The organism is Streptomyces sp. PTY087I2 (assembly GCF_001687325.1).
GTDB lineage: Bacteria > Actinomycetota > Actinomycetes > Streptomycetales > Streptomycetaceae > Streptomyces.
Map to the genome: position 1 here is coordinate 1 of NZ_LZRD01000035.1, position 57,671 is coordinate 57,671.

At 72.2% G+C, this 57,671-nt stretch carries 39 protein-coding genes (1 of these 39 running past the window's edge); 22 read left to right on the plus strand and 17 right to left on the minus strand.

The genetic code is table 11. From position 1 onward, the window contains the following. Nucleotides 1-303 precede the first annotated feature (303 nt). Nucleotides 304-2,988 carry a glycosyl hydrolase family 65 protein gene (locus A3Q37_RS30345; RefSeq protein ID WP_065489458.1) on the plus strand — a complete coding sequence of 895 codons (2,685 nt, stop codon included), beginning with the start codon at nt 304-306 and terminating at the stop codon, nt 2,986-2,988. A 39-nt stretch (nt 2,989-3,027) separates the two neighbouring features. On the opposite strand, the gene A3Q37_RS30350 is transcribed toward A3Q37_RS30345, so the two are convergent. The 4 genes from A3Q37_RS30350 to A3Q37_RS30365 all read right to left on the minus strand — a co-directional run bounded on the left by A3Q37_RS30350 (nt 3,028) and on the right by A3Q37_RS30365 (nt 7,049). After that, entirely contained in the window at nt 3,028-4,020 is a 993-nt protein-coding gene (locus A3Q37_RS30350; protein ID WP_065489460.1) for a hypothetical protein, read from the minus strand. Next, nucleotides 4,010-5,296: a hypothetical protein gene (locus tag A3Q37_RS38260; protein WP_065489463.1), complete on the minus strand. Its 1,287-nt coding sequence runs from the start codon at nt 5,294-5,296 to the stop codon at nt 4,010-4,012. Before A3Q37_RS38260 ends, A3Q37_RS30350 begins: the two co-directional genes overlap by 11 nt. A gap of 146 nt (nt 5,297-5,442) precedes the next feature. Continuing rightward, complete coding sequence (locus tag A3Q37_RS30360) at nt 5,443-6,558, minus strand: SPFH domain-containing protein (RefSeq protein ID WP_065489465.1); 1,116 nt, start codon at nt 6,556-6,558, stop codon at nt 5,443-5,445. Nucleotides 6,559-6,611: 53 nt separating this feature from the next. Then, nucleotides 6,612-7,049 (minus strand): NfeD family protein, encoded by a 438-nt coding sequence (locus A3Q37_RS30365; RefSeq protein WP_065489467.1) that lies wholly within the window; start codon nt 7,047-7,049, stop codon nt 6,612-6,614. 153 nt (nt 7,050-7,202) lie between these two features. Here A3Q37_RS30365 and A3Q37_RS30370 point away from each other — a divergent pair, with 153 nt between their 5' ends. Together A3Q37_RS30370 and A3Q37_RS30375 are read left to right on the plus strand one after the other, a co-directional pair. Next, nucleotides 7,203-8,489 carry a hypothetical protein gene (locus A3Q37_RS30370; RefSeq protein WP_065489469.1) on the plus strand — a complete coding sequence of 429 codons (1,287 nt, stop codon included), beginning with the start codon at nt 7,203-7,205 and terminating at the stop codon, nt 8,487-8,489. Beyond that, complete coding sequence (locus A3Q37_RS30375; RefSeq protein ID WP_065489470.1) at nt 8,477-9,664, plus strand: hypothetical protein; 1,188 nt, start codon at nt 8,477-8,479, stop codon at nt 9,662-9,664. Before A3Q37_RS30370 ends, A3Q37_RS30375 begins: the two co-directional genes overlap by 13 nt. A 195-nt stretch (nt 9,665-9,859) precedes the next feature. On the opposite strand, the gene A3Q37_RS30380 is transcribed toward A3Q37_RS30375, so the two are convergent. The 5 genes from A3Q37_RS30380 to A3Q37_RS30400 form a co-directional block, all read right to left on the minus strand. Beyond that, nucleotides 9,860-12,964, minus strand: coding sequence for a glycoside hydrolase family 38 C-terminal domain-containing protein (locus tag A3Q37_RS30380; protein WP_065489471.1), 3,105 nt, complete (start codon nt 12,962-12,964; stop codon nt 9,860-9,862). Between the two features lie 61 nt (nt 12,965-13,025). Next, a complete protein-coding gene (locus tag A3Q37_RS30385) occupies nt 13,026-14,204 on the minus strand; it encodes a glycoside hydrolase family 76 protein (RefSeq protein WP_255311990.1) in 1,179 nt (392 codons plus the stop codon). Nucleotides 14,205-14,256: 52 nt separating this feature from the next. Continuing rightward, the gene (locus A3Q37_RS30390) at nt 14,257-15,117 is read right to left on the minus strand and encodes a carbohydrate ABC transporter permease (RefSeq protein ID WP_065489473.1); all 861 of its coding nucleotides are present in this window, start codon (nt 15,115-15,117) and stop codon (nt 14,257-14,259) included. Between the two features lie 2 nt (nt 15,118-15,119). Continuing rightward, nucleotides 15,120-16,079: a carbohydrate ABC transporter permease gene (locus A3Q37_RS30395; RefSeq protein ID WP_065489474.1), complete on the minus strand. Its 960-nt coding sequence runs from the start codon at nt 16,077-16,079 to the stop codon at nt 15,120-15,122. Continuing rightward, the gene (locus tag A3Q37_RS30400; protein ID WP_065489476.1) at nt 16,076-17,389 is read right to left on the minus strand and encodes an ABC transporter substrate-binding protein; all 1,314 of its coding nucleotides are present in this window, start codon (nt 17,387-17,389) and stop codon (nt 16,076-16,078) included. Before A3Q37_RS30400 ends, A3Q37_RS30395 begins: the two co-directional genes overlap by 4 nt. 287 nt (nt 17,390-17,676) lie before the next feature. Between A3Q37_RS30400 and A3Q37_RS30405 the strand changes: the two genes are divergently transcribed. The 4 genes from A3Q37_RS30405 (at nt 17,677) to A3Q37_RS30420 (ending at nt 24,720) form a co-directional block, all read left to right on the plus strand. Beyond that, nucleotides 17,677-19,386 carry a class I mannose-6-phosphate isomerase gene (locus A3Q37_RS30405; protein WP_065489478.1) on the plus strand — a complete coding sequence of 570 codons (1,710 nt, stop codon included), beginning with the start codon at nt 17,677-17,679 and terminating at the stop codon, nt 19,384-19,386. After that, nucleotides 19,383-20,387: an ROK family protein gene (locus A3Q37_RS30410; protein WP_065489480.1), complete on the plus strand. Its 1,005-nt coding sequence runs from the start codon at nt 19,383-19,385 to the stop codon at nt 20,385-20,387. Before A3Q37_RS30405 ends, A3Q37_RS30410 begins: the two co-directional genes overlap by 4 nt. 188 nt (nt 20,388-20,575) lie before the next feature. Further along, entirely contained in the window at nt 20,576-21,559 is a 984-nt protein-coding gene (locus tag A3Q37_RS30415; protein WP_065489523.1) for a LacI family DNA-binding transcriptional regulator, read from the plus strand. A 98-nt stretch (nt 21,560-21,657) separates the two neighbouring features. Beyond that, nucleotides 21,658-24,720, plus strand: a complete 3,063-nt coding sequence (locus A3Q37_RS30420) for a glycoside hydrolase family 38 C-terminal domain-containing protein (RefSeq protein ID WP_065489482.1) — start codon at nt 21,658-21,660, stop codon at nt 24,718-24,720. 78 nt (nt 24,721-24,798) lie between these two features. Here A3Q37_RS30420 and ychF read toward each other — a convergent pair whose 3' ends face one another. Then, a complete protein-coding gene (gene ychF / locus A3Q37_RS30425; protein ID WP_065489484.1) occupies nt 24,799-25,887 on the minus strand; it encodes a redox-regulated ATPase YchF in 1,089 nt (362 codons plus the stop codon). Nucleotides 25,888-26,214: 327 nt separating this feature from the next. On the opposite strand from ychF, the gene A3Q37_RS30430 reads away from it, so the two are divergent. Then, nucleotides 26,215-26,802 (plus strand): DUF6542 domain-containing protein, encoded by a 588-nt coding sequence (locus A3Q37_RS30430; RefSeq protein ID WP_065489486.1) that lies wholly within the window; start codon nt 26,215-26,217, stop codon nt 26,800-26,802. A gap of 72 nt (nt 26,803-26,874) precedes the next feature. Here the strand turns inward: A3Q37_RS30430 and ppgK are convergent, their stop codons facing one another. Continuing rightward, on the minus strand, nt 26,875-27,627 hold the full coding sequence (ppgK, locus tag A3Q37_RS30435) for a polyphosphate--glucose phosphotransferase (RefSeq protein WP_065489488.1): 753 nt from the start codon (nt 27,625-27,627) through the stop codon (nt 26,875-26,877). 38 nt (nt 27,628-27,665) lie between these two features. After that, the gene (locus A3Q37_RS30440) at nt 27,666-28,655 is read right to left on the minus strand and encodes a 4-hydroxy-3-methylbut-2-enyl diphosphate reductase (RefSeq protein ID WP_176711541.1); all 990 of its coding nucleotides are present in this window, start codon (nt 28,653-28,655) and stop codon (nt 27,666-27,668) included. 270 nt (nt 28,656-28,925) lie between these two features. On the opposite strand from A3Q37_RS30440, the gene A3Q37_RS30445 reads away from it, so the two are divergent. The 4 genes from A3Q37_RS30445 to A3Q37_RS30460 all read left to right on the plus strand — a co-directional run bounded on the left by A3Q37_RS30445 (nt 28,926) and on the right by A3Q37_RS30460 (nt 32,711). Continuing rightward, entirely contained in the window at nt 28,926-30,218 is a 1,293-nt protein-coding gene (locus tag A3Q37_RS30445; RefSeq protein WP_255311991.1) for an APC family permease, read from the plus strand. A gap of 224 nt (nt 30,219-30,442) precedes the next feature. Beyond that, nucleotides 30,443-31,660, plus strand: a complete 1,218-nt coding sequence (gene xseA, locus A3Q37_RS30450) for an exodeoxyribonuclease VII large subunit (RefSeq protein WP_065489492.1) — start codon at nt 30,443-30,445, stop codon at nt 31,658-31,660. A 78-nt stretch (nt 31,661-31,738) separates the two neighbouring features. After that, the gene (locus A3Q37_RS30455) at nt 31,739-31,981 is read left to right on the plus strand and encodes an exodeoxyribonuclease VII small subunit (RefSeq protein WP_065489494.1); all 243 of its coding nucleotides are present in this window, start codon (nt 31,739-31,741) and stop codon (nt 31,979-31,981) included. A gap of 139 nt (nt 31,982-32,120) precedes the next feature. Continuing rightward, nucleotides 32,121-32,711, plus strand: coding sequence for a malonic semialdehyde reductase (locus A3Q37_RS30460; protein ID WP_065489496.1), 591 nt, complete (start codon nt 32,121-32,123; stop codon nt 32,709-32,711). A gap of 108 nt (nt 32,712-32,819) precedes the next feature. On the opposite strand, the gene A3Q37_RS30465 is transcribed toward A3Q37_RS30460, so the two are convergent. Beyond that, on the minus strand, nt 32,820-33,362 hold the full coding sequence (locus A3Q37_RS30465; RefSeq protein WP_079138056.1) for a DUF4245 domain-containing protein: 543 nt from the start codon (nt 33,360-33,362) through the stop codon (nt 32,820-32,822). A 166-nt stretch (nt 33,363-33,528) separates the two neighbouring features. Between A3Q37_RS30465 and glpX the strand changes: the two genes are divergently transcribed. Further along, a complete protein-coding gene (glpX, locus tag A3Q37_RS30470) occupies nt 33,529-34,560 on the plus strand; it encodes a class II fructose-bisphosphatase (RefSeq protein ID WP_065489500.1) in 1,032 nt (343 codons plus the stop codon). Between the two features lie 79 nt (nt 34,561-34,639). Here the strand turns inward: glpX and A3Q37_RS30475 are convergent, their stop codons facing one another. Together A3Q37_RS30475 and A3Q37_RS30480 are read right to left on the minus strand one after the other, a co-directional pair. After that, nucleotides 34,640-35,011, minus strand: coding sequence for a WhiB family transcriptional regulator (locus A3Q37_RS30475; protein WP_065489502.1), 372 nt, complete (start codon nt 35,009-35,011; stop codon nt 34,640-34,642). A 165-nt stretch (nt 35,012-35,176) separates the two neighbouring features. Continuing rightward, on the minus strand, nt 35,177-35,872 hold the full coding sequence (locus tag A3Q37_RS30480; protein ID WP_065489504.1) for a DUF1707 domain-containing protein: 696 nt from the start codon (nt 35,870-35,872) through the stop codon (nt 35,177-35,179). Nucleotides 35,873-36,041: 169 nt separating this feature from the next. On the opposite strand from A3Q37_RS30480, the gene A3Q37_RS30485 reads away from it, so the two are divergent. Beyond that, a complete protein-coding gene (locus tag A3Q37_RS30485; protein ID WP_065489506.1) occupies nt 36,042-37,718 on the plus strand; it encodes a fumarate hydratase in 1,677 nt (558 codons plus the stop codon). A gap of 67 nt (nt 37,719-37,785) precedes the next feature. Here A3Q37_RS30485 and A3Q37_RS30490 read toward each other — a convergent pair whose 3' ends face one another. Beyond that, nucleotides 37,786-38,787 carry a LuxR C-terminal-related transcriptional regulator gene (locus A3Q37_RS30490; protein ID WP_065489507.1) on the minus strand — a complete coding sequence of 334 codons (1,002 nt, stop codon included), beginning with the start codon at nt 38,785-38,787 and terminating at the stop codon, nt 37,786-37,788. Between the two features lie 82 nt (nt 38,788-38,869). Here A3Q37_RS30490 and A3Q37_RS30495 point away from each other — a divergent pair, with 82 nt between their 5' ends. Genes A3Q37_RS30495 through A3Q37_RS30525 form a run of 7 tightly spaced genes read left to right on the plus strand, consistent with a single transcriptional unit; the run spans nt 38,870 to nt 54,826 of the window. After that, nucleotides 38,870-40,285, plus strand: coding sequence for an MFS transporter (locus A3Q37_RS30495; protein ID WP_079138057.1), 1,416 nt, complete (start codon nt 38,870-38,872; stop codon nt 40,283-40,285). Next, complete coding sequence (locus A3Q37_RS30500) at nt 40,230-43,403, plus strand: type I polyketide synthase (RefSeq protein WP_065489508.1); 3,174 nt, start codon at nt 40,230-40,232, stop codon at nt 43,401-43,403. Before A3Q37_RS30495 ends, A3Q37_RS30500 begins: the two co-directional genes overlap by 56 nt. Further along, nucleotides 43,400-49,261, plus strand: coding sequence for a MupA/Atu3671 family FMN-dependent luciferase-like monooxygenase (locus A3Q37_RS30505; RefSeq protein WP_065489509.1), 5,862 nt, complete (start codon nt 43,400-43,402; stop codon nt 49,259-49,261). The genes A3Q37_RS30500 and A3Q37_RS30505 overlap by 4 nt, the downstream gene beginning before the upstream one ends. Then, the gene (locus A3Q37_RS30510) at nt 49,258-50,559 is read left to right on the plus strand and encodes a M18 family aminopeptidase (RefSeq protein WP_065489510.1); all 1,302 of its coding nucleotides are present in this window, start codon (nt 49,258-49,260) and stop codon (nt 50,557-50,559) included. Before A3Q37_RS30505 ends, A3Q37_RS30510 begins: the two co-directional genes overlap by 4 nt. Nucleotides 50,560-50,597: 38 nt before the next feature. Beyond that, nucleotides 50,598-51,338 carry a thioesterase II family protein gene (locus A3Q37_RS30515; RefSeq protein WP_065489511.1) on the plus strand — a complete coding sequence of 247 codons (741 nt, stop codon included), beginning with the start codon at nt 50,598-50,600 and terminating at the stop codon, nt 51,336-51,338. Then, nucleotides 51,335-52,213, plus strand: a complete 879-nt coding sequence (locus tag A3Q37_RS30520) for an SDR family oxidoreductase (RefSeq protein ID WP_065489513.1) — start codon at nt 51,335-51,337, stop codon at nt 52,211-52,213. The genes A3Q37_RS30515 and A3Q37_RS30520 overlap by 4 nt, the downstream gene beginning before the upstream one ends. Nucleotides 52,214-52,264: 51 nt before the next feature. Beyond that, on the plus strand, nt 52,265-54,826 hold the full coding sequence (locus A3Q37_RS30525; RefSeq protein WP_065489515.1) for an amino acid adenylation domain-containing protein: 2,562 nt from the start codon (nt 52,265-52,267) through the stop codon (nt 54,824-54,826). A 73-nt stretch (nt 54,827-54,899) separates the two neighbouring features. Here A3Q37_RS30525 and A3Q37_RS30530 read toward each other — a convergent pair whose 3' ends face one another. Next, nucleotides 54,900-56,453 carry a ricin-type beta-trefoil lectin domain protein gene (locus tag A3Q37_RS30530; protein WP_065489517.1) on the minus strand — a complete coding sequence of 518 codons (1,554 nt, stop codon included), beginning with the start codon at nt 56,451-56,453 and terminating at the stop codon, nt 54,900-54,902. 105 nt (nt 56,454-56,558) lie between these two features. Here A3Q37_RS30530 and A3Q37_RS30535 point away from each other — a divergent pair, with 105 nt between their 5' ends. Beyond that, on the plus strand, nt 56,559-57,671 hold the 5' portion of the coding sequence (locus tag A3Q37_RS30535; protein WP_065489519.1) for an aspartate ammonia-lyase. 303 nt of this gene lie beyond the right edge of the window; only the first 1,113 of its 1,416 coding nucleotides appear in the window; its start codon is at nt 56,559-56,561; the stop codon falls past the right edge of the window.

Below are 57,671 nucleotides of genomic sequence, written 5' to 3' on the forward strand. Positions count from 1 at the left end.
GGGCTCCCGGGCCAGGGGCCTCCCCGGCGGCCGGGCGGCCCGTGTGGCCTCGGCCGGGCGGGCCACGGGCCCCCGGGCCAAGCGCCTCCCCGGCGGGACCAGGGGCCTCCCAGGCCAGGGGCCTCGCGCCCGTGCGGCCTCGGCCCGGCTGGGCCAAAGGCCTCCGGCTCAGCGGCCAAGCCCCTCCCCGCCGGCCGGATCTGCTCCATCCGGCGGGCAGGGGGACGCCCCGTGCGGGGGCGGTCCGGGGGGCGCGCGTGCCGTGGGCGGCGGGTGGGTCGTCGTTCTCCCTATCTTCGTACCGTGAGCCTCCCCCGCCTCTCCTCCCTCGCCCTCGCGCCCCTGGTCGTCGCCGCCCTGATCGCCCCGCTGCCGCCCGTCGCCGTGGCCGCCGGGCCCGAACCCGTACCGGCTCCCGGCCAGGGCCGGCCGGCCGACGCCCCCGGGCCCCGCCCCGGCGGCCGGCCGCCCGCCTGCGGGGACGCCTCCGACCCCGCCTGGGCGCCGGGCTCCACCCGGTACGGGGAGGCCGAGGGCTACGCCCCGTACGTCGGCAACGGGTATCTCGGCCATCGCGTCCCGGCCACCGGGGCCGGATACACGGCCACCGGCGAGAAGACCGGCTGGCCGCTCTACACCCCCCGCTACGGCGGCGCGTTCGTCTCCGGGCTGTACGCGGCGGACCAGGCCGTCGCCGAGGGGCGGGAAGTGGTCGCCGCACTGCCCAGCTGGACCGGCATCGACCTCCGCGTCGGCGGGGAGACGCTGGGCGACGCCACCCCGGCGGGCCGGATCTCGCGCTACCGGCAGACCGTCTTCCTCTCCTGCGGCCTCGTGCGCACCTCGCTGCGGTGGACGACCGCGGACGGCCGCGCGACCGACCTCACCTACGACGTCCTGGCCGACCGCTCCGACGTCCACACCGGTGCCGTACGCCTGCGGATGACCCCACGCTGGAGCGGCGCCGCAGCCGTCACCGGCCGGCTCGACGAGCGCGGCGCGCGCCGGATCACGCTGCGCGAGAACGGCACGTTCCGCACGCTCGGCACGAACGTCGAGGGAGCGGTCGCGCAGGCGATGCGACGCGGCTCGGGCGTGGTCGAGACCCTGCGCGCCGGTACGTCCCCCCGCGCGACCCCGGTCCGCGCGGGCCGGACGTACACCTTCGAGAAGTACGTCGGCGTCGACACCGCCCTCACCTCCGCCGCCCCCGCCGAGGACGCCCGCGAGGCGGCTCACCGGGCGGCGCGGCGCGGCTGGGACCGGATGTTCGCGGCGAACGAGGCGGCCTGGCGCGAGGCCTGGTCCGCCGATGTCCTGGTCCCGGGCGACCGCGAGTTGCAGGGCCGGCTGCGCTCCGCCCAGTACGGGCTGCTGGCGAGCACCCGGCGCGGCTCCTCGGACAGCATCGCCCCGGCCGGTCTGACCAGCGACAACTACGCGGGCCTGGTGTTCTGGGACGCCGAGACATGGATGTTCCCGGGGCTGCTCGCCACCCGCCCGGAGCTGGCACGCTCGGTCGTCGAGTACCGCTACCGCACCCGCGGCGCGGCGCGTGCGAACGCCGAGAAGCTGGGCCACGACGGCCTGTTCTACCCCTGGACGAGTGCGAGCCGGGGCCGGCTGGACGCCGAGTGCCACAGCGTGGACCCGCCGCACTGCCTGACCCAGAATCACCTCCAGGGCGATGTGTCGCTGGCCGTCTGGCAGTACTACCTCGCCACCGGCGACCGCGACTGGCTGGCGGCACACGGCTGGCCGCTCCTGAAGGGCATCGCCGACTTCTGGCAGTCACGCGCCACGGCGAACCCGGACGGCAGCTACTCCATCAACGACGTGGCGGGGCCCGACGAGTACAGCAACGGCGTCGACGACGGCGTGTTCACCAACGCCGTCGCCGCCACCGCCCTGCGCAACGCGACCCGCGCCGCCCGCCTCCTCGGCCACAATCCGCCCGCCGGCTGGAACCGGGTCGCGGACCGGCTCCGTATCCCGTACGACGCGGAGAAGAAGGTCTTCCTCCAGTACGCGGGTTACAACGGCTCCACGATCAAGCAGGCGGACACGGTCCTGCTGACCTACCCCCTGGAGTGGCCGATGGAGCCGGGCGCGGCGGCGGCCACCCTGGACTACTACGCGGCCCGCACGGACCCGGACGGCCCGGCGATGACGGACTCGGTGCACGCGATCGACGCGGCGGCGATCGGGGAGCCGGGCTGCTCGGCGTACACGTATCTCCAGCGTGCGGTACGGCCCTTCATGCGCGGCCCGTACGGCCTGTTCTCCGAGGCGCGCGGCGACAAGGCGGGCTCGGAGGATCCGCTGTCCGGCTTCCCCGCCGACGACTTCCTGACCGGCAAGGGCGGCTTCCTCCAGGTGTTCACGCACGGCCTGACGGGGCTCCGGCTCCGCGAGGACGGCGTACGCCTGGACCCGACGCTGCCGCCCCAGTTGCACGAGGGCGTCACGCTGAAGGGCCTGCGGTTCCGGGACGCGGCGTACGACGTCGAGATCGGGCCCCGGAACACCACGGTCCGGCTGACCTCGGGCACCTCGTTCACGGTCCACACGGACGAGGGCCCGCGCCGCCTCGCCACCACGCTGACCCTGCCCACCCGCCGCCCGGACCTGATCCCGACGGCCGACGCGGCGCGCTGCCGCCCGGTGACGGCGACCTCGGAGGCCCCGGGCCTGTACGCGGAGGCGGCGGTGGACGGGAGCCCGGCGACGTCCTGGTCCCCCGACGGCGCGGCGGGCTCCCTGACGGTGGACCTGGGCCCGCGCCCGCTGCGGGTCACGGCGGTGACGCCGCGCTGGAGCGACGTACCGCCCGCTTCCCACACGCTGGAAACCTCCCTCGACGGCCGCTTCTGGCGTCCCTTCCTGGCGGGTGACACGGCCAGGAAGGTCCGGGTCACGGTCCGCTCGGAGGATCCGGCGAAGCCGGCGGGGGTGGCGGAGCTGCGGGTGACGGCGGAGGACCGGTAGGGGCCGTCCCAGCGCTTACGGGTACGGGCAGGGGCCGCCTCAACTCTTCGGGCAGGGCGGCACCTTGCCGCTGCGCCGGTCGCGGGCGTACTCCGCACCGGTCTGCTCGTACCAGCCGTGCGACGGAGGCGGACCCGAGGGCAGGCAGTCGAAGGACGGGAAGTAGACCTTCCGGTAGGCGGACGCGTCGGTCATGCGCGCGGTCAGCTCGAACGGCTTGCCCCCGGGGCCGCTGATCGTCATCTCGGCGGTGCCGCCGCCGACTTCGTAGTGCACCCGGTACCGCCAGCGGCAGTGGCCCGTCGAGGCCGTCGCGTGAATGATGAACGCCTCGGTCTCGTTCTGGTTCAACGTGATGTGCTTGGCGTCGGGGCCGGTGAAGAACGGCTTGGCGTCCTTGGCTTCCTTGCCGGAGATCTTGAGGCGCGGGCGCGGGGCGTCCACCTCCAGCTCCAGGGGGATGACGTCCAGGACCCCCTGGGAGGGGAAGTGCGCCAGACTGCCGCCGAGCGGCTTCCCGCACTTCCCTCCTTCCAGTACGGGCACGATGTCGGTGATACGGACCTGCTGGGAGGCCCTGCCCTGCACGGTGATCATCCACTCCGCGTTCCCGGCGTCGACGGCCTTCCGGCCCTCCCGCCAGGATCCGCCCGACGAGATCTCTTCGATGATCTTCCGGTCCGCGTCGCTCCCGGCACCCCCCGCGTCGCGCACCACGTAGTACCCGATGTCCTTGACGTCCTTGACCTCGACCACGTCGATGGCGTTCTGCGGTGAGAACCGGTCCGGCACCCGGTCCAGCGGCAGGATCGTCTTCACCGACGCGGCCAAGACGTCCTGGAACGTCACGGTCACCACGGCCAGCAGGATGCCCAGCAGCCAGGCGGTCGGGCTCTTCGCGAACCGCAGCCGCCCCGTCGTCCCCTCGCCTTCCTCCGCGTCGGGGCGCGGCGGACGCTGCCCGCTCCCCCGGCGTACGCTCGCCCGGGTGAGCGCGCCCGTCCTGCGGGTCCCCCGTCGGTTAGTCGCCATGGTTCGACCGCTCCTCGCGCTCAGGGACCGCCTGGTCCTCGTACTCCGGGACCGCCCGGCCCTCGTGCCCATCGGCGCGCGGGGCGACGGGGACCGCCGCGCGCCGCGTCATCAGCAGAACCACGCCCAGGAGCGCGAGCCCCGTGGCCCACCCCCAGGCCGCCCCGAACCGGACGGCGTCGCCGAGGGCCACCCCCAGGTGGTCGGCCGCCGCACCGCTTACGCCGCGCGGGGCGAACCACCGCATCAGCCGGCCGTCGACGAACGCGGCGACGACGGCCGCGAGGACCGTGGCGTACCAGCCCTTCATCGCCAGGTCGGCGAGGGCCGCCGGGCGCCACCGCCGTACCTCCGCCGCACGCCGCGCCAGGGAGCGGAGCGCCACGGCCAGCACCAGGAGGAAAACGGCGCAGACCGCCAGGGTCGCGAGCCAGCCGCCGGGCAGCTCGGTCCTGAGCGGGCGCAGGCGCAGCGCGGGATAGAGGACGCCGCTCCACTCCTCGACCGTGACCGGCGGCCGGTAGGGCTCCCAGAGATCCGGATCGAAGGTGACGGCGGCGTCCGGAGACCCCGGGGCTCCCTGGGACATATACCTGACCCGGATATGGCGAAGGACCGGTCCGCCGGCCACGGCCAGCAGCACGGCGGGGATGAGCCCGGCGCTGAGGAGGTGGCGCCGCGCCCGGCCGGAGACCGGCGACGGACCGGGCTTCTCAGGACCGTCGTGGCCGTCGGCGTCCTCCGTGGTCCTGAGGTGGATCCGCAGGGGCTGCCAGTCGCGGTACCGCCACACCAGGAGCCAGAGGACGACCGGCAGCCACAGGGTGAGCAGCGCGAACTCGGCCGCCGCGCCCGGCACTTCGCCCATCTGGGCCCGCACGATCCAGGCATGGTAGGTGGGCATGGCGGTGTCGGCGTCCGGGTCCAGGGCGGGGCCGGTCAGCATCGCCACCCCGGCGGCGAGCAACGCGGCTCCGCCCAGGGCGAGGACGGTCCTGAACCTCGGCCTGATTCCGTTGTTCGCGCGGAGTACGCCGTAGCTGAGGAGACCGCTCAGCAGCAGGAAGACGACCTGCGGCAGCCATCCCTGTACGTGGTGCAGGTCGCGCACCGCGAAGCCTTCGAGGGAGAGGCCCAGCAGCCGGACCTCGCCCACGGTCGCCTCGGGCCGCACGAGGTCGGAGACCTGCCGCTTCATCGGGTCGAGGAAGAACAGGACGGTCGCCTGGCTCCACACCCCGTAGGCGGCCAGCAGCATGGACAGGCGGCGATTCACCGTCGTATTCCCCCGAGTCGCCTGTGCCGTACGTGAGTTGTGCAGCAATTCTGCCGTACGGACGCAACCGCACCAAGGCCTTTGCGTCCACCGAGGCCTTTACGTCCACCAAGACCTTGACATCCGGGAAGCCTCGGTGCCGGTGCCTACCGCCGCCCCGGCAGCCGGGTCTCGCCCGCGGCCTCCGCCTCGGCCTTCGCGTCGCTCACCGCCGCGGCCGCCTGCTTCGCGGCCTCGTCGGCGGCGGCGACGGCGTCCAGCGCGAGGGTCGAGTTGGGCTCGATCTCCGGCGCGCCGACGTTGTCCTTGTCGCTGTCGGCGACATCGGCGGCCGCGTCCGCGTCCGCGTCCGCGTCCGCGCGCTCGGCGGACGCCGGCAGCCCCGTACCGGCCGACTGGTCGCCGAACGCGGTGGTGACGGTGCGGATCGCCTCGGTCAGCTCGCCCGGGATCACCCAGAAGGTGTTGTTGTCGCTCTGCGCCAGATGCGGGAGCGTCTCCAGGTACTTGTACGCCAGGACCTTCGCGTCGGCGTTGTTGCGGTGGACGGCCTGGAAGACGAGTTCCACGGCCTTCGACTCGCCGTCCGCCCGCAGGATCATCGCCTGCTGCGTGCCCTGGGCCTCCAGGATGTCCTTCTGCTTCGTACCCTCCGCCGTGAGGATCTTGGCCTGCCGCTCACCCTCGGCGTGCAGGATGGCCGCGCGCTTGTCCCGCTCGGCGCGCATCTGCTTCTCCATCGCCTCCTTGATGGTGTTGGGCGGGTCGATGGCCTTGATCTCGACGCGGTTGACCCGGATGCCCCACTTCCCGGTGGCGTCGTCGAGGACGGCGCGGAGCCGGGCGTTGATCTCCTCGCGCGAGGTGAGCGTCGCCTCCAGGTCCATGGAGCCGATGACGTTCCGCAGGGTGGTCACGGTGAGCTGGTCGATGGCCTGGAGATAGTCGGCGACCTCGTAGGCCGCGGCCCGCGGGTCGGTGATCTGGTAGTAGAGCACGGTGTCGATGTTGACCACGAGGTTGTCCTCGGTGATCACCGGTTTGGGGTCGGACGAATACACCTGCTCACGCACGTCGAGCTTGGTGTTGACCCGGTCCGCCACCGGGAGGACGAAGTTCAGGCCGGGCTGGAGCGTTCTGCGGTACCGGCCGAACCGCTCGATGTTGTAGCGGCGCGCCTGCGGAACGATCCGCACGGTGGCCGCCACGAGGAACACCACGACGAGCGCCGCCACGAGAATCGGGATGACCACCGGATCCATACTTCCTCCAACGCTGCTTCGCTACGTGTTCGGCCGGTCACACGGTCACGCGGTCACGGAAGGAGCTCGCGGGGGTACACGACGGCTGTGGCGCCCTCGATCTCCATGACGTCCACCAGCGCTCCCACCGGGATCACATGGCTTTCGTCGAGGGCCCGGGCGGTCCACTCCTCGCCGGAGAGCTTGATCAGGCCATGGGTCGCGGTGACCTCCTGCACGACCTCCGCGCGCTTGCCGATCAGCGCGTCGCTGCCCTCATGGGTCAGGGGCGCCTGCGACATGTGACGCAGCGCGACGGGACGGACGAGGGCGAGACCGGCCGCGGCCGCCAGTCCGAGCGCCACGAGCTGACCGAGCACGCCGACGCCCACACCGGCCACGACGGCAGCGACCAGGGCCGCGCCGGCCAGCAGCCCGAAGACCAGCGTCAGCGTGAAGAACTCCGCAGCGCCGAGCGCCGCGGCGGCGAGCAACCATGCGAACCACGGCATCGAATCAGCCTCCCCAAGGGGACCTACTCAGGATGTACCCCTTCGGGCCCCGGACGGAACCGCCCGGACTGTCCGATCTACGATCGGGACGCGTGAACCGGGCCCGGACGCACCGGCCCGAAGCACGCCGGAACATCGGGGGAACGGGACGGAATGCGGTGGATACGGGGGCGGCGCGCATGGATTCCGTACGCGCTGGCGGGCGGTGTGCTCGCGCTGGTCGTGGCCGGCACGCTGGGGTGGTTCCGGGCCGACCGGGCCCAGCAGCGCGCCGACAGTCTGCGCCAGCTGGACCGGGCGTGCGCGGGGCTGCTGCCGGGTGAGCGGCTGCGCGGCTTCGTACCGGAGAACGGTGCCGGGGTGCTGGAGGAGTACGGCACGATGCTGCACCCCGGCCAGGAGAGCCGGGCCCTGCTGAACTGCACGCTTTCCTGGGATCCGGGACGCCGGGAACCGGCCCACCAGGTCCGGATCCGGGCGGAGGCGCGGATCGCGGCGCAGGTCGAGGAGGACGAGGCGGCCGAGAAGAAAATCCCGCGCGTCTCCGACTTCCCGCTGCCGCTCCCCCCGGGTGTGACCGGCAGTACGGGTGCGGACGACCGGGTCCGGGGCAGTGAGGTGAGCGCCTCGCTGCGGGTGGAGTGCCCCGGTGGGCTGCGCGGCCGGAAGGCGCCGTCCCGGACGCTCCGGGTCTCGGTGGAGCTGCCGTCGAAGGCGGACAGCGAGTACGACGTGCCCGCCGCCGATCATCTGCTGGCCGCCCGTACGGCGGTGGCCACCGCCAACTGGGTCACCGAGCGCCAGAAGTGCGGCAAGCCGATCCGTACCGACGCCTCGCCGCGCCCGGCCGCGGGCCCCACGCCGACGGAGCTCTGCGCGTGGCTCGACCCGGAGGAGCTGGAGTTCGCCCAGGACACCTGGGAGTTCGCCGGGGACGGGGCGTACAACCGGCGCGCCGGGTTCTGCTCGGGCCGCGTCACCGGATACGGCGCTCCGCCCGGCCTGCCCGTGGTGGGGGTGACGGCGGAGAGCTGGTCGGGCGAGTTCGCCCGGGGCGCGTACGAACGGTATACCGACGTCGGAACCGCACCCGGGCAGCGCGCACCGTCGCCCGCCCGGCGGGACGGCAGCGTGGTGATCAAGGCCTCGGCGTTCCACTCCCCGAGGCTGGCGCTGTGGGCGAAGTCGGAGTGCGACGGCGGTACGGCGTACCACCGGGTCGAGGTCACCCCGGCGCTCGATTCCGGAAACCGGAACGACGACGAGGAAGAGGACGCGGAAGAGAAGGAAATCGTCGTCGAAGGCGCCGACCTCAAACGGCTGTCGGCCGACGCGCGCGCCACGCTCGACCGCTACCTCGCGGCGACGGACAGCTGGCCGGGGCGGGCGAACTGCCGCGCCGCCACGATCCTGGGTGAGGTGGAGGAATGGCCCCGATGAAGCGGTGGGCGGCGCGGGCCGGTGCGGGAGCGGGTGCGCTGGTGGTGCTCGCGGGCGGTGCCTTCTGGTTCGGCGGCGGCTACGACCGCTGGTCGAGCGACCGGGCGCTCACGTCCGCGTGCGACGGCGTGCTCCCCGCCGACGGGATACGGGCCGCCCTGGGCGAACACCGCCTGAAGTCCTTCGACGACCGGAGCGAGGGGGGCCTCGACGACCCCACGACCTCGCTGCGCGTGACGTGCGGCATCAGCCGGAAGCACGCCGAGAACACCGGCAAGGACGTCGGCAAGGGTTCGGTGACCGTCACCGTCAACGGCGTACCGACGCTCGACCAGGAGGACCGCCGGTACGAGAGCCTCTATCCGGGCATACGGCTCGCCTCCCTGCCGCCCGCTCCTCTCGGCCAGGGGTGGTCCGGCGTGTTCGCCACGGCCGATTCCCCTACGGATGCCAAGGCCACCACCGCCGTCCTGCTGGACTGCGCACCGGGCCGCGGCGACCTGCTGGTCACCGTCACGGTGGAGGTGGACAAGAACCTCGGCGACATGCCGCTCGACAACCCCGAGCGCCGTACCGCGTTCGCCCGCGTCGCCACCGACACGGCCGCCAACGCCTCCCGCCGGTACGGCTGCGACGCCGAACTCGGCGAGCCGCTGAAGACCGCGCCGCTCCCGGTGAACGAGGACGAGTACGTGGCCCCGGCGGACGCCGAGGGGACCTGCGCCGGGATCGCCGCCCGGGGAAAGACCGTGGCCCGGGCCTGGGAGAGCGAGCGCGGCACGGCCCCGTACGAGACCTGCGTCCTGGGCAACAGCCGAGGGGACACGATCCACGTGGTCACCGCGCACTACGGCCCGTACGCGGAGGGCGCGTTCCACGACTACGTCGAGCGGGCCGGGGAACCCGATCCGACCGAGTCCGGGCAGCGGTCGGGAGTCCTGCGGAACGGCGGCTACTGGACCATGGCCGACTGCCCCGGCGGCGCGGAACCCGCGTTCTTCTCGCTCACCGCGCCCCGCGACGACGGCACGAGGACGGAGGCCGACCGGACGTACGCGCTCGCGACGTTGAAGGCGTTCGCGGAACGCTCGGCCAGGACGCACGGCTGCGCCGCGCCGACGGCACCCTCGGCCCCTGACGACTCCGACTCCGCCCCCAAGAAGGAAACGCCATGACCGGACGCCGAAGGGCTGGGACGGCGGGTCTGGCACGCCGGCCCTGGCGCTCACCGCGGGCGGTCTGATCCGGGGCTTCGGCCCCTGGGGCGAGGAATCGGACCCGGCCGACACCTGCCGGGGTTCCCTGGCGGCCGAGGAGGCCGGGGAGTTCTTCGGCGGCGCGGCACGGGTGTCCGGTGGGGTGAGGGGGCCCTACATCGTCAGGGACACCGCCGTGGTGCCGAGCCGGGGCACCGGGACCGGCAGGGAGCCGTCCGCCTCGGTGCGCAGGGTGGCGCCCGCCGTGCCGAGGTAGTCAGCGCATGCCGCAGCCGTGACGGCGAACCCGGGGGTGAGGCGGCAGATGACGGGTTCCTCCGCGAAGGACTGCATGCGTACGAGCAGACGCCCCGGTTCCGGCACGGTCAGCCCCACGACCCGTACGCGAGGGTCGTCGAGTGTCAGCAGCGCGTAGGTGCTGCCGGGGTCGGCTTCGGGCGTCCGGCCCGCACGTACCGGTACCAGGGGCCGGCTGCCGACGGCGGCCGTCCGCATGCCGAGTACCGCACCGCCGGGGGCCGGCTCGTCCTGCCAGCCGACGCTGTAGCGAAAGACGTGGTCGAACGCTTGCTCCGAAGGGAAGTTGGTGTCCCAGATGTTGTTGTGGACCCACGAGAACACCGTTCCCGGCTCCTCCTGGGCCAGTGACTGCGGATACGGCGCATAGGGGATGGCGACCCCGCCCACCTGGATCAGCGGTGCGTCCTGGGTGGCGAGCGCCGCGCTGATGCCGTTCTCCTGGAGGCTGACCCAGCGGCGTATCGCCCGCATGTGCTGGGCGGAGCCGGGCACCGTGGGCAGTCCCGTTCCCGTGGCTCCGCCGGTCGCCTCCATCCGTACGACCGGGGAGTCCATCGCGAACGGGAAGGCGAAGAACGCGCTCTCCTTGGTCAGGGTCGCGGTCTTGTCGATGCGGTTCTCCAGGTCGATCCGCGCGCTCGCACGCGGCAGATGGACCGTGACCCGCAGCCGTCGGGCGCCGGGCGGGGCGCATGCGTAGACCAGGGTCTCGCCCGTGGCGTCCGAGGTCCGTTCCACGAGGGCCGCCGGAGGAGCCGTCCGCCGTGTCGCCAGGAGGTGCATCGAGTCGTCCGCGGTGGTCTTGCTCGACTGGTGGTTGAACCCGCCGGCCGTGGCGTACTCGTCGTACAGATAGCCGTTGAAGCCGACCGTGGCGTCCTGGCGGACCAGCTCGTTGCCCGTCCTCTTGTCCACGATCGAATCGATGCACGCGGACGCCAGGTCGACGTGGACGCGCAGGAATTCGTTCTCCAGGACCGTGGACGCGTGGGCCCGGGCCCCGTCCTGCGCCGACGACTCGGCCGAGGAGGCGGAGGCGGGTTCGATGTCCACCCGTACCGCCCCGTGCGCCGGTACGCCGGCCAGCCGGAACAGCAGGAAACGGCCCGCGGCGCGGTGGAGTTCGTTGCTCTGTGCCTCCTCCGTCACCTCCAGTGGGGTGCCGTCGCGGGAGTCGACGACCCGCACCGGGTCGGTGAGGGGCACTGTGCTCTCCGGGAGGAAGAGCCGGACCGTCTCCGACCGCTCCCAGCTGCATGTGTTGACGACGTAGTACCCGGCGAGTGTCCCCTCTCGCGGAGAAAGCCGCTCCCCCAGTGCGGCGCTCGCGGCGTCGAGCAGGGTGCGTGCCCCGTCGTGGGCGCGCAGGGCCTGGGCGTACTTCCAGTGCCACTGCCGCTCCCCCGAGGCATGGCCGTGGTCGCCGTGCGTCCAGGGGTCGCCGGCGCCCCAGGTGTGCTCGTTGAACAGAGAGGCCGCGCGGTACACCTCGGGTGCCGCTTCCGTGATGCGCGCGCCTTCGGACGCCCCCAGCGTCTGCGCGTATCCCGCGAGGGTCTGTGCGTCGGCGAGTGCCGCCTGCCCGTCGCGGGTGGCGGCCAGCGGTACGGCGCCCGCGCCGACGCCGTCGACCCACCAGTCCGTCCAGTCGCCCTCGAACGTCTCGATCCGGTCGCCGAGCCGCTGTTCGGCGTCGGTGAAGAAGTCCTCGTTGCGCGAGGTGCGCAGGACGGGGAAGGCCCACTCCTCGTTCCACCGCCGCACGGTGTCCGCGATGACGCGGCGCGGCGGTCCGTTGTCGGCGAACTTGCCCAGGACGCGCAGGTGCAGGATGTCCCACGGGTACGGATCGCCCTTGAACTCCTCGTCCAGGACAGGGAATCCGGGGATGCCGCGGCCCTCGTGCGGGTACTGGTGGTTCGCCAGCGCGGTGAGGTAGTTCGGCAGCAGGTCGTCGACGCGGTCGAAGGATTCGTCGAAGCCGAGGATCGACCCCTCCATGTAGGCGAGGCCGTGCGGGGTGTCGGTGCGCCATACGAGCACCTCGCGCCCGCTCGGCGACCGCCAGCGGAAGAGGCGTGGCAGGTCCTGGCCGCCGGTGTGGTGCGGTACCGCGCGTCCCGCCCAGTTGTGGGCGACCGACAGATAGCGGATCCCGCTGTCCGCCAGGACGTCGGGGAGACCGACGACCTGGCCGGGGACGTCAGTCTGCATGGCCGTGGTGATGTCGATGCCGCGCTGGTCCCGCAGTTCGCGTACGGGGCGCAGCAGTTCGTGCAGCTCGTCGGTGGAGCAGGTCTCGGTGTGCAGGTTGAAGGGCATCGCCGCCAGTTCGATACGTCCTTCCCGTACCCGGTCCAGGAATTCCGCGACCTGCCGGGCCGGCCGGTTCTGCGACCAGTTCTCGTAGCTGAAGAATCCCTCGACCGCCCAGCGGAACTTCGACGCGTCGGGCCAGTCGTCCGTGGTGCGGCAGAGCTCGAGCAGGGAGTCGAGGTACGTGCGCCCTTCGGCGAGCACGGTGCTCTGGGGGTCGGTGTAACCGATGTCCAGGTGGGCGTGCTGGACGAGGTGCAGCGTCCAGTGGCGCTGCGGGGTCAGCAGTACTTCGACGTTTTCCCCGTCGGCCAGCTCCGGCAGCTCGACGAGCACCGGCGTGGGCGACTCCACTTCCGGGAGCAGGAGCCGGAGGTCGCTGCCCGGCCCGGGCAGGACATCGCAGCGCAAGGCGGTTCCGTTCACTGTGGTGACGCGAGCGCGGGTGAGCGGCCGGCCCGCCGTCACACGGACGGACTGGAGCAGTCCCCCTGCGCCGTCGTGGCGCAGGAGCGGTTCGCAGGCGAGCCGGATCCGGTGTCCGCCGAGGACTCCCTCGGCGGACACCGCGCGGTCCCGCAGAATGTCGCGGGCCATGTTCGAGTCCCACCAGGAGGGACGGACGAGTTCGGGGCGGGGCATGGGAGAGGTCTCCACTCGTGTGGGGTGCCGGGGGCGTGCTGGCCGGACAGGGGAAGCGGGGTCAGGAGCGGTCGGTGGCGAGGCCTGCGAAGATCTGGATCATGGCGGACTGGTGGAGGGTCTCGGCCTGCGCGTCCGGGGCGTGGTCTCCGCCGCCGGAGGGCTGGAAGCGGAACAGGCCGTCGGACGGCGTCCGGTTGTCCTTCCAGGTCTGCTCGGCGTAGGCGGCGGCGGTCTCCCGGTACGCGCGGTCGGGCCGCACTTCGTTCAGGATGCGGAGGTTGTCGAAGTAGAAGGCGTTGAAGATGGCCGGCTGTTCGTGCAGCCGGTCGCCCTGCTTCCAGTACGCGAGTGAGCCGGTGGCGTCCTCGACGGCGCGGTCCAGGTAACTCCGGTCCCCGGTCGCACGGTAGAGGGTGGTCGCCGTGCCGATCATCGCGCCGGAGTTGTACGTCCACAGGGTGTCGTTGACGGTGCCGTCGTCGTCCCGGCTGTTGTCGTACAGGCCGGGAGAGCGACGCAGGCAGGACCAGTTCCACTCGTACCACTTCTTCGCGCTCGCGAGGTAGCGGTCGTCCCCCTCGATGGCGTAGAGCTCCGCCGCCAGCTGGGCGGACAGACCCGTCACATTGGCGGCGCGCATGTAGTTGTCCGGGGAGTCGACCCAGTGCAGGCCCCCGGGGCACGGCTTGGCGGGGTCGTCGTCCCAGCCGCGGCCGACGACGCCGAAGGTCTCTGCCGCCCGTTCCAGGTAGAGGCTCTCCCCGGTCGCCCGATACTGGTCGAGGAAGGTCAGCCCGACGACAGCGTTGTCGTCGTAGAAGACGTCGCCGCCCTGGCCGAGCGGTGCGGGCAGGTAGGAGTCGTATCCGGGCCTGCCGTCGCGTGGGTTGAAGTACAGCCGCAGGGTCGTGAAGCGTTCGGCGGCATCATGGTCGTAGCGCTCGCCGACGCCCGGCAGTTCGGCCATGTCGACGGTGGCGGCGGCCGCCTCGCGCAGGGGCCAGAGGTACGAGTGAGGGTTCTCCTCCTCCGTACGCGGCGTCTTCTCCAGGTACAGGCCGTGCTCCTGCGGGCCCTGGTAGAGGTGCTGCTGTAGGGAGTCGTAGCTGACCTCGGCGCGGTGGGCCCAGGTGGAGGGTGTCGTCTGCCGGTCGTGGCCGGCCGCGGCGGCGGGGCTCGCCCACAGCGCTCCGGAGAGAACGGCGAGGGCCAGTGCGGTGCGTGCGGATGTCTTCACCAGGGTCTGCCTTTCGGGAAGGTGGATCGGTGAGCGGCGGTCGGGATACGGCTCAGCCGTGCAGCTTGAGGCTGCTGACGAAGAAGCGCTGTGCGGAGAAGAACAGGACGACGGTCGGCAGCGAGACGAGCAGCGCGCCGCCCAGCACGACGGGCGGGCCGACGTTGGAGTAGTTGCCCTGGAGTTCGGCGAGCGCGGCCATCACCGGGCGGATGTTGCTGCTGGTGGACAGCGTGATGCCGAACAGCAGGTCGTTCCAGACGGCGACGAACTGGAAGACGAAGGCGGCCACCATCGCGGACCGGGACAGCGGCACATGGATCTGCCAGAAGATCCGCCCCCACGAAGCACCGTCCATCCGGGCGGCCTCGATGATCTCCGGTGCGAGAGTCAGCGCGAAGTTGCGCATGATGAAGTACGCGAACGGAACGGCGATCGCCGCGTACACCAGGAACAGCCCGAACTGGGCGTCGTAGAGGCCGGATTCGGCGTAGGCCAGGAACAGCGGCCGCAGGAAGACCTGGAGCGGCAGCAGGGTGCCCGAGTAGATCAGCCAGAACCACAGTGTCTTGTGTCCGACCGGCATGATGACGGTGGCGAACCCGGCGGTGGTGGCGACGACGATGGCCGCGGCGGCGCTGGTGACGGCGTAGAGCAGGCTGTTGCCCATGGCGGGGCCGAGGTCTGCCCGCGTCCATGCCTGCGCCATGTTGTCGAAGAGTCCGAAGCCCTGCGGCCACCAGTGCGGCATCCCGCTGTAGTCGGCCGCGGGCACCAGGGCGTTGACGAGCAGCAGCCAGGTGGGCAGTGCCCAGGCCAGGGAGATGACCACCAGGGTCGCGTTGCGCAGGATCCGGCCCGGCGTGGGCCGCGATCGTGGGGCGGCCCTCCGTGTGGTGCGGGTGGTGGTCATGATCAGTTGCCTTTCGGGGTCAGCTGACGTCGCAGATACAGCCACGAGGCGATCAGCACGATCGTGGTGAGGACGACCGCGACCGCCGCGCCCGCTCCGGGGTGCAGGGCGAGGAAGGTCTCCTGGTACATCGAGACCGCGAGCGTCTCGGACTGCCGGCCGGGCCCGCCCTGGGTGAGCACCCAGATCAGGTCGAAGGATTTGAGCCCGTTGACCAGGCTGGTTCCGACGACGATCACCGAGACGGTCCGCAGCTGGGGCAGGACGACGTACACGAACTTCCGCCAGCCCGCCGCACCGTCCAGGGAGGCGGCCTCAAGGGTTTCCGGCGGGATGGTCTGGAGGCCGACCAGGAAGAGGATCACGGCGACGCCCGCCGACTGCCACGTATTGGCGACGATCATGACGAGCGTGTTGCCGGGCCACTCGAGGAGCCAGCCCTGGGCCAAGGAGTCCAGGCCGAACGCCCTGAGCGCCTGGTTCGCGGCGCCGTCGGTGTTGAGGACGAAATTCCACACCACCGCGACGGCCGAGCCGGACAGGGCGTAGGGAAGGACGACGACCAGGCGCGCCACACGGGACCACCCGCCGCTGTGCGTCAGCACGGCGATGGCGAGGCCCAGCAGCAGCGGGAGCGCGACCGTGCCGACCACCCACATGAGGGTGTTCTGGATCGACCGGGTCAGTACGGGATCGTTGAGGAAGAGGGCGTAGTTGTCGAGACCGGCGAAGCCGGACACGCGCCGGTCGTCGTAGAAGCTCCGGTGGACGGTCGTGGCGAACGGGAGCAGCAGCAGTGCGCTCACCAGCACCACGGCGGGCGCCAGGAATCCGGCCCCGGCCAGCTTCTCCCGCAGGCGCCGGGCGGGGCGCTTCACGGCCACGGGGCGCGCGGGCTGCGGGCCGGGGGAGGCGGGTGCCCCGGGGAGCGGTGGTCGTCGCTGTTCGACGGAAGAACTCATGCCTCGTCCCTCTCCCACTCGGCCCATTCCTTCGCCGCCCGGCTCGCCATACTGCGCAGGGTGGCTTGCGGGGAGGACGCGCCGGTCATGAAACCGCCCAGGTCGTCGGTGTTGCCCTGGATGAGGTTGGGCGGACCCGACTCGCCGTAGCGGGGCAGCAGTGTCCACCGCTCCTTCAGCGCGCGGTCCTTGAGACCGGCCATCACCGGATTGCCGGGCCGGGAGCGCGGGTTGGCCGAGGCGTCCTGGAGGAAGTCGGTCCACACCTTCTGGACCCTCGGGTCGAGCCAGTGCGCCGCGTTGGCCATCGCCGCCTCGTGCGAGACGGCTTTGCGCGGGACAGCGAGCACACCGGACTCGGTGATCACGGAGCGGCGGGTGGAGCGCTCGACGGGGGGCATGACGAATGCGTCGAAGTCGACGCCCGGCTTCATACCGGTGGCAGCGATCCCCTGTGACTGCCAGGACCCGTGCAGGAACATTCCGACCCGTCCCGCCTTCAACGCGGCGGGGCCGTTGTTCTGGTCGAAGTCCGCGGGCGTCATCCAGCCCTTGCGCATGAAGTCCTGCCAGATCTGTAGTGCCTTCTGCGCCTGCGGGTCGGTGTACTGCGCCTTCCCGGTGGTCAACTCGCCGTAGAACACGGGGTCGACCTTGCTGACGAGCTCCTGGAACCATTCGTAGGCGGGCCAGTTGCCGGTCTGCGTGGCGACGAACGGGACGACGCCCGCCTTCTTCAGCACCTCGGCGTTGTGCAGCAGCTCGTCCCAGGTGTCGGGCGCTCGCAGCCCGTGCTTGCGGAAGAGGGCCGTGTTGTAGAAGAGCACGTAGTACGACTCGTAGAGCGGCATCCCGTACACGGAGCCGCGGTAGGACATCGCCTCACGCGTCTGGGGAGTCACCCAGCCCTTGCGTTCGTAGTCGGTCCATATCGAGGAGAGATCGCTGAGTTCGCCGGTGCGGGCCAGCGACTTGAGGAAGTAGCCCGAAGCCCACTTGATCATGTCGGTGGCCTTGGTCGTCTGCAACGAGATCTGCGTGACCTGCTTGTACGACGTGGGGTTCGGGTTGGACAGGGGGCGCAGCGCGTACCCGGTGAGCTTCTTCAGCTCGCGCCCGGCCGCGACATAGCCCCGGTCCCAGGTGGCGTTGTCGTTGGCGAGTGAGGTGGTACCGGGTTTCACCGCGGTGCTGTCGCCCCGGGCGCAGCCGGCCAACGTGGCCGCGGCGCCCGCGCCGAGGCCCGCCAGGACGCTGCGGCGGCCGAGCGGGTGGGACGACCGCTGTGTCGCCCCGCCGATTGATCTCATGGGTTCCCTTCCCTGTGGATCCCGGCGGGGATCCCTGGCTCTGGGGTGTGGTGGGTGAGAGGGCTCGGGGCCCTCCGCGAGATCTCGCCGTACCGCGCGGCATCCGCGGTTCGGATTGCGAGGATGTTAACGACACCATGTGGCTGAAACAAGACTCCGCGACGAGATTCCCCGTAGTGACCCGCCTCAGCTGCGGCGACGTCTCGCGAAGCGACCCACTTCTTGTTCGACCTCATGGTTATCGATACCATTCCGGCGGTTGCCCGCTCACCTCGTCAGGAGTACCCGTGCACGCAGAGCCCCGTCCGTACGAACGCAACCCCCGCTACCCGGCCGCCGGAACCGTGGTCACCGGGTGGGACGAAGCCGTGGCGGCCCTGCCCGACCGGCCGACCGTGCTCGCCCTGGACGGGCCCGCGGCCCTGGACTGGAACGAGGCCGCCCGGGGGATCGCCGCCGCCCTGCGTGCCCGGTCCACCGGGGTGGATGTGCTCGATGTGCGCGAGCGCTGGTCTCCGGCGCTGGTCGAGCGGCTGTGCACCCCTCACGAGGAGGCCGACGCGTTCTTCCTGCCGCTCGCCGGGTTCGAGATGGCCGACCTCTTCGAGGGGCCGCTGACCGTCGAACGGCCCACGAACGGCGTCCTGCTGGTCTTCGGCCCCGGTGCCGCCCTGTGCTCACCCGATCTGACCTGGTGGGCGGACCTGCCCAAGCGGTACGCCGAGAGCGCCGTGGCCTCCGGAACCCTGCCCGTGGGCGTCAACCTCGGGCGGCCCGACGTGCCGGGGGAACTGCGCCGCCTCTTCTACACGGACTGGCCGGTCGCCGACCGTCACCGCGACGCGCTCGCGCCCCGCATCGACCGGTGGATCGACGTACAGGACCCGCGGTCCCCCGCCTCCCTGGACGGCACGGCGGTCCGTGCCACCCTCGCCGAGCTCGCCCGGCAGCCGCTGCGCACCCGCCCGTACTTCAACTCCACGGCCTGGGGCGGGAAATGGGCCGCGGAGAAACTCGGCTTCGAACCCGACGACGGCAACACCGCACTCGGCTACGAGCTGATCGCCCCCGAAGCCGGCGTACTCGTCGGCCAGGACGCCGGGGCACAGGTGGAGCTGCCCTTCCAGCTGCTGTGCGTCCTGCACCCCGGGCAGTTCCTCGGCGCGGATGTGCACCGGCGCTACGGCACTTCGTTCCCGATCCGCTTCGACTATCTCGACACCGTCGGAGGCGGCAACCTCTCCCTGCACTGTCACCCGCGGGAGCCGTATATGCGGGAGGCCTTCGGCTGGCCCTACACCCAGCACGAGACCTATTACGTCACCGCGAGCGAGCCCGGCGCCCGGGTCTTCCTCGGGCTGCGGCAGAATGCGGACGTGGACCTGCTGCGCAAGGAAGTGGAGGAGTCCGCGGCGCACGGCACACCGCTGCGCGTCGAGGACCATGTCCAGACGTTCCCGGCCGATCCCGGCCAACTGTTCATGATCCCGGCCGGCACCCCGCACTCCTCCGGCGCGGGCAACCTCGTACTGGAGATCAGCGCCACGCCGTACCTCTACTCACTGCGGTTCTACGACTGGCTGCGCCGCTCCTCCGGAGTGCCCAGGCCGTTGTCGCACCGGCACGCCTTCGCCAACCTCGACACCGCGCGGCGCGGCGCCGAAGTCGTCGAGGACCTCGTCCAGCGGCCCCGTGTCCTGCGGACGGGCGCGGGCTGGCGTGAGGAGGTCGTCGGCTCCCTGCCCGAGATGTTCTACGCGGTCCACCGCTTCGTACTCGACGGAACGGGACCGGCGCACGACGACACGGAGGGCCGTTTCCACATCCTCAACGTCGCCGCCGGCGACGGCGTGGTGGTGGAGACCGCGGACGGCCGCCGTCATGATCTGGCGTTCGCCGAGACACTCACCGTGCCCGCGGCCGTGGGCGGCTATCGTCTGCACCCCGTCGGCACACGGCCGGTGCAGGTCGTCAAGTCCCTGGTGAAGCCCTCATGACCCGGGTGCCCGTGCTGGAGATCGGCGGCACCCATGTCACCGCCGCCCTCGTGGACATGGCGACGGGGCAGCCGGTCGCCGGATCCGTCGTCCGCAGGCCGGTCGCCGCCGACGCCGGCTCCACGGAGATCCTGGACTCCTTCGCCGAGGCCGCCCGCCGCATCGCCGCGCCCGAGGGGGCCCGCTGGGGCGTCGCCGTACCGGGGCCGTTCGACTACGCCGCCGGCGTCGGCAAGTTCCGGGGCATCGGCAAGTTCGAGGCGCTGCACGACATCGATGTCGGGGCGGAACTGAGCGATCGGCTGCCGCGCCCGCGGGCCGTCAGCTTCCTCAACGACGCCGACGCCTTCGCCCTCGGGGAGCACCACGGTGGCGCCGCGGCGGGGCGGGACCGGTCGGTGTGCGTCACCCTAGGCACCGGCGTCGGCTCCTCCTTTCTGCGTGACGGCCTCCCCGTCACCGAAGGCCCCGCCGTCCCGCCCGGAGGGCGGGCCCACCGCATCAGCGTCGACGGACTGCCGCTGGAGGAGGTGATCTCACGGCGGGCCATCCGCGCGAGGTACGCCCGAGCCGCCGGGATCGGCGAACCGGCCGAGGGCCCGGACGTCAGCGCCATCGCCGAGCTGGCCCGCGGGGCGGACCGGCACGCGGCGGCGACGATCAGCGGGTGCTTCATCGCGCTGGGGCGTGCCCTGGCACCCTGGTGCACCGCCTTCCGGCCGGGCGTGATGGTCATCGGCGGATCCATGGCCGCGTCCTGGGACCTCATCGGCCCCGCGCTGCGCGCCGGCCTCGTCACCGGGGCCGAAGCCGCCGGGCCGGAGGCGGAGCGCGTCGTCGCCGCGATGGATCTCTGCACCGCCCGGCGGCCCGACGACGCGCCCCTGATCGGCGCCGCGCACTGGGCTCTGCGCCGTCGGACGGAGGGGGGTCCGCCGGTGCCGGTCGCCGTCGCGGCCGACCCCGAACCCGGTGGCGTCCACTCCGCGGCCCGGCCGTGACGGTCCCGACCCGTGACGGCGGACCGCAGGCTCCGACCGCCGGGGCGGACGGCGCCGCGGACCCGGCACTCTCTACAATGACGGCTCCCCCAGCACCGACGCCCCGCCGCCCGCACAGTCCCTCCGGCGGCACCGAGGAAGGACCGGCCGTGGCGCAGCACCGACCGAGTGACGCCGCCGCGCCGACGATGCGCGACGTCGCCGCCCGTGCCGAGGTCAGCGCGATGACCGTCTCCCGTGTGCTGAAGGACGACCCCCGGGTCACCGAGGCGACCAGGAAGCGGGTCCTGAGCGCCGTCGACGCACTCGGCTACCGGCGCAACGAAACCGCCCGCCGGCTACGGGTCGGCGGCAGCGGGATGATCGGTCTGCTCGTCACCAACCTGGCCAACCCCTTCTACTCCCGCCTGGCGCTCGGCGTCCAGGAGGTGGCCTACGCGCACGGCCTGCGGGTCCTTCTCGGCAACACCGCCGAACAGGTCGACCGGGAGCGGGGGTTGGTGGAGGACCTCGCTTCCAGCCAGGTCGACGGGATGATCGTGGTGCCGGCGAGCGGCAGCCACCGGCACCTGACGCCGGCAGCGCTGCACGGCATGCCGCTCGTCCTCGCCTCCCGGCCGCCGGCGGGGCTGGAGGCCGACTGCGTCCTGGTGGACGACTTCGGCGGAGCGGAGGAGGCGACCGGCCGGCTGATCGAGGACGGACACCGGCGCATCGGTTTCCTCGGCAATCCGCCGGCGCTCTACACGGGCGCCGAACGGTTCCGCGGCTACTGGGCCGCCCACGAGGAGGCCGGGCTGGAGCCGGACGAGCGCCATATCCGCCGCGGGCTGTCCGACGTGGCCACGGCCGAGCGCGCCGCCGTCGCCCTGCTGAGCGCGCCGGACGCCCCCACCGCCCTCTTCTGCACCAACAACCGTCTCACCCAGGGCGCCATCCGAGCCGTCCGCACGCTCGACGCCCCGGTGTCCCTGGCCGGATTCGACGATTTCGACCTCGCGGACGTCCTCGGGCTCCCCCTGACGATCGCCTCCTACGACGCCGACGAGATCGGGCGCAGGGCCGGCCAGATGCTCATCGACCGCATCAACGGCGGCCCCGGCACCCCGCTGCCCGTACGGCGTTCGGTGGTCCCCATCGAAGTCATCCGGTACGGGACCGACCTCACCTAAGCCTTCCACCGTCGGCCCTTCCTGCCCCGCCCGCACCCGACGGGGGCAGGAAGCGGGCTGCCCTGCGCCCCCGCGCGCGGAATTCTGGACGGAGTCCCATGCACGACGACCGCACACTGACCGAACGCCGACTCGCCCGGGTACTCGACCAGCGCCTCAGGCCCGCAGTTCACGCCCGCTCCCTCCCTCTCGAGGTGAGCGCCCATCACATATCCGGCGAACCCGTACCGGTGAGCGAGGGGATCGCCGGTCCCTACGAGCCGGTCGCCACCGGCTCGTCCTGGGGGCCGGCCTGGTCCACCAGTTGGTTCAGGATCCGCGGCACCGTACCCGCGGAGTGGGCGGGGGAACGGGTCGAAGCGGTACTCGACCTCGGCTTCGGCGCCACCCAGCCCGGATTCTCCGCCGAGGGGCTGGTGTACCGGGCCGACGGCACACCGGTGAAGGCGCTCAACCCGCGCAACACATGGCTCCTGATAGCCGAACGAGCCGAAGGCGGCGAGGACTTCGAATTCCACATCGAGGCCGCCGCCAACCCGCTGATCTTCGATTTCGACGCCGCGGGCGACCCCTTCGTCCCCACCCGCGCGGGCGACGTCGCCCCCTGGCTGCGCGCCGACGGGACCGCCCGGGCCGCGGAAGAACCGCTGTACCGGCTGACCCGCATGGACCTCGCCGTCTTCGACCGGACGGTCTGGGAGCTCGTCCAGGACCTCGACGTCCTGTCCGGGCTCATGCACCAACTGCCCGATGACTCCACCCGCCGCAGCCGGATCCGGCACGCGGTGAGCGGGGCGCTCGACGCGATCGACCTCCAGGACATCGGCGGCACCGCGGGGGCGGCCAGGGCCTTGCTGGCTCCCGCGCTGGCCGCTCCGGCGCACGCGAGCGCCCACCGCGTCTCGGCCGTGGGGCACGCGCACATCGACACGGCCTGGCTGTGGCCGGTACGGGAAACCGTCCGCAAGGCGGCCCGCACGGTCTCGAACGTGACAGCGCTGATGGACGACCACCCCGGCTTCCGGTTCGTCATGTCCCAGGCGCAGCAACTGGCCTGGCTCAAGGAGGAGCGGCCCGAGGTCTACGCCCGGGTGCGGGAGAAGGTGGCGACCGGGCAGTTCCTGCCGACCGGCAGTCTCTGGGTCGAGCCCGACACCAACCTTTCCGGCGGCGAGTCGCTGGTCCGCCAGTTCGTCCACGGCAAGCGGTTCTACCTGGAGGAGTTCGGCGTCGAGACGCGCGACATGTGGCTGCCCGACACCTTCGGCTACAACGCCGCGCTGCCCCAGCTCATGAAGCTCGCCGGCATCGACTGGTTCCTGACGCAGAAGATCTCCTGGAACACCACGAATGCGTTCCCTCACCACACCTTCTGGTGGGAGGGCATCGACGGTTCCCGCATCTTCAGTCACTTCCCGCCGGTCGACTCCTACAACGGCGACCTCTCCGGCGCCGACATCGGCCACACCGAACGCAACTTCCGCGACAAGGGAGCCGCCAACCGTTCGCTGGTGCCCTTCGGTTACGGCGACGGCGGGGGCGGTCCGACCCGCGAGATGCTGGCGCGCGCCGACCGGCTCGCGGATCTCGAGGGCTCGGCGAAGGTCGAGCTGGAGGGGCCGGCCGACTTCTTCACCAGGGCCCAGCAGGAGTACGCCGACGCACCGGTGTGGGTCGGCGAGCTCTACCTGGAGCTCCACCGGGGCACCCTCACCAGCCAGCTCGCCACCAAGCAGGGCAACCGGCGGTGCGAACACCTTTTGCGGGAGGCGGAGTTGTGGTCGGCCACGGCGACCGTGCGGACCGGTGAGCCGTACCCGTACGCCGCACTCGACCGAATCTGGAAGACCGTTCTTCTCCAGCAGTTCCACGACATCCTGCCCGGCTCCTCCATCGCCTGGGTGCACCGGGAAACGGAACAGGCTCACCGGGAGGCCGCCCGCGAACTGAACGCCATCGTCGAGGCCGCCCAGCGAGCCCTGGCCGGTTCGCCGGACGCGGATGGCGGCGAGGTCGTCTTCAACGCGGCCCCGCACGATCGCGACGGCATCCCCGCCCTCGGCGCCGTGCCCCGCGACACGCCGCCGCGGACGGTACCCGTACGAACCGGCCTCGACGGCGGCTTCGTCCTGGACAACGGGCTGGTGCGGGTCACGGTCGACGGCCGTGGACTGATCACGTCCGCGTACGACCTGACCGCCGGGCGTGAAGCGCTCGCCCCCGGAACGGTGGGCAACCTTCTGCAACTCCACCAGGATTTCCCCAACCAGTGGGACGCCTGGGACATCGACGCGTTCTACCGCAACACCGTGCGGGACCTCGTGCAGGCCGACGAGGTCACCACCGACGGCGACGCCGTCGAGGTCGTACGGAGCGTCAACGGGTCACGCATCCGCCAACGGCTGTCCCTGGGCGAGGGTGCCCGCCGGCTCGACATCGACACCACCGTCGACTGGCGGGAGCGGGAGAAGATCCTCAAGGCCGCGTTCCCCTTCGATCTCCGAGCCGGCCACTCCACCGGCGAGATCCCGTTCGGCCACGTCCAGCGGCCCACGCACTCCAACACCAGCTGGGACGCGGCCCGCTTCGAGATCTGCGCCCACCGCTTCCTGCACCTCGCGGAGCCGGGCTGGGGAACGGCCCTGGTCAACGACTCCACCTACGGCCACGACGTCACCCACGACGTGCGGCACGACGGCGGTACGACGACCACGGCGAGGCTCTCGCTGCTGCGCGCCCCGCTCTTCCCCGACCCGGAAGCCGACCAGGGCGAACACCGGTTCCGCTACGGCCTGGTGATCGGCGCCGACATCGGCGACGCCGTCCGCGAGGGCTACCGCTTCAACCTCGCCGAACGCACCGTTCCCGGCACGGCCGCCGTCGCCCCACTGGTCGGGGTCGACCACTCCGGCGTCGTGATCGAGGCGGTCAAGCTCGCGGACGACGGCTCGGGCGACGTGATCGTACGGCTCTACGAGTCGCTCGGCGGCCGTGCCACGACGACCCTGCACGCCGGATTCCCGCTGGCCACCGCCACGGTGACCGACCTCCTCGAACGCCCCCTCGCGGAGGAACCCGAACCGGCCGTGACCGACGACCGTGTGCCACTCGCCCTCCGCCCGTTCCAGATCATCACGGTGCGACTGACCCCGCGGGGCTGAGGAGGGCGGAGCAGCACATCAGCAGCAGCCAGGGAAAGACCAGGGGTCGGGCCCGGAGGGCCGGACCCCTGGTGACCTTCAGACGTTGAAGCGGAACTCCACCACGTCCCCGTCCTGCATGACGTACTCCTTGCCCTCCATGCGGGCCTTGCCCTTGGCGCGGGCCTCGGCGACCGAGCCGGTCTCGACCAGGTCGTCGAAGGAGATGATCTCCGCCTTGATGAAGCCCTTCTGGAAGTCGGTGTGGATGACACCGGCCGCCTCCGGGGCCGTGGCGCCCTTCTTGATGGTCCAGGCGCGGGCTTCCTTCGGGCCTGCCGTGAGGTAGGTCTGGAGGCCGAGGGTCTCGAAGCCGACGCGGCCGAGGGTGGCGAGGCCGGGCTCCTCCTGGCCCATGGACTGGAGCAGTTCGAGGGCCTCGTCGTCGTCGAGCTCGATCAGCTCGGACTCGATCTTGGCGTTCAGGAAGATCGCCTCGGCGGGGGCGACCAGGGCGCGCTGCTCGTTCTTGAAGTCCTCGTCGACCAGCTCGTCCTCGTCGACGTTGAAGACGTACAGGAACGGCTTGGTGGTGAGGAGGTGCAGCTCGTGGAGGAGCTTGCCCTTCTCCGTGCCCGCCGTGATGCCCGCCGCGAACAGCGTCTGGCCGGTCTCCAGGATCTGCTTCGCCTCCTCGACCGCGGCCAGGACCGCGACCTTCTCCTTCTGGAGGCGGGACTCCTTCGTCAGGCGCGGCACGGCCTTCTCGACGGACTGGAGGTCGGCGAGGATCAGCTCGGTGTTGATCGTCTCGATGTCGTCCTTCGGCGAGACCTTGCCGTCGACGTGCACGACGTTCTCGTCCTTGAAGGCCCGGATGACCTGGCAGATCGCATCGGACTCGCGGATGTTCGCCAGGAACTTGTTGCCCAGGCCCTCGCCCTCCGAAGCGCCCCGCACGATGCCGGCGATGTCGACGAAGTCCACCGTCGCGGGCAGAAGCCGCTGGGAGCCGAAGATCTCCGCGAGCTTGTTCAGGCGCGGGTCCGGGACGCCGACCACGCCGACGTTCGGCTCGATCGTGGCGAACGGGTAGTTGGCCGCCAGCACGTCGTTCTTGGTCAGGGCGTTGAACAGGGTCGACTTGCCGACATTCGGCAGACCGACGATTCCGATCGTGAGCGACACTTTGGCGACTTCCTGGAGTGAGGCGGAGGGCAGGGGGCGGAGCGTCCGGTCCGCTCCGGCTCGGCGTTTGCGGGGCCGGAGCAGCCGGGGGCCCGGAGTGGACCGATTCTCCAGTCTACGGGCCTGCCCCACCGGCCCGAACAGCGCGGCTTTCGGCCGTGTGACGTCGAACGCAACCCCAAGGTCGGCCAAAGCGCGTGTCCAACGCCTGATTCCCCGCCCCCCGCGACCTACGTTGTGGAGGTGGAGCAGCACAGGACACGTCCCCCGCAGCGCCGGCCGTCCCCGCAGGCCGCGCCCGCCCCGCCCGCGCCGGGTGGTTCCGCCGTGTACCGGGTACGGGTGCGGAGCGTGCCGCCCGTCGTCCTCGCGTTGCGGCGGTTCCCCAACCCCCGGCTCACCGGGATCGGGGCCGGGCTGTTCGCCTCGCTCACCATGTTCGTGCTCGCCTGCGTCGACCGGCTGCTGTTCGACAGCTCGGAGCTCGTCTACGGGCTGCTCTTCCTGCCCGTCAGCGCGCTCACCGCCCTCTGGGTCCGGCCCGCCGACCTCGTCACCGCGCCGATCAGCGTGCCCATCGCCTTCGCCGTCGGGGTCTTCCCGATCTCCGGGGGCTCCGAGGGCTTCGGCGGGCAGGTCATGGGGCTGGTCACCGCCCTCGCCGTGCACGCCGGCTGGCTGTACGGCGGAACCCTCGTCGCGGGCCTCATCGCCTCCGTACGCAAGGTGCGGCTGATGCGGGCCCGGCGGCGGTACGTCCTGGCCCAGGGGCGCGGCCCCGCCGGTGAGCGCCCGCCCCGGGCCGCGGCCGCCGCCTCGGCCTCACCGTCGACCGGGAAGCCCTCGAAGCCCTCGAAGCCCGTACGGGCCGGGGCCGGCACGGCGGCAGCCAACCGCCGTCCTCAGCGGCCCTGACGGCTGTCCACACGGCTCCTTGGGCCGGTCTGCCCAAGGACCGGCCCGCCCAGCCCCCGACGCCCGCCCCCCTCAGCCCTTCCCCGCCGTCGAGCCCGCCGCCGCCATCGCCGCCCCCACGATGCCCGCGTTGTTCTGGAGCTGTGCCGGGACCAGCTCGGCCCGGACCTTCTCGATCAGGGGCAGGAACTTCTCCGCCTTGCGGCTCACGCCGCCGCCGATGATGAACAGTTCCGGCGAGAACAGCATCTCCACGTGCAGCAGGTACTTCTGGACCCGGTGCGCCCAGTGGTGCCAGCTCAGGTCCTCGTCCTCCTTGGCCTTCGTGGAGGCGTGCTTCTCCGCGTCGTGGCCGTGCAGTTCCAGGTGGCCCAGTTCGGTGTTGGGGACGAGCTTGCCGTCGGTGAAGACCGCGCTGCCGATGCCCGTACCGAACGTCAGCAGGATGACCGTGCCCGTACGTCCCTTGCCCGCGCCGAACGTCATCTCCGCGACCCCCGCCGCGTCCGCGTCGTTCAGGATGGTGACGGGCTGACCGATCCGCTCCCCCAGCAGGGTGCGGGCGTCCGTGTCGATCCAGCCCTTGTCGACATTGGCCGCGGTACGGGTGATGCCGTCCGTGACGACCCCCGGGAACGTGATGCCGACCGGGCCCGACCAGTCGAAGTGGCCGACCACCTCCGCCACGCCGTCGGCCACGCCCTCGGGCGTGGCCGGGTGCGGTGTCAGCACTTTGTGGCGCTCCTGCGCCAGGTCTCCGCGGTCCAGGTCCACGGGAGCGCCCTTGATCCCGGATCCGCCGATGTCCACGCCGAAGATCTCCATGGAACCCACGGTACGGGCAGGCCGGGCCCCTTGCGCGGCTACTCGGCGGAAAGGGCGGCGGCCTCGGCGCGCAGGTCGCGGCGGAGCTCCTTGGGCAGGGAGAAGGTGATCGACTCGTCGGCCGTCTTCACCGTCTCCACGTCTCCGTAACCCCGCTCCGCCAGCCATTCCAGGACGCCGTCGACGAGAACGTCGGGGACGGACGCGCCTGAAGTCAGGCCGACCGTGGTCACGCCCTCCAGCCACGCCTCGTCGATCTCGCTCGCGAAGTCGACCAGATGGGCGGCGGGGGCTCCCGCGTCCAGGGCGACCTCGACCATCCGGATGGAGTTCGAGGAGTTCTTGGAGCCGACCACGATGACCAGCTCGGCGTCCTCGGCGAGCTTCTTCACCGCGATCTGGCGGTTCTGCGTGGCGTAGCAGATGTCGTCGCTGGGCGGCGAGAGGAGGTTCGGGAACTTCGACTTGAGCGCGTCGACCGTCTCCATCGTCTCGTCGACGGACAGGGTCGTCTGCGAGAGCCACACGACCTTCGACTCGTCGCGGACCTCGACGTTCGCCACGTCCTCGGGGCCGTCGACCAGCTGGATGTGGTCGGGGGCCTCGCCGGAGGTGCCGATGACCTCCTCGTGGCCCTCGTGGCCGATCAGGAGGATGTCGTAGTCCTCCTTGGCGTACCGGACGGCTTCCTTGTGGACCTTGGTGACCAGCGGGCAGGTCGCGTCGATGGTGGCGAGCTTGCGCTCGGCGGCCTCCGCGTGGACGGTGGGCGCGACTCCGTGCGCGGAGAACATCACGATGGAGCCCTCGGGCACCTCCGCGGTGACGTCCACGAAGATCGCACCCTTCTTCTCCAGGGTCTGCACGACGTACTTGTTGTGCACGATCTCGTGGCGGACGTAGATCGGGGCCCCGTACTGCTCCAGGGCCTTCTCGACGGCGATCACGGCACGGTCCACGCCCGCGCAGTAGCCACGGGGAGCGGCGAGCAGGACACGGCGGGCAGGCGTTGCAGTCATGCGTCCCATCGTAAGGCCGTGGCGAACAGGCGCGAGGACGGGCCGATCGGGACACTGGTCGCGGTGCGTGTGCGATCAATCGCTGATGGTGGTGGAGGAGTGGTGACCTCGGTGTCGGGGAGTGGGCGTGGGAGTGGGAGTGGGCCGGGGAGTGGTCCCGGCCGCGGTCGCGGCAGCCGTACCGGCGGTTCTGCCGGCAGCCGTACGGAAGAAGGGCGGCTGCGGCGGACTCTGGGGTTCCGGGACCTGGTCGTCTACGGGCTCCTCTTCATCGCCCCGATGGCCCCCGTCGGCGTGTTCGGCACCCTGGACGCGAAGTCCGGCGGCGCGGTCGCCCTCGTCTACATCGTGGCCACCGTGATCATGGGCTTCACCGCCTTCAGTTACGCCCAGATGGTGCGGGTCGCCCCCTTCGCCGGGTCGGTCTTCACGTATGCCCGCAAGGGGCTCGGGGAAGGGCCGGGGTTCATCGCCGGGTGGATGGCGATGCTCGACTATCTGCTGATCCCCGCCGTCGCCTACCTCTTCTCCGGGATCGCGATGAACGCCCTCGTACCGGAGGTCTCGCGGTGGGTGTGGACCGCGATCGCCGTCCTCGTGACCACCCTGCTCAATCTGTGGGGCGTACGGGCCGCCGCCCGCGTCGGCTTCGCGGTGCTGGCCATGGAGATCGTGGTGCTGCTGGTCTTCGTGGTCTCGGCCGTGGTCGTCCTCGTACGGGACGGAGCGCAGCGCGGCTGGCTGACACCGCTGACCGGGGACGCCGGGTTCTCCATGGCGGCGGTGCTGGGGGCCGTTTCGGTCGCCGTGCTGTCGTACCTGGGCTTCGACGCCATCGCCTCGTTCGCCGAGGAGGTGACGGGCGGTTCGCAGAAGGTGGCGCGGGCGGTGCTGTTCTGCCTGGTGCTCGCCGGTGTCCTGTTCGTGGCCCAGTCGTACCTGGCCGCGCTGCTGGAGCCCGTGAGCTCGGCGGAGCTGGCGGCGGACCCGGCGGCGCAGGGGTCGGCGTTCTACGACGCGGTGGACGCCTCGGTGGGGACCTGGCTGCACGATCTGGTGGCGGTCAGCAAGGCGATCGGCGCCGCGTTCGCCGCGCTGGCGGGGCAGGCCGCCGCCGGGCGGCTCGTCTTCGCGATGGCCCGGGAGCGGCGGCTGCCGCACCTCCTCGCGAAGGTCGACCCGAAGTCGGGCGTGCCGCGGCCGGCGATCCTCGGCGCGGCGATCGTGACGCTGGTGGCCGCCGTGTGGGCGGCCCGGCGCGACGACGGCCTGGACCATCTGGTCTCGGTGGTGGACATCGGCGCGCTGACGGCGTTCGTCCTGCTGCACGCGTCGGTGGTCGGCTGGTTCGTCGTACGCCGCATGGCGGGGCCGCCGGTGTGGTGGCGGCACGTCCTCGTCCCGGTGTTCGGCGCGGGGGCGCTCGTCGCGGTCATCGTGGAGGCCACGGCCTCCGCCCAGGTGGTGGGCCTCTGCTGGCTCGGGGTGGGGCTCGTGGTGCTGGCGGTCCAGGGCACGGGGCGCCGGAGCGGGGCCGAGGGGCCGGGCGGGCCCGGCCGCATGAAGGCATGAGGCTCGGTGGGCCTCAGGTTGAGGTCTGGTGGCGCTCAGCGGGCCCGGTGGGTGCGGTGGGCTCAGCACTGAGGCCGGTGGCGCTCAGCGGGCCTGGTGGGCCCGGTGGGCCTCAGCACTGAGGCCGGTGGCGCTCAGCGGGCGCGGTGGGCGCGGTGGGCCTCAGGACTGAGCCCCCGCGCCGAGCCCGTGTCCTGTCAGTGGGGGCCGATACGCTCGCCCGTATGGCTCTCAACACGTCCGCGGAAGCGCCGCTGCCCGTCGGCGAGGTGTCCCGGCTCATCGGCGGGTGGATCGACCGGCTCGGCGCCATCTGGGTGGAGGGGCAGATCACCCAGCTGTCGCGGCGGCCGGGGGCCGGGGTCGTCTTTCTGACGCTGCGCGATCCGTCCCACGACATCTCCGTGAGCGTCACCTGTTTCCGGCAGGTCTTCGACCGGATCGCCGATGTGGTGACGGAGGGCGCGCGCGTCGTCGTCCTCGCCAAGCCCGAGTGGTACGCGCCCCGGGGGCAGCTCTCACTGCGGGCCACCGACATACGGCCGGTCGGCATCGGTGAGCTGCTCGTGCGGCTGGAGCAGCTGAAGAAGTCGCTCGCCGCCGAGGGGCTCTTCGCGCTCGACCGGAAGAAGCCGCTCCCCTTCCTTCCTCAGCTCATCGGGCTCATCTGCGGGCGGGCCTCCGCCGCCGAGCGCGATGTCCTGGAGAACGCCCGCCGCCGCTGGCCCGCCGTGCGCTTCGAGGTCCGTAACACCGCCGTGCAGGGGGTGAACGCGGTCGCCCAGGTGGTGCAGGCGGTCGAGGAGCTGGACGCGCTGGACGAGGTCGACGTGATCGTCGTCGCCCGGGGCGGCGGCAGCGTCGAGGATCTGCTGCCGTTCTCCGACGAGCAGCTGATCCGGGCCGTGGCCGCCTGCCGTACGCCCGTGGTCTCCGCGATCGGCCACGAACCGGACTCCCCGCTGCTGGACCTGGTCGCCGATCTGCGCGCCTCCACGCCCACGGACGCCGCCAAGAAGGTCGTCCCGGACGTGGGCGAGGAGCTGGACCGCGTCCAGCAGTTGCGGGACCGGGCGCTGCGCACCGTACGGGGGCTGCTGGACCGTGAGGAGCGAGGGCTCGCGCACGCGCTGGGCCGCCCCGCGATGGAGCGGCCCCAGCGGCTGGTGGACGAGCGCGAGGCCGAGGTGGACGCGCTCCTCGGGCGCAGCCGCCGGGTCCTGGGCCATCTGCTGGACCGGGCCGACTCCGAGCTGGCGCACACCTTCGCCCGGGTCGTCTCGCTGTCGCCCGCCGCGACCCTGGAGCGGGGGTACGCCGTGCTCCAGCGGCCCGACGGCCATGTGGTGCGCTCCCCCGCCGAGGCCGGCGCGCCCGGCGAGCCGCTGCGGGCGCGGGTCTCGGAGGGCGAGTTCACGGTGCGGGTGGACCGGGGCGAATGAGCGGCCCGCCCCAGCGGCCCCACCAGGGCCGGGGCCGTTCCCACGATGACGTAGCAGCTCACATTTAGGGTGGATCACATGACGGACGACGGTACGGCGGCGGCTGCCGCCACGGGCACGCTCGGGTACGAGCAGGCGCGCGACGAGCTGATCGAGGTCGTGCGCCGGCTGGAGGCGGGCGGCACGACGCTGGAGGAGTCGCTCGCCCTGTGGGAGCGGGGCGAGGAACTGGCCAAGGTCTGCCGGCACTGGCTGGAGGGCGCCCGCGCCCGGCTCGACGCGGCCCTGGCCCGCCCGCAGGACAGTGCCGACGAGGGCTGAGCCGAGACCTCGCACCAAGTACCTGCATCATGCAAGGGTGTGCAATGGATCACTCGACTTCGCTTTTAGTTGAAAGTTAACCTATCTCTGGCGTACCTTCGAGCTCTCCCCACCGTGTTCGTTCGGAAGGTTGCACCAGATGTCCCTCGTTCTCGACCCCGCCGCTCAGGACCTCCTCTTCCGCGAGGCCCGCACCGCCAACACCTTCACCGACGAGCCCGTGACCGACGAGCAGGTCCAGGCGATCTACGACCTGGTGAAGTTCGGCCCGACCGCCTTCAACCAGTCGCCGCTGCGCGTCGTCCTGGTCCGCTCCGCCGAGGGCCGCGAGCGTCTGGTGCAGCACATGGCCGAGGGCAACCGGCCGAAGACCGCCACGGCCCCGCTGGTCGCGATCCTGGCAGCGGACAACGAGTTCCACGAGGAGCTTCCGGCGCTGCTCCCGCACTTCCCGCAGGCGAAGGACATGTTCTTCGCGGAGCGCCCGGTCCGTGAGTCGGCCGCCGGTCTCAACGCCGCGCTCCAGGCCGCGTACTTCATCATCGGCGTCCGCGCCGCCGGTCTGGCCGCCGGCCCGATGACCGGTTACGACGCCGCGGGCATCCAGAAGGAGTTCCTGGACGGCGACCACACCCCGCTGATGGTCGTCAACATCGGCAAGCCGGGCGAGGACGCCTGGTTCCCGCGCAGCCCGCGCCTCTCCTTCGACGAGGTCGTCACCACCGTCTGAGGCACCACCGCCTGAGGCGCCACCGCCTGAGGCACGGCGTACACGAAGGGCCCCGGAAACACCGTCAGCTGGTGTTCCGGGGCCCTTCGCGCGTACGCGGCGCGCGCGTCAGGAAGCCGGCGTGGCGGGCGGCGGCGTCGTCTTCAGCGCCTCGGCCATCTCGACCAGGCTCTCCTTCGGCGCCGAGCCGGTGACCACCGTCGTGTGGCCCTTGCCCGGCAGCACGAGGGCGTTGTACTTCTCGCCCTCCCAGACCTGCCACTCCTTGCCCGCGACCGTCTCGGTCCGGCCGGTGTCCTTCGCCTTCTGGCTGACCTCGGGGACGTACGTACGCGCGGCGGCGGTGGACTGCTCGACCGCGACGTACCTGCGGTCCGCGTCGAGGAAGCCCAGGTGCCAGGCCTTGCCCCCGGCCTCGTCGTAGCGGACGGAGGTCGCCTTCCACTGCTCCGGCAGGCCCTCCGGCGCGGCGACCGGGTAGGGGGCGGCGGTCCGCACCGTCGCCAGCTCCACAGTGAAGTCGACCGCCTTGATCGGGTCGGCGTGCTCGTCCTTCGGGATGAAGAGGTATATGACCCCCGCGCAGGCGGCGATCACCAAAGTCGACAGGAACATGTCCCGGACTGTCTGCTTGCCTCGCTTGCTTGCCACGGCTCCATGGTGGCACGCGGCCTGACACGCCCGGCCGCAGGGTGCCGGTCGCGGACGGCGACGCCAGCGCGCTCATGCGTGACCCGCACTGCTCATTTTATCGACCTACCGATAGAGTCGCAGCACCCTCATATCCGGTCGTCGCCGTACAGAAAGGTGCGCTCCGATGTCCGAGCATCATCTGCCGTCCCAACTGGAGGTCTCCCCGGAGGCCCCCGACCGCAACCTGGCTCTGGAGTTGGTCCGGGTCACCGAGGCCGCCGCCATGGCGGCCGGGCGCTGGGTGGGCCGCGGCGACAAGATCGGCGCCGACGGCGCCGCCGTGAAGGCCATGCGGACCCTCGTCTCGACCGTCTCGATGAACGGCGTCGTCGTCATCGGCGAGGGCGAGAAGGACGAAGCCCCCATGCTGTTCAACGGCGAGCGGGTCGGCGACGGCACCGGCGCCGAGGTCGACATCGCGGTCGACCCGATCGACGGCACCACGCTCAACGCCAAGGGCATGCCGAACGCGATCGCCGTCCTGGCGGCGGCCGACCGGGGCGCGATGTTCGACCCGTCGGCGGTCTTCTACATGGACAAGCTGGTCACGGGGCCCGAGGCGGCGGACTTCGTCGACATCAACGCGCCCGTGGCGGTGAACATCCGGCGCGTCGCGCGGGCGAAGAACTCCACGCCCGAGGACGTCACCGTCGTCGTCCTGGACCGGCCCCGGCACGAGGGCATCGTCAAGGAGATCCGGGAGACCGGCGCGCGGATCAAGTTCATCTCGGACGGCGATGTCGCGGGCTCGATCATGGCGGCCCGCGAGGGCACCGGCGTCGACCTGCTGATGGGCGTCGGCGGAACGCCCGAGGGCATCATCTCGGCGTGCGCCATAAAGTGCCTCGGCGGCGTCATCCAGGGCAAGCTCTGGCCCAAGGACGAGGCGGAACGGCAGAAGGCGCTGGACGCGGGCCACGACCTGGACCGGGTGCTGTCCACCGACGACCTGGTCAGCGGCGACAACGTGTTCTTCGTGGCGACGGGGATCACCGACGGTGAGCTGATGCGCGGTGTGCGGTACCGCGCGGAGACGGCGACCACCGAGTCCATCGTGATGCGGTCCAAGTCCGGCACGATCCGGTCGATCTCCTCGACCCACCGGTTGTCGAAGCTGCGCGCCTACAGCGCCATCGACTTCGACCGCGCGAAGTAGCCGACGCCCGGGGCGCGTAGAGCGCACGAAGGGGGTGCGGGGAGCCTGTTCGCTCCCCGCACCCCCTTCGCGTACGCGTTCAGCCTGCCGCGGCTATGCGCTCGGCCGTCGTCGCGGCCTTGATCTCGATGTCCCGCCGTCGCCGCCGGGCGAGCGCCACCCGGCGCTCCGCCGCGGTGAGCCCGCCCCACACCCCGTACGGCTCGGGCTGCATCAGCGCGTGCTCCCGGCACTCGATCATGACCGGACATCCGCCGCAGACCCGCTTGGCGGCCTCCTCGCGGGCCAGCCGGGCGGCGGTCGGTTCCTTGGAGGGGGCGAAGAAGAGGCCCGCCTCGTCGCGGCGGCAGGCCGCCTCGGAATGCCAGGGGCCCGCATCGTCCTCCCGAGCGGGGGTCCGCTGGGCCGGAACGGCGGCGACCTGCCGAGGCTGATGCGGCGATTGCAGCACGGGCTACTCCTGACGACGGCTACGGCTTCGCGAGCGAGAGTCGATGCAGCACTCCCTACCCGCTGTACGTACGCCTATGCACTGAGTGGCACCGGCGCGCGACTCACCGCAATGCGCCCCCGCGGCTTTCTGGCCGATTACCGGAGGTCGTCCGTCGCGCCGTATTCAGTGCCCCAGGTGTTTACGCAGCCGCTTCTGGAGATCCGCGACGAACTTTCCGCGCTTCGGCTTCGCCTCCACACTTCCGAACACCGCATAGCCGTTCACGACGACGACCGGGGCTTCCGGGTCCGTCGATTCGAGCGACTTCACCTCGAAACTGCCGAACACGCCGGTGCCGTTGCCGCGCAGCGAGATGTTCTCCGGGACGCGGACCTCGACGCTGCCGAAGATGGACGTCGCATTGATGACGGTGAAGCGTTGGCCGAAAAGCGCTTCGGTCAGATCGATCTCCACGTTACCGAAGAGCGCGAAGGCGTTCGTCCGGCCGCCGACCCGCCAGCGCCCCTTGCGGACGGAGCTGCTGAAGACCGCGACGAGATTGTCCGCGGGGCCTTCCGGGGCCTCGGGGCCGTAGCTGTACGGGCGCGGGCCCGGGCTCTGCGCGGTGGAACCGGAGGACGCGGGCAGGTCCCGGACCAGCGGCTGGAGCTCGCCGACGGTCTTGGCCCGGTAGACCAGGTCCACCCGCTCGGCGTGCTCGTCCGCCGTCAGGCGGCCCTCGGCCATCGCCTCCCGCAGGATGTCCGCGATCCGGTCGCGGTCGGCGTCGGAGGCCCGGATGTCGTCGCCGTTCAGGACTTCGGCGGGCGGTGGGACGGCCGGCCTGAGGGGCTGCTGGGGCTGCTTCTCTAGGTCCACCGGCCCAGCGTACCCAAACGCGATAGATCGCGACTACCCCTCCAACCGGCGCGCCCCCGTCGGGCCTGGGTCCAGGTGAGCCTTACCTCACAGGATCCGCCCGAAGCCGGCGTTCTACCCTGGTGGACGCGCTGCCCGAGGGAGGTCAGCCGCTGTCGCCGAGTGAGGAATGGCCGTCATGGCAGAGTTTGCGTACTCCGATCTGCTCCCCCTGGGGGAGGACACCACGCCGTACCGTCTGGTGACCGCCGAGGGTGTCTCCACCTTCGAGGCCGACGGCCGTACGTTCCTCAAGGTCGAGCCGGAGGCGCTGCGCACGCTGGCCGCCGAGGCCATGCACGACATCTCGCACTATCTGCGCCCGGCCCACCTGGCGCAGCTGCGGCGGATCGTCGACGACCCGGAGGCGTCCTCCAACGACAAGTTCGTGGCGCTGGACCTCCTGAAGAACGCGAACATCGCCGCCGCGGGCGTGCTGCCGATGTGCCAGGACACCGGCACGGCGATCGTCATGGGCAAGCGCGGGCAGAACGTGCTGACCGAGGGCGGTGACGAGGAGGCCCTGTCGCACGGGATCTTCGACGCGTACACCAAGCTCAACCTGCGCTACTCGCAGATGGCCCCGCTGACCATGTGGGACGAGAAGAACACCGGCTCCAACCTCCCGGCCCAGATCGAGCTGTACGCCACCGACGGCGGCGCGTACAAGTTCCTGTTCATGGCGAAGGGCGGCGGCTCGGCCAACAAGTCGTTCCTCTACCAGGAGACGAAGGCCGTCCTGAACGAGGCCTCCATGATGAAGTTCCTGGAGGAGAAGATCCGTTCGCTGGGGACCGCGGCCTGCCCGCCGTACCACCTGGCGATCGTGGTCGGCGGCACGTCGGCGGAGTTCGCGCTGAAGACCGCCAAGTACGCCTCCGCGCACTACCTCGACGAGCTGCCCGCCGAGGGCTCCCCCACCGGGCACGGCTTCCGGGACAAGGAGCTGGAGGAGAAGGTCTTCGAGCTGACGCAGAAGATCGGGATCGGCGCGCAGTTCGGCGGCAAGTACTTCTGCCACGACGTGCGCGTGGTGCGCCTTCCCCGGCACGGCGCCTCGCTCCCCGTCGCGATCGCCGTTTCCTGCTCGGCCGACCGCCAGGCCACCGCGAAGATCACCGCCGAGGGCGTCTTCCTGGAGCAGCTGGAGAAGGACCCGGCGCGCTTCCTGCCCGACACCACCGACGAGCACCTGGACGAGGCCGGGGACGTCGTGCAGATCGACCTCAACCGGCCGATGGACGAGGTGCTGGCCGAGCTGACGAAGTACCCGGTCAAGACCCGGCTCTCGCTGACCGGCCCGCTGGTCGTGGCCCGTGACATCGCGCACGCCAAGATCAAGGAGCGCCTGGACGCGGGCGAGGAGATGCCGCAGTACCTGAAGGACCACCCGGTGTACTACGCGGGCCCGGCGAAGACGCCCGAGGGGTACGCCTCCGGCTCCTTCGGCCCGACGACGGCCGGCCGGATGGACTCGTACGTGGAGCAGTTCCAGGCGGCGGGCGGCTCGAAGGTGATGCTCGCGAAGGGCAACCGCAGCAAACAGGTCACCGACGCCTGCGGCTCCCACGGCGGCTTCTACCTCGGCTCGATCGGCGGCCCGGCGGCCCGGCTCGCCCAGGACTGCATCAAGAAGGTCGAGGTCGTCGAGTACGAGGAGCTCGGCATGGAGGCGGTCTGGAAGATCGAGGTGGAGGACTTCCCCGCGTTCATCGTCGTCGACGACAAGGGCAACGACTTCTTCACCGAGCCCGCCCCGGCTCCGACGTTCACCAGCATTCCGGTGCGGGGGCCGGGTCTGGCCTGAGCTGTGACACACAGCCGAAGGGGCCCCTCTTTTATGGGTGGGCCCCTTCGGCGTACCTCAGCGCCTCTCAGTCGTCCAGCAGGCCCGATGTCGCGACCAGATAGCCGAGTTGGGCCCGGCTGTTGCTGCCCAGCTGCTCGGAGACCTTGCGCATGTGCTCGGCGACGCTGCGGCGGCTCATGCCGATCCGGCGGGCGATGGCGGCGTCCGTCTCGCCGTTGACGACGGCCTGGAGGATCGCCCGCTGGAGGTCGGAGGTGACGACGGGGGTGCGCAGCGGCGCGCGTTCGGGGCGTACGGGGACGGCGCGGGACCACGCCTCGTCGAAGTGGCGGACCAGGAAGCGGACCAGCGACGGGTGCCGGACGCGCAGCGCGGTGTGCGGTTCGTCGGAGAACGGGATGAAGGCGAGGTCCCGGTCGAAGACGATGAACCGGTCCATGACCTCGGGCAGGGTCCTGATCTCGGCCCCTTCGGCGGTCACCTGCTCGATGTAGGCGAGCGTGGTGCGGTCGGAGCGGACGGTGTGCTGGTAGAGGGTGCGCTGCCGGATGCCGCGCCGCAGATTGTTCAGATCGCGCGGCAGGGACTGCTCCAGGACGCGGGCGGGGCGTCCGCCGCCGGGGTGGGCGGTACGGACCTCGGCGCGGCAGCCGCTGACCCCGGCGTCCAGGGCCTTGCTGATGACGGCCTCGCCGGAGAGCCGGGTGAGGGCGGGGCGTTCGGGCCGGTGGACCTCGGCGTAGAGGCCCTCGAAGGCGGCGAGGGTGGCGCGGGTCGAGCGCAGGGTGCGGCGCTGCTCGACGATCGCCTTCTCGATCGGGGCGAGCGCGGCGAACGAAGCCGTCTCCGGCGGTACGGGGATGAGGTGGCCGGGCGAGTCCCGGTCGGCGACCAGCAGATGCAGGGAGAGCAGACAGGGGGGTGCGGCGGCGGCCGGGAGGCTGCCCTGTGTCAGCGCACGGCGATAGGTCGCGAGCGCCGCCTCGCAGGGTTGTTCCGGTATCGACCGGTCCGAGGGTGATTCACGGCAATCACATACCGGTGAGGGGGAATGATCGTCCTTCACAAGGATGCAGATTACCTTTGTGCAATCGGGAGTCTCCCGCCCGGCTCCCGCGCTCGACCAGTATGAGCGGGTGACATCTGGAATCGGGAGTGCGGACGGGCCGACGGCGGACGAGCCGGACGACGGATCTCGAATGACCCGGGACACCGCGGTCTCCGAGCGCCGCTTTCGATTCCTGGTGGCCGGATACGCGGTGTCTTCCTACGGCACATTCCTGAATATGGTCGCGCTCAATCTCTTCGTCTACGAGACGACGGGCCGGGCGCTGGCCATGGGCCTGTTCATGGCGGTGCGGCTGGCCTCCGGATTCGTCGCCGGACTGGTCGTCGGCGGACTCCTTGCCCGTTTCAGCGCGAAAAGCATCATGCTGTGGGCGAATGTCGGCCAGGGCTCCGTGATGCTGGTGCTCATCCTGGCGCCGGACTCCGTGGTGACCGGGGCGCTGATGGCCGTCTCGGTGGTGATCGGGGCGTGCGGGACGCTGTTCATGGTCGCGCTGCGCAGCTCGATCCCGGAGATGGTCGGCGAGGACCGCAGGGCCTGGGCCAACTCCCTGTCGATCACCGGCCGTTCGCTGGCCATGGTGGCGGGGTTCGCCTCGGCGGGTGTGGTGGTGTCCCTCGTGGGGTACACCGCGGCCTTCCTGCTCGACATGGCGACGTTCGTGATCTGCGCGGTGACGGTGGCCCTGCTGCCGATCGCGGGCGGCAAGGGGGCGGGCAGCGAGGCCGGGGCCTCTGGCGCCGGGAAGGGCGAGAAGGAAGCGAAGAGCGGGCCGCGGTGGCGGCCGGTGGCCTTCCTGGCGCTCGCCGCCGCTCCCGGTCTGGGCCTGATGGTGGCCCTGCGCGGGGTCGACGCGTTCGGCTCCTCGTCCCACAACGCGGCGCTGCCGATCTACTCGACCTCGCTGGACGCGTCGAACCCGGCGGTGTTCGTCAGCGCGTTCTGGTGTGTGTGGGCGCTCGGCAACATCGGCGCCCAGCAGGTGATCCAGCGGTACACCCAGCGCACCGGCAGGACCGTGGGGGCGCTCGGATTCGGCTACGGCACGGTGGTGATGTCGGCGGCGTTCATCGCGGCGTTCGCCGGGTTCCCGCTGGCGGTCACGGCGGTGATCGCGCTGATCGCGGGGGCCGCGGACGGTCTCACCGAGGTCGCGTACACCTCGCATCTCCAAACACTTCCGGCCACCTTGCGCGGCCATGCCTTCGGTCTTTCGGCCACTTTCGAGAACCTCGGTTTCGGGGTCGGCATGATCCTGGTGGCGGCGGCCCTCGACCGGTTCTCCCCGCTGGCCGTGGTGGGCTGGTCCCACGGCGCCGCCATCGTCGTCGCCGTGGTGTTCCTGCTGCGGGTGGCGGCGCTGCGACGGGCGGAGCCCGCGGGCCCGATGGGGCGTGCGGGCGGGGCGGAGCGGGTGGGGCTGCGAAAGGAAGAGGCCGTTGAGGGACGACCGGATCGCGGTGATCGGGACGGCGCTGAGGTTTCCCGGGGCTGACACCCCGGAGGCGTACTGGCGCGACATCCGGGCGGGCACGAGCCGCGTACGCCGGTTCACCCGGGCCGAGTTCGCCGCGGCGGGGGTCCCGGCGGCGGAGTACGAGCGGCCGGGGTTCGGCGGGGCGAGCGCGCCCCTGGCGGATGTGGACGGCTTCGACGCCGGGTTCTTCGGGATGAGCGGACGGGAGGCGGAACTCACCGATCCGCAGCAGCGGCTGTTCCTGGAGTGCTGCTTCCACGCGCTGGAGGACGGGGGGTACGCGGGCGGGGAGGCCCTGTACGCGGCCGACAGGAGCGGGCACGCGGGCACCGGAAGCCGTTACGCGGGCGGCGACGGCGGCTCCGTACGGATCGGGGTGTACGGCAGTTCCGGATATCGGCTCTACTCGCTGCACAGCTATCTGGCGCACCACCTCGCGGCGGAGGCCGGCTCCGGCGACTGGATGACCGTCAAGCAGGTCCAGGTCGGCAACTACACCGACTTCACCGCCACCCGGGCCGCCTTCCGCCTCGGTCTGACCGGGCCCGCGCTCACCGTGTCCACGGCCTGTTCCAGCGCCCTGGTCTCGGTGCATCTGGCCTGCCAGGCGCTGCGCGCCGGGGACGCGGACCTGATGCTGGTGGGCTCCGCCGCGCTGCATCTGCCGCAGGTCAGCGGCCATGTCCCGGTGAAGGGCTCCACGCTCTCCCCCACCGGCACGGTCCGGGCGTTCGACGCGGACGCGGACGGCACGGTCGGCGGGAACGGGGCCGCCGCCGTCCTCCTGAAACCGCTGGCGAAGGCGCTGGCCGACGGCGACACCGTGCATGCGGTGATCCTCGGCTCGGCGGTCACCAACGACGGCGCGGACAAACGGGGGTTCGCCGCCCCCGGGGTCGCCGGGCAGCGGGACGCGGTGCTCGGGGCGCTGCGCGCGGCGGACGTGGACGCGGCGTCGATCGGCTATGTGGAGGCGCACGGTACGGGGACGCTGAAGGGCGATCCGATCGAATTCGCCGCCCTGACCGAGGCGTTCCGCCGCCACACGGACCGGACCGGGTTCTGCGCGCTCGGCTCGACGAAGCCCGCCATCGGCCATCTGGACAGCGCGGCGGGGCTCGCGGGGCTGATCAAGGCCGTCGAGGTGCTGCGGCACGGGGTCGTCCCGCCGCTGGTGAACTTCGCCCGCCCCAACCCGGCGCTGGCGGTGGACGACAGCCCGTTCCTCCTGCCGGTACGGGAGCGGGGCTGGCCGCTGGCGGGGGTGCGGCGAGCCGGTGTGCACTCCATCGGCATGGGCGGTACGAACGCTCATGTGATCCTGGAGCAGGCGCCGGAGGCCGTGCCGGTGTCCGCCGCGCCGACGGCTGTTCCTGTGCCCGCGCTGCTGCCGCTGTCGGCCGCCGACGGGGACGCGCTGCGGGCGTACGCCACCGCCCTGCGGGACCGCCTGGCGGGCGGGGCGTCGCCCTCCCCCGCCGATCTGCTGACCACGACGGCGCTCGGGCGGCGGCTCCTGCCGCACCGGCTGGTGGTCACGGCCGCGGACCCGGTGGCCGGGCTGGAGGCGTTCCTGTCCGGGGCCCCGGCGGGCGAGGCGTACACGACCGGGGTCGCCGACGGCGTACGGGATCCGGCGCCGGTGTTCCTGTTCAGCGGGCAGGGCGGCGGCCACCCGGGCATGGGCGCCGAACTCGCCGCGCGCTTCCCGGTGGTGGCCGAGGTGCTGGAGTCCTGCGCCCGGGTGTACGCGGAGGAGGCCGGCCGGGACGACTTCCTGGACCGGATCGTCGGCGGGCAGGGCCCCGCGCGGTGGGACACCGCCTTCGCGCAGCCCGCCCTGTTCGCCCTCCAGATCGCCCAGGCCCGGCTGTGGCAGCGGCTCGGGGTCACCCCCGCCCGGGTCGCCGGGCACAGCGTCGGCGCGTACGCGGCGCTCTGCGTGGCCGGGGCGCTGGACACCGAGGACGCGATGCGGCTGGTCTGCGGGCGCGGGCGGCTGATGCAGGAACGGTCCGCCCCGGGCGCGATGGTCTCCGCGTTCGTCCCCCGGGCCCGGGTGCGGGAGCTGCTGGCAGCCGTCCCGGGGCTTGAGCTCGCCGTGGTCAACGGGGCCACACACCATGTGCTGGGCGGCTCCCCGGAGGCGGTGGACGCGGCGCGGGCGCTGCTGGCGGCGCGGGGCGAGGCGTACGAAGTGCTGGCGGTGGACCGGGCGTTCCACACGGCGCTGCTCGATCCGGCGCTGGAGGAGTTCCACGTACTGGCCGACAAGACGGAACCCCGCCCGCTGCACACGGAGTTCGTCGACGGGATCGACGGCACGGTCCGCCCCGCCGGATGGCGGCCGGACGCCGCGTATCTGGTCGCACAGGCCCGCCGTACGGCCGACTTCGCCGCCGTGCTCGGGGAGTTGGGCCCCTCTCCTCTGCTGCTGGAGCTGGGTCCGGCCGCCGTGCTGACGGGGCTGGTCCGCCGGGCGTCGCCGGACGCGGTCTGCGTACCGACGCGCGACTGGGAGCGGGCGGTGGCCGCGCTGCACTGCGCCGGGGCCGGGGTGGACTGGGCGGCGCTGCTCGACGGCTGCGGCGGCCGGCGCGTCCGGCTGCCCACGTACCCCTTCCAGCGGCGCTCCCATTGGCGGGGCCCCGCACCGTACGCTCACCCATCCCCACGCTCCACGGAGGACCGCATGACCGAACAGGCCGTACTGGACAGGGTGCTGGAGCTGACCGCGCGCCATCTCGGCCACCGGTCCGACGAGGTCTCCGCCGACCGCACGTTCGTCGGGCTCGGCGCCGACTCGCTCCAGCTCATCGGGATGGTGCGGCAGTTGGAGGCCGAGTTCGGCACGGAGATCAGCATGCGGGAGGTCCTGGAGGAGGCGGGCACGCCCCGGCTGACGGCGGCGCTGATAGCCGGGCGGAAGGGTGCCCCGGCGGCCACAGTTGCTCCCGAGAGCGCAGCGGTGGCGGCGCCCGTGGCCGACGAGCCCGGGTACGCCACCCGGGCCGAGGTCGCCGCCCTGTCCGAGCAGATACGTCAACTGGCCGAGACCCAGGCCGCGATGCTCACCCAGCTCTCCGAAGCCGTCGCCCTGCTGACGGCCCGCACCAACGGGACGGACGCGCGATGAGCGCGGAGATATCCGGATCCGCCGAGGCTGTGGCCCGGGCGGCGGAGCTGTCGCGGACCCTCACGGCCCAACTCGCGGCGGCCCGCGCGCAGATGACGGCGGAGGCCTCGGCACAGGTCCCGGCACAGGGCTCGGAGCCGGTCTCGGTGCAGGTCCCAGCGGAGGCCACAGCGACCGAGCCCCGGCCCGCCGAGGCGAGTGCGCACGGCCCCCGGCTCGTCGTGGACGCGGCGGGCGGCATGGCCGGGGCGGGGGCCGACGCGGCCCAGCGGGCCCACACCGCGTCGCTGATCCGGCGGTTCACCGAGCGCACCCGGACCTCCAAGGAGCTGGCCCAGCACCACCGTTCGGTGCTGGCGGACAGCCGGGCCGTCGTGGGGTTCCGGGACGCCACCAAGGAGATGCTGTACCCGGTCGCGGCCCGTTCGGCGCACGGCTCCCGGCTGGTCGACGTCGACGGCAACACGTACACCGACATCACCATGGGCTTCGGCGCGCTGCTGCTGGGCCATGAGGCGGAACCGGTCACCGAGGCCGTACGCCGCCACCTCGCCGACGGGCTGCGCTTCGGCCCCCGGTCCCCCGACACCGGCGAGGCGGCAGCCCTGCTCGCCTCGCTGACCGGCCTGGAGCGGGTCGCGTTCGCCTCGTCCGGTACGGAGGCGAACTCGGCGGCGATCCGGCTGGCCCGGGCCGCGACCGGGCGCGACAAGGTCGTCATGTTCCGGGGCTCGTACCACGGGCACATCGACTCCGTCCTCGGCCGCCCCGGCGGCCCCGGGCAGCACGCGGTGCCCGTCTCCCGGGGCATCCCGGACAGCGCGGTGGCGGAGCTGATCGTGCTGGAGTACGGGGAGCAGGAGTCGCTGGAGACGATCGACGCCCTCGGGGACACGATCGCGGCCGTGCTCGTGGAGCCCGTGCAGTGCCGCAACCCGGGCCTGCGGCCGGTGGAGTTCGTACGGTCGCTGCGCGAACTCACCGCGCGCCGGGGCATCGTGCTGCTCTTCGACGAGATGCTGACCGGGCTGCGCCCTCATCAACGCGGTGCGCAGGCGCATTTCGGGGTGGTGCCGGACCTCGCCACGTACGGCAAGGCGCTCGGCGGTGGCTTCCCGATCGGCGCGGTGGCCGGGCGGGCGGATCTGCTCGACGGGGTGGACGGCGGGTTCTGGCGGTACGGGGAGCCCGGCGGGCCCACGCGCGAGACCACGTTCATCGGCGGTACGTACATGCAGCACCCACTGTCGATGGCGGCGGCCCGTGCGGTGCTCACCCACCTCACCGAGCAGGGCCCCGGGCTCCAGAGCGGACTGAACGCCCGCACCCAGGCGCTCGCCGACCGGCTCAACGCCTTCTTCCGCGACGAGGAATTCCCGCTGGAGCTGGCGCACTTCGGGTCGATGTTCCGCTTCAAGCACCGCGCCGACCTGGAGTTGCTCTACCACCACCTCCAACTGCGCGGTGTGTACGTATGGGAGTGGCGCAGCTTCTACCTCTCGACCGCCCATACGGAGGAGGACGTGAACCGGGTCGCGGAGGCGGTGGAGGGGGCGCTGCGCGAGCTGCGCGACGGCGGGTTCTTTCCCCGGTCCACTCCCCGCCCGGCGGCGGCCGTGAAGCCGGTCGAAGACCCGCGCCCCGCACCCGACTTCGGCGTCTACTTCTTCGGCGACTACCCGGAGAGCGAAGAAACCGCCGGGGCCGGCGAGGGCGGCACTCCTGCGGCGTACGACGCGCTCTTCGAGACCGTGCGCTTCGCCGACGAGCACGGCTTCTCCTCCGTCTGGCTGCCCGAGCGGCACTTCGACTCCTTCGGCGGGCTCTTCCCGAACCCCGCCGTGCTCGCCTCCGCCGTGGCCCGGGAGACCGAGCACGTCCGGATCAACGCGGGTTCGGTGGTCCTGCCGCTGCACGATCCGGTGCGGGTCGCCGAGGAGTGGTCGGTGGTCGACAACCTCTCCGGCGGCCGGGTCGGCATCGGCTGTGCGACCGGCTGGCACGCCCGGGACTTCGTCCTGTACCCGGACCGGTTCGCGGACCGGCGGCGGATCGCCTTCGACCACCTCGACGAGGTGCGACGGCTGTGGCGCGGGGAGGCGGTGCGGCGGCGCACGGGCGAGGGGGCGGAGGCGGAGATCCGGATCCGGCCGCGTCCGGTGCAGGAGGAGCCGCCGTTCTTCCTGGCGACCTCCGGGCAGCGGGCCTCGTACGAGGAGGCGGCCCGGCGCGGTCTCGGGGTCGTCACCAATCTGATGAGCCAGACCGTGGACGAGCTGGCCGCGAACATCGCGCACTACCGGCGTACGCGGGCGGCGTGCGGGCTCGACCCGGACGCCGGGCGGGTGACGGTGCTGGTGCACACGTATCTCGGCGACGACCACGCCACCGCCCGGGCCGACGCGCTGGAGCCGATGGTGCGCTACCTGCGGTCCTCGCTGCTGATGCGCTCGGCGGCGACCGCGGCCGGGCAGCGGCGCGAGGACGTGGAGGCGGCGAGCGAGGAGGACCTGGACTATCTGTTCCGCCGGGCGTACGACCGCTACTGCGACCAGCGGGCCCTGATCGGTACGCCGGAGAGCGTCGCCCCGTTCGTGGCCGCGCTGCGCGGGGCCGGGGTGGACGAGATCGCCGCGCTGGTCGACTTCGGGATGGACCGGGAGCGGCTGCGGTCGGGGCTCGATCGGCTGGACGTGCTGCGCCGCCGGACGCGGGAGCGGGCGGCCGAGGCAGCGGCGGAGGCCGTACGGGAGACCGTCGCGCCCGCCACCTCCGCCCAGCGGCGGCTGTGGCTGGCCGCGCAGTTGCTGGAGAACCCTGCGGCGTACAACGAGACCCAGGCCGTACGGCTGCGCGGTCCGCTGGACGTGGCGGCGCTGCGGGTGGCGGTCGACGGTCTCGTCGAGCGGCACCCTGGGCTGCGGACGGTGTTCCGGGGCGAGGACGAGGCGGGCGTCGTCCAGGTCGTACGCGACGGGCTCCGCATCCCGTTGGCGGTGGCGGACGCCCGGGGTCAGGACCCGGACGAGGCGATCGAGGCGCTGCTCGCCAAGGAGAGCCACCGTGCCTACGACCTGACCGAGGGGCCGCTGTTCACGCCCCGGCTGCTCCAACTGGCCGCCGACGACCACGTCCTGGTCCTCGGGATGCACCACATCGTCACGGACGCGCACTCGGCCGCGCTGATCGCCGGGGATCTGCGGGAGCTGTACACGGCGGCCCGCGCCGGACGGCCCCCGGTCTTCGCACGGCCCGCCGGGACGACTGTCGGGGCCACGAAGCCGCCGCACGACCCGGCCGACCTGGTCTGGTGGCGCGAGCTGCTGGGCGAGAAGCCCCCGGTGCTGGCCCTGCCCACGGACCGGCCGCGCGGGCGCCGGGTGGCGGGGCGCGGCGGGGCGGTGGCCCGGACCGTGGGCCGGGAGCGGGCGGACCGGCTGCGGGAGTGGAGCGGGCAGCAGGGCGTGACGCTGTTCGCCACGCTGTGCACGGCCTGGCAGCTGGTGCTGCGCCGGCGGTCGGGGCAGGACGCGTTCCTACTGGGCACGACGTTCGGGCGGCGCCGGCCGGAAACGGCGGACACGGTGGGGTTCCATGTGGCCCTGCTGCCGCTGGCGCTGTCCGCGACGGACGCCACCCCGCTGCCGGAGGCCGTACGGGCCACCGGCCGGGCGCTGTTCGCGGCGGAGGAGCACAGCGGGGTGGACCTGGACGCGCTGGTGGCCGCCGTCCACCCCGACCCGGGGAACCCCCGGCCGCTGGTGACGGTTTCGGTCGATCTGGACCGCGCGGCGCTGGCCGGAATCGAACTGCCGGGGCTGCGTGCGGAGGGGGTGGCGGCCGGGACGGAGTCGGCGCCTCTGGAGCTGGCGCTGATGGCCACCCACACGCCGGACGGGAGCCTGCGGCTGCGGCTGCGTTACGACGCGGACCTGTTCGACGCGGCGACGGCGGAGGGGTATCTCGCCGAGCTGGAGGCGCAGTTGGACGCGGTGGCAGCGGCCCCGCGCGAGGAGCCGGGACTGCGCGAGGAGCCGACCCCGCGCGAAAAGCCCGCCTCGCGCAAGGAACCTGCCCCGCACGAGGACCCCGCACCGAGCGAGGAGGCCATCCCGCACGAGGAGCCCGCCCCGGACACCGCAGCCCGCGTCCGCGACATCTGGGAGTCCGTCCTCGACGCGCGCGGCTTCCCCGACGACAGCAACTTCTTCGACCTGGGCGGCAATTCGATCGCCGCGATCCGCCTCGTGAACCGGGTCCGGGACACCCTCGGCGTCGACTACCCGATGGCGGACTTCTTCGCCGAGGCCACTCTGCGGGCGATGACCGAGCAGCTGGCGGGCGACACCGAGCCCGCCGCAGCGGCCGAGGACGCCACCGCCCTCACCGACCGCACCCCTGTCAGCGACCAGCAGGCCCGGATGATCGCCGGGCACCACGCCATGCCCGACCCCGCCGTGTGGAACGTACCGACACGGATCACGTTCACCGGGGCGCTGGATCCGGCGGCCCTGCGGTCCGCCGTGTCCGAGGTGATCGCCCGGCACGACTCGCTGCGCACCCGGTTCGTCCAGGAGGGCGCGCCGGACGGGCCCTGGTGGCAGGAGGTCGTGGCGGCGGGGCCGGTACCGCTGCCCGTGGAGGACCTGACCGGACTCCCCGCCGGTGAGCGGCGGCCCCGGGCGGACGCCCTGTGCCGGGCGGACGCGGCGGCCCCCTTCGATCTGGGGCGCCCCCTGGTGCCCCGGCTGCGGCTGCTGCGGGTCGAGGAGGACCGCTGGGAGCTGATGTTCGTCCTGCACCACGTGTGCGCGGACGGCTGGTCGCTGTCCCTGTTGCTCGCGGAGATCGCCGCCCTGTACACGGCGGCCGCCGCGGGCGTCCCGCACGGGCTGCCCGACCCGGCGATGCAGGCGCCCGGGTACGCCCGGTGGCAGCGGGAGCACCACGATCCTGGGACCGAGGAGGAGCGGGCCGCGTTCTGCGCCCGCTATCTGGACGGGGTGCCGTCCGCCGTCCCCGTACCGACGGACCGGCCGCGTCCGCGGACGCTCAGCGGGCACGGGGACACGGTGCGCGGGGTGGCGTCGGGCGAGGTGCGGGCGGCGGTGGAGAAGCTCGCGGCCGACCGGCACACCACCCCGTTCGCCGTCGCCGCGGCCGCGCTCGGAGTGTTCCTGACCCGGCTGTCGGGCGAGGAGGACACCTTGCTGAGCGTGCCGTACGCCAACCGCGAGGGCACCGCGTCGGAGTCGCTGGTGGCGATGACGTCCACGGCTGTGATGGTCCGCGTACGACTGGATTCAGCCAATCTTGAGGAGACGTGCGCGGAGTTCGCGGTGCGTACGGGGGCGGGTGCGCTCGGCGCCATGGCGCATGTGCTGCCCACCGCCCGCATCATGCAGGCGATGCGGGACGCGGGCGCTGTCAGCGTCCCCGACCGGGTGCCGCACGTGTTGGCCTTCCAGAACTCCGTCGACACGGACATCGAGATCCCCGGGCTGCGGGTCGAGGTGGCCGATCTCGCACCGCCGCTTTCCCGCAGCGAGCTGTGCTTCGGGCTTGCGCCGCGCCGGGACGCCGCGAAGGGTTATCGAACGTTCCTGGAATTCTCCACCGACCTGTGGGACCACACGACCGCCCACGACCTTCTCGCGTCGTACACCGACCTGCTCGCGGAGTTCTGCGCCCGGCCCGACCGGCCGGTGCGGGAACTTCTCGGGGAGCGCCCCTCGCAGGGGTCCTCGGGCCAAGGCTCCGGGGGCTCCGCCGGGAGCGCCAGCGCCGGGCCCGACCAGCCCGGCGGACCGTCACCCTCCCAGTCATTGCCGAACACCGGAAAGGCGGACGCCGTATGACTCCGGCCCCCCACCGCAGCCACACCGACGACCTGCTGTCCTTCATCGCCGCCAGCCCGTCCCCGTACCACGTGGTGGCCAGCGCGGCCCAGCGTCTGGAGAAGGCCGGGTTCCGTGAACTGCGCGGCACCGACGACTGGTCCGGAGCGACCGGCGGCCTGTTCGTCAGCCGCGCCGGTGCGCTGATCGCCTGGTACGTCCCCGAGGACGCGCCCGCCCACACCCCGTTCCGGATCGTCGGCACCCACACCGACTCCCCGAACCTGCGGATCAAACCCGCTCCGGACACCGGGACTTCGGGGTGGCGGCAGGTCGGGGTGGAGATCTACGGCGGAGTACCGCTGAACACCTGGCTCGACCGGGACCTGGGCATCTCCGGCCGGCTGGCGCTGCGCGGCCCCGACGGCGTGCCGCGCAACCGGCTCGTCCAGATCGACGAACCCCTGCTGCGGGTACCCCAGTTGGCGATCCATCTGGACCGTTCGGTGAACGAGGGCGTGGCGCTGGACCGGCAGCGGCACATCGCGCCGATCTGGGCGCTGGGCGAGCCCCGGGAGGGCGAGCTGCTGCGCCGGGTCGCGACGGCGGCCGGTGAGGACCCGGCGGACGTGCTGGGCTGGGACCTGATGCTGCACGACATCCAGCCGCCCGGATATCTGGGCGTAGACCGGGAGTTCGTGGTGGCGTCCCGGCTGGACAACCAGGTCTCGGTGCACGCCGGGGTGACCGCGCTGGTGGACGCGGCGACGGGGGCCACACAGCCCGCGTTCATCCCCGTGCTGGCCGCCTTCGACCACGAGGAGGTCGGCAGCGGTTCCGAGACGGGCGCGCAGAGCCCGCTGCTGGAGCGGATCCTCTCCCGGTCGGTGGCGGCGCGCGGCGGCAGCGACGAGGACTGGTCGCGGGCGCTGTCGGGCGCGTTCTGCGTCTCCGCCGACATGGCGCATGCGGTGCACCCGAACTACTCCGAGCGCCACGACCCCGACCACCGCCCGCTGCCCAACGGCGGCCCCACCATCAAGGTGAACGTCAACCAGCGGTACGCCACCGACTCCACCGGCATCGCGATGATCTCGGCGGCGGCCGAGCGGGCCGGGGCCCCCTGGCAGCCGTTCGTCTCCAACAACGCGATGCCCTGCGGCACATCGATCGGACCGCTCACGGCGGCCCGCCTCGGCGTCACCACGGTGGACGTCGGGGTGCCGGGCCTGTCGATGCACTCGGCGCGCGAGCTGTGCGGGGTGCGCGACCCGGGCCACCTCACCGCGATCCTCACGACGATCATGGTCGGGGACTGACCGAACTCCGTTACAGAGCAAAGAGAACAGGAACGATCGTGGCCGACGAAGACACCGTCCTCATCTGCCTGCCCTTCGCCGGGGCCGGCCCCTCCTTCTTCACGCCCTGGCAGAAACGGGCGCCGGAGGGGCTGCGGATCCTCCCGGTCTCCCTGCCGGGCCGCGAGAAGCGGTTCCCCGAGCCCGCGTACGACGCGGCGGCCCCGGCCGTCGACGACGCGTACGCGCAGGTGATGGCGGCGCTCGGCGGAGCGGACGGGGACGGGGGCGGCGGCCCGGTCGTGCTGTTCGGGCACAGCATGGGCGCGGTGCTCGCGTACGAGCTGGCGCACCGGATCGAGCGGGCGGGCGGCCCGGTCCGCCTGGCCGCGCTCGTCGTCAGCGGCGCGCCCGGCCCCTGGACGCCGCGCGCGGACCGGGCGGACGGGCTGCCGGACGAGGAGTTCGCCGCCCGCGTCCGGGCGTTCGCCGGGTACGACCATCCGGCGCTGGCGGACCCGGAGATGCGGGAGCTGCTGCTGCCCGCGCTGCGGGCGGACGTCCGGCTCCACGAGACGTATGTGCCGTCCACGGACCGCCCGTTGAGCGTTCCCGTGATCTCCGTACGGGGGCGGGAGGACACGCTCGTGGGGGCGGCGGAGGCGGCCGAGTGGGGCCGGGCGACGACGGGCAAGCTGACGGTGGCCGAGCCGGCCGGCGGGCACATGTATCTGGCCGAGCGGCCGGACGAACTGCTGGAGCTGGTGGCCGCCGAGATACGCGCGGCGAGGGACCGGTGACGGGGGGCGGCGCTGTTACGGGTTCGGGACCGGCTTCCGGCGGCGGTGCGGGGCGGCTGGCCGGGCGGGCGGCGGTCATCACCGGGGCGGCGCGCGGTCTCGGCCGGGCCTGCGCGCTGGCGTTCGCCCGTGAGGGGGCGGACCTGATGCTGCTGGACGTGGCGGGCGAGCTGCCCGGGGTGCCGTATCCGCTCGGCTCGGCCTCGCAGCTCGCGCACACCGCGGACCTCTGCCGCGCGGCGGGGTCCGCCGTGCTGACCCGACAGGCGGACGTCCGGGACCTGGCGGCGCTCCAGGAAGCGGCGGAGGCGACGGAGGAGCGGTTCGGGCGGATCGACGTACTGGTCAACAACGCGGGTATCGCGGCCCCTTCGGGCCGCCCGGCGCACGAGATCACCGAGGCCGAATGGCAGTTGATGATCGACGTGGACCTGGGCGGCGCCTGGCGGGCGATCCGTGCGGTGGGGGCCCGGATGGTCGGCCAGGGGTCCGGTTCGATCGTCAACGTCGCCTCGACGGCGGGGCTGGTCGGCTACCGGCACTTCGCGGGGTACGTCGCGGCGAAGCACGGTCTGGTGGGTCTGACGAAGGCGGTGGCCCTGGACTACGCGCCCCGCAGGGTCCGGGTCAACGCGGTCTGCCCGGGCTCGGTGCGGGACGACGAGGCGATGGAGGGCCGGATGCTGGCGGAGATCGCCCGCTCGCTGGAGGTGCCGGTGGCGGAGCACGAGGAGACCTTCGTCCGGGACCAGCCGATGAACGCGCTGGTGGAGCCGGGCGAAGTGGCGGAGGCGGTGCTCTGGCTGGCCACGGACGCGTCCCGGCAGGTGACCGGCAGCGTGGTCACCGTGGACGGCGGCTTCACCGCCCGCTGAACCCCGACCTCCGACCTCCGATATCCCTTTCCCCTCCCAGGAGTTGCGTACGTGCCGCCTGCCCAGCACAGCCTGACGGTCCGCCTGTCACCGGCCACCACCGACACCGCGCTCGCCGCCGCCCTCACGGCGGCGGCCGGGCTGTGGTGGCCCGGGGACCGCCACCCCCGGCTGTGGACGGAATCCGTGCCCGCCCCGGCCGCGTCCGATGCGGCGGCCCGGCGGCGCGCGGCCGAGGTGAACCGCCCCGTCGCATCCGGCCACCGGCTGCGTGCGGTGCTGCTGCGGTACGCGGACGAGCGGCCGGAGGAAGCGGCCGCGGGCCCCGATCTCGTCCTGAAGGCCGCCGGATCCGCCCTGGACGCCCGCTCGTTGCGGCTCGTCGCCCGGGTGCTGCGGGGCGAACTGACCCCGGACGCGGTGACGCCGCTCGCCGGACCGCTCCCGCTCGACCTGCGCCTCGACGAGGAGACCCGCCGCCTCGCGTCGGCGCTCGCGCTCACCGTCGGGCGGTACGAGGGGGCGTCGGCGGTGCGCGTCGCCGTCCCCGTACCGGCCCGGGACCGACCGCCGTACGCGCTGGGGGCGCTCGACGGGTACGCGGTGTTCGCGGCGGACCTGTCACCCGGCCGTACGGTCGCGGAGCTGCTGGCCACCGAGCCGGTCGCCCCGGCCGATGACGAGGCCCTGCCCGCGCTGGAGTTGGTGGCGGGCGACGGAATCGGGTCCGCCACCCTGCCGACCGCCCCCGACTCCCTGCCCGTACCGGCACACCAAGTGGAGCACGTACGAAAGCAGTTGCTGACAAGTCCGCCCAACACCCCGCTCTTCCGGCTGAATCCACTGAGCGAGGCGGAGTCAGCGGCGCAACTGGCCCTCGGTATGCGGCCCGCGGCCCCGGCCCCCTTCCTCCGCATCGACGACGCCTTCGCCGCGCAGGTCGCCGCCCGCCCCGACGCCCCCGCGCTCACCGCCGGGTCCACCACGCTCTCGTACGCCGAACTCGACGCCCGCGCCGAGGTCTTGGCCGACGGGCTGTACGCCCACGGGGTCCGCCCCGGTGATCTCGTCGGGCTCTGCCTGCCGCGCTCAACGGACCTGGTGGCGGCGATGCTCGCCGTGCTGAAGGCCGACGCCGTTCACGTACCGCTGGATCCGGAGCATCCGGCGGACCGGCGCGAGCGCACCGCGCGGGACGCCGGGGTCCGGCTGACCGTCGAGGACCCGGCCACCCTCACCGGCCACCCGTCCCGGCCCGCCACACCTCGCGGAACGCCGGGCTCACCCGCGTACGTCATCCACACCTCGGGCTCGACCGGCCGCCCCAAGGGGGTCCTCGTCCCGCACGCCAACGTGACGGCTCTCGTCGACGCCGTACGCGAGGACTTCGGGCTCTCCCCCGACGACACCTGGACGTGTTTCCACTCGGCGGCGTTCGACTTCTCGGTGTGGGAGATCTGGGGCGCGCTGTTGACGGGCGGGCGGCTGGTGGTCGCGGACCACTGGACCACCCGCTCGCCCGAGGACTTCCACGCGTTGCTGGTCCGGGAGCGGGTGAGCGTGCTGAGCCAGACCCCATCCGCGTTCACCCAGCTCGCGGCGGCCGACCGGGCCGCACAGGACACCGTGGGCATCCGGCTCGTGGTGCTGGGCGGCGAACCGCTGGACACCCGGCCGCTGTTGGACTGGTTCGACCGGCACCCGGAGGACCGCTGCCGGCTGGTCAACATGTACGGGATCACCGAGACCACCGTCCATGTCACGGCGGCCACCGTGACCCGGCGCGACGCGCTCGCCGGTTCCCGGTCCGTGGGGCGGCCGCTGCCCGGCTGGTCGGTCCGGGTCCTGGACGCGCACGGGCGGCCGGTGCCGCCGGGTGCGCCCGGGGAGATCGTGGTGGGCGGGGCGGGCGTGGCGCTCGGCTATCTGAACCGGCCCGCTCTCACCGCCGAACGCTTCGTCCCGGACCCCCTGGACCCGGCGGGGCGGCGGCTCTACCGCAGCGGGGACCTGGGGCGGCTGCTGCCCGACGGAACGTTGGAACACCTGGGCCGGATCGACGACCAGGTGAAGGTGCGGGGCTTCCGGATCGAGCCGGGCGAGATCCGGCACGTGCTGCTGGAGGACCCGGCGGTGTCGGCGGCGGCGGTCACCGTGACCGGCGGCGACGGCAACGACGCGGCGGCCGTGCGGATCGACGCGTACGTGGTCCCGGCCCCCGGGGCGGGCGAGGACCCCGGCCCCGTACGGGAGCGGGCGGCCCGGCTGCTGCCGTCGCACATGGTGCCCGCGACGGTGACCGCGCTGCCGTCCCTCCCCCTCACGGCGAACGGCAAACTGGACGCGGCCCGACTGCCCGCGCCCGAGGCGCGACGCGATCCGGTGCCGGTTCCCGCCCCGGCCGCCGCCCTCGCCGCCATCTGGTGCGACGTGCTCGGCGTCGAGGCGGTCGGCCCGGACGACGACTTCTGGGATCTGGGCGGCAATTCTCTGTACGCGATCCGGATCGGCACGCTCGCCCGCGAGCGCGGGCTGCCCGCTGTACCCCTGCGCCAGCTGTATCTGACGCCGACGCTGGGCGCACTGTCCGAGGCCCTGGCCCGGAAGACCTGAGGCGAGGGCTCTCAAGGCATGAGAAGAGGGGGCGACCGCCCCACACGGTCACCCCCTCACTCACCGGCGGTGGCTACGCGAAGCGCTGCTTCGCGCTGCCGTCGCACGTCTGGAGCTTGAGCGGATCCTTCGCTCCCGCCAGCGTCAGACACAGGCCCGTCGCGGCGGCCGGGCGGATCGTGCCCGACTGCTGGACGAACTTCTGGTTGGCCGCGCCCGCGCAGTTCCACACGATGAGCGTGGCGCCCGGGTTGTACTTGGCGCCGGACACGTCCAGGCACCGGTCGTGGCTGAGCGCGGTGCGCAGGGTCTGCGTACCGGCGTCGTACCACCAGCTCTGGTTGCGCCCGCCGTGGCAGTCCCAGCCGCCGATCGCCGTGTTGTTACGGGTGACCGAGCCCGGCACGTCCACACAGGTGCCGGTGGCCTCGTTCTTCAGCGGGGTGAACAGGTCGTCCCAGGCCTGGCCCGTAAGCACCGGGTTTCCCGTGCTGGCCGGGTCGGCGCAGCTCGCCTCGCGCAGCCCGGAGTCGTACATCTGGGTCAGGCAGGAGGCGAAGGCGCGGTGGCCCGCCGCGTTGGGGTGGAAGGACTGGCGGACCGAGTTCTCGTCGGGCAGGCCGGGCTTGCTCAGGTCGATGTAGAGGCCGCGCGCCCAGGGGGCCTCGCTGCACACCTCGTGGCCGTGGAAGAGCCGGGAGTTGTCGAGGTAGGAGGCCCCGGTGCTCGCGGCGGCCTTCCGCATGCCGGCCTGGAAGGCGGGCACGGCGGTGTTGCGGCCCCAGACGGTGTCGGAGTCGTAGCCGAGGCCGCCGCAGATCAGCTTGCCGGGGAAGTTCGGGTTGTCGCGGAAGTCCGGGCCGATCGGGCTCGGGTAGCCCATGAGGACGAGCTTGTAGTCGTTGTTCGCGTACCCGGCGTCGGTCATCACCGTCCGCAGATCGCGGACCGTCGCCTCGACCTTGGGGACCAGCGCGTCCACGCGGGCCTGCCAGCCGCCCGCGTACTTCGGCTCGCAGGGGCCCTGGAGGGTGATGTAGCGGACCACGCAGTCGGTCATGACCGGGCCGAACTGGAGGTCGTCGTTGGCCCCGGCGACCAGGACGATCATCTTGATCCGGGTGTTGCGGGCCTTGACGGCGAGGCTGTCGCTCTGCACGAGCTCGTCGGCGTACTGCTTGTTTCCGCCGATTTTGATGTTCCCGGTATAGGCGCCGGAGCACGAGACGTTGTACGTGACGTCCGCCGCGATGCCCGTGCGGTGGATGGCGGCCTCCGGCGAGCGGTGGCACCAGTTGTCCGGCCCGTTCGTTCCGGGGTCGTAGGTGCCGACGCCCTCGCCGGAGATCTCGCTGTCGCCGAGCGAGATCAGGCCGGTCTTGCGTTCGGCGAGCGGCCGCTCGGCGGGGCTGCCGTACAGCTGGGTGGCTTCGGCGGCCCGGACGGCTTCCAGCGCGGGCGGAAGAGGGGTGGATGCGATAGAGCTGGTAGCCGGCTCCGTCGCGCCCGCGGGTCCGGCGGCGGCCATACCGCCGACGGCAGCCGCGAGAGCGACGGTGGCGGCGACGGTACAGCGGAGCCGGCGAAGGCTTCGGAGCCCTCGAAGTCTGGTGCTGGTGCGCCTCATTGCGCCTCCCGGTAAGTGGTTACCCCCGGTATTTACTGGCCGGTAGGCGACTTGGGAATACATAGAACAAGACAAGTGCTCATCTTTTTCAGGAGGTTTAAACACATGACTGACGCATCGGGTGACACAACGGGCGGTACCGGGTTCCGGATCGAGCACGACTCGATGGGCGAGGTGCGGGTCCCCGCGCACGCCAAGTGGCGCGCGCAGACCCAGCGGGCCGTGGAGAACTTCCCCGTCTCCGGGCAGCGGCTGGAGCGCGCCCACATCGAGGCGCTGGCCCGGATCAAGGGCGCGGCCGCCAAGGTCAACGCCGAGCTGAAGGTGGTGGATCCGGACGTCGCCGCCGCGATCCAGGAGGCGGCCGCCGAGGTCGCGTCGGGCCGCTGGGACGAGCACTTCCCGGTCGACGTGTTCCAGACGGGGTCGGGCACCTCGTCGAACATGAACACCAACGAGGTGATCGCCACCCTGGCCACCGAACGCCTCGGCCGCGAGGTCCACCCCAACGACCATGTGAACGCCTCGCAGTCGTCCAACGACGTCTTCCCGTCCTCCATCCACATCGCGGCCACCGCCGCCGTGACGGCCGATCTGATCCCCGCGCTCGATCACCTGGCCGATTCCCTGGGGCGGAAATCAGCCGAATTCGCGGACGTCGTGAAGTCCGGCCGTACGCATCTGATGGACGCCACCCCGGTCACCCTCGGCCAGGAGTTCGGCGGCTACGCGGCGCAGATCCGCTACGGCGTGGAGCGGCTGCGCGCCTCCCTGCCCCGGCTGGCCGAACTGCCCCTGGGCGGTACGGCGGTGGGCACCGGCATCAACACTCCGCCCGGCTTCTCCGCCGCCGTGATCGCGGAGGTCGCCGAGGCCACCGGGCTGCCGCTGACCGAGGCCCGCGACCACTTCGAGGCGCAGGGCGCGCGGGACGGGCTGGTGGAGACCTCGGGCCAGCTGCGGACCATCGCCGTGTCCCTGACGAAGATCTCCAACGATCTGCGGTGGATGGCGTCGGGTCCGCGCACGGGGCTCGCGGAGATCGCGCTGCCCGACCTCCAGCCGGGCTCCTCGATCATGCCGGGCAAGGTCAACCCGGTGATCCCCGAGGCGGTCCTGATGGTCGCGGCGCAGGTCACCGGCAATGACGCGACGGTCGCCACGGCCGGTGCGGCGGGCAACTTCGAGCTGAACGTGATGCTCCCCGTCATCGCGAAG

Excerpts from the sequence above, each read along its gene's own strand:
- A3Q37_RS30350 (WP_065489460.1), bottom strand. The coding sequence starts at position 4,020 with ATGGCGACTAACCGACGGGGGACCCGCAGGACGGGCGCGCTCACCCGG.
- A3Q37_RS30360 (WP_065489465.1), bottom strand. The coding sequence starts at position 6,558 with ATGGATCCGGTGGTCATCCCGATTCTCGTGGCGGCGCTCGTCGTGGTG.
- A3Q37_RS30365 (WP_065489467.1), bottom strand. The coding sequence starts at position 7,049 with ATGCCGTGGTTCGCATGGTTGCTCGCCGCCGCGGCGCTCGGCGCTGCG.
- A3Q37_RS30370 (WP_065489469.1), top strand. The coding sequence starts at position 7,203 with ATGCGGTGGATACGGGGGCGGCGCGCATGGATTCCGTACGCGCTGGCG.
- A3Q37_RS30375 (WP_065489470.1), top strand. The coding sequence starts at position 8,477 with ATGGCCCCGATGAAGCGGTGGGCGGCGCGGGCCGGTGCGGGAGCGGGT.
- A3Q37_RS30380 (WP_065489471.1), bottom strand. The coding sequence starts at position 12,964 with ATGCCCCGCCCCGAACTCGTCCGTCCCTCCTGGTGGGACTCGAACATG.
- A3Q37_RS30390 (WP_065489473.1), bottom strand. The coding sequence starts at position 15,117 with ATGACCACCACCCGCACCACACGGAGGGCCGCCCCACGATCGCGGCCC.
- A3Q37_RS30395 (WP_065489474.1), bottom strand. The coding sequence starts at position 16,079 with ATGAGTTCTTCCGTCGAACAGCGACGACCACCGCTCCCCGGGGCACCC.
- A3Q37_RS30400 (WP_065489476.1), bottom strand. The coding sequence starts at position 17,389 with ATGAGATCAATCGGCGGGGCGACACAGCGGTCGTCCCACCCGCTCGGC.
- A3Q37_RS30410 (WP_065489480.1), top strand. The coding sequence starts at position 19,383 with ATGACCCGGGTGCCCGTGCTGGAGATCGGCGGCACCCATGTCACCGCC.
- A3Q37_RS30415 (WP_065489523.1), top strand. The coding sequence starts at position 20,576 with ATGCGCGACGTCGCCGCCCGTGCCGAGGTCAGCGCGATGACCGTCTCC.
- A3Q37_RS30420 (WP_065489482.1), top strand. The coding sequence starts at position 21,658 with ATGCACGACGACCGCACACTGACCGAACGCCGACTCGCCCGGGTACTC.
- ppgK (WP_065489488.1), bottom strand. The coding sequence starts at position 27,627 with ATGGAGATCTTCGGCGTGGACATCGGCGGATCCGGGATCAAGGGCGCT.
- A3Q37_RS30440 (WP_176711541.1), bottom strand. The coding sequence starts at position 28,655 with ATGGGACGCATGACTGCAACGCCTGCCCGCCGTGTCCTGCTCGCCGCT.
- A3Q37_RS30445 (WP_255311991.1), top strand. The coding sequence starts at position 28,926 with ATGGCCCCCGTCGGCGTGTTCGGCACCCTGGACGCGAAGTCCGGCGGC.
- xseA (WP_065489492.1), top strand. The coding sequence starts at position 30,443 with ATGGCTCTCAACACGTCCGCGGAAGCGCCGCTGCCCGTCGGCGAGGTG.
- A3Q37_RS30455 (WP_065489494.1), top strand. The coding sequence starts at position 31,739 with ATGACGGACGACGGTACGGCGGCGGCTGCCGCCACGGGCACGCTCGGG.
- A3Q37_RS30460 (WP_065489496.1), top strand. The coding sequence starts at position 32,121 with ATGTCCCTCGTTCTCGACCCCGCCGCTCAGGACCTCCTCTTCCGCGAG.
- glpX (WP_065489500.1), top strand. The coding sequence starts at position 33,529 with ATGTCCGAGCATCATCTGCCGTCCCAACTGGAGGTCTCCCCGGAGGCC.
- A3Q37_RS30485 (WP_065489506.1), top strand. The coding sequence starts at position 36,042 with ATGGCCGTCATGGCAGAGTTTGCGTACTCCGATCTGCTCCCCCTGGGG.
- A3Q37_RS30505 (WP_065489509.1), top strand. The coding sequence starts at position 43,400 with ATGAGCGCGGAGATATCCGGATCCGCCGAGGCTGTGGCCCGGGCGGCG.
- A3Q37_RS30510 (WP_065489510.1), top strand. The coding sequence starts at position 49,258 with ATGACTCCGGCCCCCCACCGCAGCCACACCGACGACCTGCTGTCCTTC.
- A3Q37_RS30530 (WP_065489517.1), bottom strand. The coding sequence starts at position 56,453 with ATGAGGCGCACCAGCACCAGACTTCGAGGGCTCCGAAGCCTTCGCCGG.